41 protein-coding genes are annotated in these 47,276 nt (G+C 63.7%); 20 read left to right on the forward strand and 21 right to left on the reverse strand.

Annotated elements, in window-relative coordinates; translation table 11 throughout:
• Positions 1 to 103 precede the first annotated feature (103 nt).
• The 7 genes from ttdB to HMPREF3036_RS00880 form a co-directional block, all read right to left on the reverse strand.
• Positions 104 to 721, reverse strand: coding sequence for a L(+)-tartrate dehydratase subunit beta (ttdB, locus tag HMPREF3036_RS00850; RefSeq protein WP_005432942.1), 618 nt, complete (start codon positions 719 to 721; stop codon positions 104 to 106).
• A gap of 17 nt (positions 722 to 738) precedes the next feature.
• Positions 739 to 1,638, reverse strand: a complete 900-nt coding sequence (ttdA, locus tag HMPREF3036_RS00855) for a L(+)-tartrate dehydratase subunit alpha (protein WP_005432944.1) — start codon at positions 1,636 to 1,638, stop codon at positions 739 to 741.
• 356 nt (positions 1,639 to 1,994) lie between these two features.
• A complete protein-coding gene (locus HMPREF3036_RS00860; protein WP_062330812.1) occupies positions 1,995 to 3,023 on the reverse strand; it encodes an alpha/beta hydrolase in 1,029 nt (342 codons plus the stop codon).
• Between the two features lie 135 nt (positions 3,024 to 3,158).
• Complete coding sequence (gene ccmI, locus HMPREF3036_RS00865; protein WP_062330815.1) at positions 3,159 to 4,064, reverse strand: c-type cytochrome biogenesis protein CcmI; 906 nt, start codon at positions 4,062 to 4,064, stop codon at positions 3,159 to 3,161.
• Positions 4,065 to 4,213: 149 nt separating this feature from the next.
• Complete coding sequence (locus HMPREF3036_RS00870; protein WP_005432949.1) at positions 4,214 to 5,830, reverse strand: ammonia-forming cytochrome c nitrite reductase subunit c552; 1,617 nt, start codon at positions 5,828 to 5,830, stop codon at positions 4,214 to 4,216.
• A 314-nt stretch (positions 5,831 to 6,144) separates the two neighbouring features.
• Positions 6,145 to 7,575 (reverse strand): alanine/glycine:cation symporter family protein, encoded by a 1,431-nt coding sequence (locus HMPREF3036_RS00875; protein WP_062330817.1) that lies wholly within the window; start codon positions 7,573 to 7,575, stop codon positions 6,145 to 6,147.
• 235 nt (positions 7,576 to 7,810) lie between these two features.
• Complete coding sequence (locus HMPREF3036_RS00880; protein ID WP_062330820.1) at positions 7,811 to 8,128, reverse strand: RnfH family protein; 318 nt, start codon at positions 8,126 to 8,128, stop codon at positions 7,811 to 7,813.
• On the opposite strand from HMPREF3036_RS00880, the gene smpB reads away from it, so the two are divergent.
• The 7 genes from smpB to HMPREF3036_RS00915 all read left to right on the forward strand — a co-directional run bounded on the left by smpB (position 8,127) and on the right by HMPREF3036_RS00915 (position 15,241).
• Positions 8,127 to 8,768, forward strand: a complete 642-nt coding sequence (gene smpB, locus HMPREF3036_RS00885; RefSeq protein ID WP_082897301.1) for an SsrA-binding protein SmpB — start codon at positions 8,127 to 8,129, stop codon at positions 8,766 to 8,768. The two genes, HMPREF3036_RS00880 and smpB, sit on opposite strands and share 2 nt — an antisense overlap.
• Positions 8,769 to 8,876: 108 nt before the next feature.
• A complete protein-coding gene (locus tag HMPREF3036_RS00890) occupies positions 8,877 to 9,746 on the forward strand; it encodes a nitrogenase iron protein NifH (protein ID WP_197457913.1) in 870 nt (289 codons plus the stop codon).
• Positions 9,747 to 9,755: 9 nt separating this feature from the next.
• Positions 9,756 to 11,093: a nitrogenase component 1 gene (locus HMPREF3036_RS00895; RefSeq protein WP_062330823.1), complete on the forward strand. Its 1,338-nt coding sequence runs from the start codon at positions 9,756 to 9,758 to the stop codon at positions 11,091 to 11,093.
• A 17-nt stretch (positions 11,094 to 11,110) separates the two neighbouring features.
• A complete protein-coding gene (locus HMPREF3036_RS00900) occupies positions 11,111 to 12,262 on the forward strand; it encodes a nitrogenase component 1 (RefSeq protein ID WP_062330827.1) in 1,152 nt (383 codons plus the stop codon).
• Entirely contained in the window at positions 12,259 to 13,374 is a 1,116-nt protein-coding gene (locus tag HMPREF3036_RS00905; protein WP_062330830.1) for an ABC transporter substrate-binding protein, read from the forward strand. Before HMPREF3036_RS00900 ends, HMPREF3036_RS00905 begins: the two co-directional genes overlap by 4 nt.
• 3 nt (positions 13,375 to 13,377) lie before the next feature.
• The gene (locus tag HMPREF3036_RS00910; RefSeq protein ID WP_062330832.1) at positions 13,378 to 14,436 is read left to right on the forward strand and encodes a FecCD family ABC transporter permease; all 1,059 of its coding nucleotides are present in this window, start codon (positions 13,378 to 13,380) and stop codon (positions 14,434 to 14,436) included.
• A gap of 4 nt (positions 14,437 to 14,440) precedes the next feature.
• Positions 14,441 to 15,241 carry an ABC transporter ATP-binding protein gene (locus HMPREF3036_RS00915; RefSeq protein WP_062330835.1) on the forward strand — a complete coding sequence of 267 codons (801 nt, stop codon included), beginning with the start codon at positions 14,441 to 14,443 and terminating at the stop codon, positions 15,239 to 15,241.
• A gap of 143 nt (positions 15,242 to 15,384) precedes the next feature.
• On the opposite strand, the gene HMPREF3036_RS00920 is transcribed toward HMPREF3036_RS00915, so the two are convergent.
• From HMPREF3036_RS00920 to HMPREF3036_RS00930, 3 genes are all read right to left on the reverse strand, one after another.
• Entirely contained in the window at positions 15,385 to 17,649 is a 2,265-nt protein-coding gene (locus HMPREF3036_RS00920; protein ID WP_062330838.1) for an inorganic phosphate transporter, read from the reverse strand.
• A 233-nt stretch (positions 17,650 to 17,882) separates the two neighbouring features.
• Entirely contained in the window at positions 17,883 to 19,115 is a 1,233-nt protein-coding gene (locus HMPREF3036_RS00925) for an MFS transporter (protein ID WP_082897303.1), read from the reverse strand.
• 661 nt (positions 19,116 to 19,776) lie between these two features.
• Positions 19,777 to 20,271 carry a hypothetical protein gene (locus HMPREF3036_RS00930; protein WP_062330840.1) on the reverse strand — a complete coding sequence of 165 codons (495 nt, stop codon included), beginning with the start codon at positions 20,269 to 20,271 and terminating at the stop codon, positions 19,777 to 19,779.
• Positions 20,272 to 20,415: 144 nt separating this feature from the next.
• On the opposite strand from HMPREF3036_RS00930, the gene HMPREF3036_RS00935 reads away from it, so the two are divergent.
• Positions 20,416 to 20,982, forward strand: coding sequence for a hypothetical protein (locus HMPREF3036_RS00935; protein ID WP_062330843.1), 567 nt, complete (start codon positions 20,416 to 20,418; stop codon positions 20,980 to 20,982).
• 18 nt (positions 20,983 to 21,000) lie between these two features.
• A complete protein-coding gene (locus HMPREF3036_RS00940; protein WP_062330846.1) occupies positions 21,001 to 22,056 on the forward strand; it encodes a tetratricopeptide repeat protein in 1,056 nt (351 codons plus the stop codon).
• Between the two features lie 419 nt (positions 22,057 to 22,475).
• Here HMPREF3036_RS00940 and HMPREF3036_RS11775 read toward each other — a convergent pair whose 3' ends face one another.
• Complete coding sequence (locus HMPREF3036_RS11775; protein WP_156469702.1) at positions 22,476 to 22,652, reverse strand: hypothetical protein; 177 nt, start codon at positions 22,650 to 22,652, stop codon at positions 22,476 to 22,478.
• A 146-nt stretch (positions 22,653 to 22,798) separates the two neighbouring features.
• Between HMPREF3036_RS11775 and HMPREF3036_RS00945 the strand changes: the two genes are divergently transcribed.
• Positions 22,799 to 23,098, forward strand: coding sequence for an HU family DNA-binding protein (locus HMPREF3036_RS00945; RefSeq protein ID WP_062330849.1), 300 nt, complete (start codon positions 22,799 to 22,801; stop codon positions 23,096 to 23,098).
• A gap of 140 nt (positions 23,099 to 23,238) precedes the next feature.
• Here the strand turns inward: HMPREF3036_RS00945 and HMPREF3036_RS00950 are convergent, their stop codons facing one another.
• From HMPREF3036_RS00950 to HMPREF3036_RS00960, 3 genes are read right to left on the reverse strand one after another with little or no spacing between them, the layout of a single operon-like run.
• The gene (locus tag HMPREF3036_RS00950; protein ID WP_062330852.1) at positions 23,239 to 23,982 is read right to left on the reverse strand and encodes an anaerobic ribonucleoside-triphosphate reductase activating protein; all 744 of its coding nucleotides are present in this window, start codon (positions 23,980 to 23,982) and stop codon (positions 23,239 to 23,241) included.
• Positions 23,983 to 23,991: 9 nt separating this feature from the next.
• A complete protein-coding gene (nrdD, locus tag HMPREF3036_RS12425) occupies positions 23,992 to 24,189 on the reverse strand; it encodes an anaerobic ribonucleoside-triphosphate reductase (RefSeq protein WP_005432977.1) in 198 nt (65 codons plus the stop codon).
• Positions 24,190 to 24,233: 44 nt separating this feature from the next.
• On the reverse strand, positions 24,234 to 26,258 hold the full coding sequence (locus tag HMPREF3036_RS00960; protein ID WP_038006118.1) for a ribonucleoside triphosphate reductase: 2,025 nt from the start codon (positions 26,256 to 26,258) through the stop codon (positions 24,234 to 24,236).
• Positions 26,259 to 28,005: 1,747 nt separating this feature from the next.
• Here HMPREF3036_RS00960 and HMPREF3036_RS00970 point away from each other — a divergent pair.
• The 5 genes from HMPREF3036_RS00970 (at position 28,006) to HMPREF3036_RS00990 (ending at position 37,178) form a co-directional block, all read left to right on the forward strand.
• Complete coding sequence (locus HMPREF3036_RS00970; RefSeq protein ID WP_062330857.1) at positions 28,006 to 29,871, forward strand: AMP-dependent synthetase/ligase; 1,866 nt, start codon at positions 28,006 to 28,008, stop codon at positions 29,869 to 29,871.
• 197 nt (positions 29,872 to 30,068) lie between these two features.
• Positions 30,069 to 31,916, forward strand: a complete 1,848-nt coding sequence (locus HMPREF3036_RS00975) for an AMP-dependent synthetase/ligase (protein ID WP_197457914.1) — start codon at positions 30,069 to 30,071, stop codon at positions 31,914 to 31,916.
• Positions 31,917 to 32,240: 324 nt separating this feature from the next.
• Positions 32,241 to 33,707: an IMP dehydrogenase gene (guaB, locus tag HMPREF3036_RS00980; RefSeq protein ID WP_062330858.1), complete on the forward strand. Its 1,467-nt coding sequence runs from the start codon at positions 32,241 to 32,243 to the stop codon at positions 33,705 to 33,707.
• A 114-nt stretch (positions 33,708 to 33,821) separates the two neighbouring features.
• Complete coding sequence (guaA, locus tag HMPREF3036_RS00985) at positions 33,822 to 35,387, forward strand: glutamine-hydrolyzing GMP synthase (RefSeq protein ID WP_062330861.1); 1,566 nt, start codon at positions 33,822 to 33,824, stop codon at positions 35,385 to 35,387.
• Between the two features lie 270 nt (positions 35,388 to 35,657).
• Positions 35,658 to 37,178, forward strand: a complete 1,521-nt coding sequence (locus HMPREF3036_RS00990; protein WP_062330864.1) for a flavocytochrome c — start codon at positions 35,658 to 35,660, stop codon at positions 37,176 to 37,178.
• A 112-nt stretch (positions 37,179 to 37,290) separates the two neighbouring features.
• Here the strand turns inward: HMPREF3036_RS00990 and HMPREF3036_RS00995 are convergent, their stop codons facing one another.
• Positions 37,291 to 38,109 carry a basic amino acid ABC transporter substrate-binding protein gene (locus HMPREF3036_RS00995; protein ID WP_231853542.1) on the reverse strand — a complete coding sequence of 273 codons (819 nt, stop codon included), beginning with the start codon at positions 38,107 to 38,109 and terminating at the stop codon, positions 37,291 to 37,293.
• 215 nt (positions 38,110 to 38,324) lie between these two features.
• On the opposite strand from HMPREF3036_RS00995, the gene HMPREF3036_RS01000 reads away from it, so the two are divergent.
• Both HMPREF3036_RS01000 and HMPREF3036_RS01005 read left to right on the forward strand, forming a co-directional pair.
• On the forward strand, positions 38,325 to 38,966 hold the full coding sequence (locus tag HMPREF3036_RS01000; RefSeq protein ID WP_005433021.1) for a carbonic anhydrase: 642 nt from the start codon (positions 38,325 to 38,327) through the stop codon (positions 38,964 to 38,966).
• Positions 38,967 to 39,067: 101 nt separating this feature from the next.
• A complete protein-coding gene (locus HMPREF3036_RS01005) occupies positions 39,068 to 39,640 on the forward strand; it encodes a flavin reductase family protein (protein ID WP_062330866.1) in 573 nt (190 codons plus the stop codon).
• 105 nt (positions 39,641 to 39,745) lie between these two features.
• Here the strand turns inward: HMPREF3036_RS01005 and panF are convergent, their stop codons facing one another.
• From panF to tsaB, 5 genes are all read right to left on the reverse strand, one after another.
• Positions 39,746 to 41,254, reverse strand: coding sequence for a sodium/pantothenate symporter (gene panF / locus HMPREF3036_RS01010; RefSeq protein ID WP_082897304.1), 1,509 nt, complete (start codon positions 41,252 to 41,254; stop codon positions 39,746 to 39,748).
• Entirely contained in the window at positions 41,251 to 41,592 is a 342-nt protein-coding gene (locus tag HMPREF3036_RS01015) for a YhdT family protein (protein ID WP_062330869.1), read from the reverse strand. The genes panF and HMPREF3036_RS01015 overlap by 4 nt, the downstream gene beginning before the upstream one ends.
• A gap of 90 nt (positions 41,593 to 41,682) precedes the next feature.
• Positions 41,683 to 42,633 carry a uracil-DNA glycosylase gene (locus tag HMPREF3036_RS12210; protein WP_062330873.1) on the reverse strand — a complete coding sequence of 317 codons (951 nt, stop codon included), beginning with the start codon at positions 42,631 to 42,633 and terminating at the stop codon, positions 41,683 to 41,685.
• Positions 42,627 to 43,094, reverse strand: a complete 468-nt coding sequence (rimI, locus tag HMPREF3036_RS01025; protein WP_156469703.1) for a ribosomal protein S18-alanine N-acetyltransferase — start codon at positions 43,092 to 43,094, stop codon at positions 42,627 to 42,629. Before rimI ends, HMPREF3036_RS12210 begins: the two co-directional genes overlap by 7 nt.
• Entirely contained in the window at positions 43,091 to 43,816 is a 726-nt protein-coding gene (tsaB, locus tag HMPREF3036_RS01030) for a tRNA (adenosine(37)-N6)-threonylcarbamoyltransferase complex dimerization subunit type 1 TsaB (RefSeq protein ID WP_062330875.1), read from the reverse strand. The genes rimI and tsaB overlap by 4 nt, the downstream gene beginning before the upstream one ends.
• On the opposite strand from tsaB, the gene HMPREF3036_RS11780 reads away from it, so the two are divergent.
• Positions 43,803 to 43,988, forward strand: a complete 186-nt coding sequence (locus tag HMPREF3036_RS11780; protein ID WP_156469704.1) for a hypothetical protein — start codon at positions 43,803 to 43,805, stop codon at positions 43,986 to 43,988. The two genes, tsaB and HMPREF3036_RS11780, sit on opposite strands and share 14 nt — an antisense overlap.
• Before the next feature lie 44 nt (positions 43,989 to 44,032).
• Here HMPREF3036_RS11780 and HMPREF3036_RS01035 read toward each other — a convergent pair whose 3' ends face one another.
• Positions 44,033 to 44,476, reverse strand: a complete 444-nt coding sequence (locus HMPREF3036_RS01035; protein WP_005433034.1) for a hypothetical protein — start codon at positions 44,474 to 44,476, stop codon at positions 44,033 to 44,035.
• Positions 44,477 to 44,882: 406 nt separating this feature from the next.
• On the opposite strand from HMPREF3036_RS01035, the gene ompR reads away from it, so the two are divergent.
• Complete coding sequence (gene ompR, locus HMPREF3036_RS01040) at positions 44,883 to 45,602, forward strand: osmolarity response regulator transcription factor OmpR (RefSeq protein ID WP_005433035.1); 720 nt, start codon at positions 44,883 to 44,885, stop codon at positions 45,600 to 45,602.
• Between the two features lie 137 nt (positions 45,603 to 45,739).
• Complete coding sequence (locus tag HMPREF3036_RS01045; protein WP_062330878.1) at positions 45,740 to 47,215, forward strand: ATP-binding protein; 1,476 nt, start codon at positions 45,740 to 45,742, stop codon at positions 47,213 to 47,215.
• Positions 47,216 to 47,276: the final 61 nt, after the last annotated feature.

The following is a 47,276-nucleotide window of genomic DNA, read 5'->3' on the forward strand; positions in this document are numbered from 1 at the left end:
GCCCGTGGAAATAATCCACGGGCTCCTACCCGATCTTCTGGGGCTTCTTCACTTCCTTTTCCGAGGAACGGCCCGGTCGGACCGGGCCCGGCCACTGCAGTCATCAATGGCGGTAGTTCACCTTGCTGCAGATCTCCTCGACGATCGGCTCCTTGAGCCTGTTGAACTCGGCCTTGTTCTTCTCGAAGAGATTGCCACCATGGGCGTCGATCGAGACGATGAGCGGACCGAACTCCTTGACGCGCATGACCCACATGGACTCGGGCTGGCCGAGTTCGGGCCAGTGGCGCTCCTCGACCTCCTCGACGCATTCGGCGGCGAGCACGGCGCAGCCGCCCGGGAAGACGCAGTGCACGGCCTTGCTTTCCTGACAGCCGGCAGCAGTCTCGGGACCCATGCCGCCCTTGCCGACGACGATCTTCACGCCCGTTTTCCTGAGGAATTCGCGCTCGTACTTCTCCATGCGCATGGAGGTCGTCGGGCCGATGGAGACAACGCGGAAGCCGGAGCGGCTCTTGTCGTCGGGAACCATGATGGGACCGGCGTGGAAGATGGCCTTGCCGGCGAGGTCGTACGGAAGGTCCATGCCTTCCTCGACATGGCGGAAGTGAACCATGTCGCGGCTCGTGATGAGGGCGCCGGAGAGATAGAACACGTCGCCGATCTTCAGGGACTCGATGTCGGCGTCGGAAACCGGTGTCGTCAGAACTTTCTTCGTCATTTTGCTGTTCTCCCAAATCAGAGCGTCATGCCCTTGTGGCTGATCATTTCGTAGCTCATGTCCGCATTGATGCGGATCGTGGCGCGGCGGTGGCCCCAGCAGCCCGTGGAAACGCCCACGGCAAGGCAGGACGGATGGCGCGCGGCCTGTTCGACGTTGACGCCCATCACGGACTTCGTCCCCGTCAGGCCGCCCGGACCGATGTTGATCTTGTTGAGACCTTCCTCGATCATCTTCTCGAAGTCGGCGCCGATCTCGTTGGCGTTCTTCGAGCCCACGGGACGCATCAGGGCCTTCTTGGAAAGCTCGGCCGCAACCTCGACGCTCCCGGCGATGCCGATGCCCACGAGGAGCGGCGGGCAGGCGTTGACGCCGCGATCGCAGATCACGTCGAAGATGAACTTCACGATGCCCATGTAGCCTTCGGCGGGCATCAGCACCTTGGCGGCGCCGGGCAGCGAGCAGCCGCCGCCGGCCATGTAGCCGTGAATGAGGCAGCTGTCGGAGTCGGGAATGATCTCCCAGTCGATCCAGGGCACGCGAACGCCCGTGTTGTTGCCCGTGTTGCGCTCGTCGAAGATCTGGACGGCGTTCTGGCGAAGCGGCGCCTCGATCGTGGCGCGGCGGACGGCCTCGTCAAGGCAGGCGCGCATTTCGGAAAGAAGCGGGAAGTTGGCACCCACCTCGATGTAGTACTGGATGACGCCCGTGTCCTGACAGAGCGGGACATTGAGGCGGCGGGCGGCGGCAAGGTCGTCGAACATCGCGTCATACACGATGCGGGAGATGTCGGAAGTCTGCTCCTTGCGAAGTTCGGCAAGGCGGGTGGCGACGTCGTCCGGGAGAATCTTGCCCAGCACGGACGTGAAGCGCGTCATGAGCTCGGTGAAGCGCTCGGCCTTTTCCTGTTGATTCATTGTGCTCTCCTTAAGAGTCTGGTTCACGTCCTCCGAAACCGGGGCTGTCATTCGAAAGGACGCGGGGGTTCTCATCGCCTAAAGCACCTGCAGGGCCGGCGGTCCTCCAGAGCCGGATAATTTCCTATATATAGAAAAATGTTGTCCAGCATCAAGACCAGCCTGCCCTCTTAACGTTCAATGTCGTTACAGAGCAGCGCTTTCATCGATTGAGCACATTATAGAATTTTTTATATTCGACTGTCAATATGTTTTTCTACGACACGTAAAATAAATTTTTCTTCCTCCCGGACGCAAAAAGGCCCGCAGAGAGCAGGGCTCGTGCGGGCCATTGAAATCGACTGCGGGGTGGGCCGTCAGAGGTTGTTGCCCTCGGCGGCATCCTTTGCGGGACTGCCAAGCCTCTTTTCGAAGAATTTCACGACACGCTCGATGACGGGCTTCTGGAACCAGGGCAGATCTCCGTGGCCTGCGCCCTCGACGAGGACGTACTCGACGTCGGTGCCGGCCTTCCTGAGAGCCTGAGCGAGATGTGCGCTCTGCATCGGGCTCACGAGGCGGTCGCCCGAGCCGTGCATGATGAGAAACGGCGGCTCGCTGCCGTCGATGTGGCCGAGCGAGCTTGCGTTCATGGCCTTCTCGCGGTCGGAGAGAATGCTCCCGCCGGGAGACTTGCCGAAGGCGGGACCGTGCACGAGGAGCGCCTCGGTCACGGCGGGCGAGGCGTGGACCTTGGCCTGAGCCGGATCGAGTCCCTCGCCGATGGAGGTCAGGTCCGAGATGCCGTAGATCGTGCAGACGGCCTGCACGTCGGAGGAGACGTTCGTGAAGTCGCCCTTGTCGAACGCCTTCTCGCCGTTCGTGGCGCCGAGCATCTGCACGAGGTAGCCGCCCGCGGAGTCGCCGATGACGCCGATGCGCTCGGGATCGATCCCGTACTCATCGGCATGCGCGCGCAGGTAGCGCACGGCGGCCTTGCCGTCCTCGACGAGCGCCGGGAACTTGACGGGCACGGTGCGGTATTCGGCTGCGGCCACGACGAAACCCGCGCGGGCGAGCGCATGGCGCATCTCGATGAACTTCTCGTGGTCGGCGGAGGTGAAGCCTCCGCCGGGGAAGTAGACCACGGCGGGCTTCCTCGCCTTCGTGCGCGGCGTCATCACCGTCATGCGCAGCTGACGGATCGAGCGCTGGGACTTGATCTGACTGTAGATGATGCCCGATATCGTGTCGATGCGGCCGTCGGTCACGTCGACCTTCATGACCTCGGCGCCGGGCACGTAGCCCATCAGATCGGCGCGGTCGGCGGCGAAAATCGTTCCTGCCGCGAAGAGTGCGCAGGCGGCGGGAACGGCCTTGAGCAGAAAGGCCTTGCGGATATTCATTGAAAAATTCCTTCTTGTCGGTTACGAGGGGGGCTTGAGAAGCTACATTGCCGGAGAACGGGCTCCGACCAGAAAATTCTACCCTCGTCCAACCGCCCGCGCTCAGTCGGACTTCAGTCGGAATTCAGGTGAAGCTCAGCGGGAAGTCGAAGGAAGCGGCGTCTTTTGCGAGGCCGCGAGCTCGCGCAGGCGCTTGAGCGTCATCTCGTACTGGACGTACTCGGGCGTGTCGGGATTCATGGTACTCATGAGAAGCGAGAGGCTTTCGGCCGCCGTACGCCAGTCCTCGTTGGCGGAGGCCGCAACGGTCAGGATCTCGACGGCCTTCATGTCACCGGGCCGTCCTTCGACAGCGCCCTGCGCCAGAGGCTGGGCCTCGCGCATGCTGTCGGGACCGCCGATCGTGAGAAGCGTGGCGGCGAGTTCGAGCATCACGGCCGGATCGGCCTTCACCTTGGCGTTCGCGGCGCGTCCCCTGCGGTAGGCCTCGGCCGCCTTCGGGAAGTTCTCCTCGTCGACATGACGGCGCGCAAGCAGCACCCAGGCGCGGCCGTCCTTCGGGCTCGACTCGAGGTAGCGCTCGATCGAGGGCGTATCGGCGCGTCCGTCGTAGACCGCCTGGGCCTTCTCAAGCCCGATGAGCTCGGGCGCGCCGTTCACGGCATAGAGGCCGACCGAAACCGCAGTGACGCCCGCCACCACGGCGGCCGTCACGACGGGGCCCGAGAAGCTGCCCGCACGGCGGCCTGCGCCGTCGTTGGGATCGTGGAAGACCGCGTCGTGTTCCTCGAGCGCGCGGCGGCGAAGATCGTCGGCGAGAATCTCGTACTGCTCCGCACTCACGGCGCCCGACTTCAAGTCCTCGTCGAGCTGGGCGCGTTGTCGCCTCAGCGCCTCGGTCACGGCCGAGCCGTAGGCCTTGTCCTCGCGCTCGACGCTCGCCTCCTCCCTGCCCACGCGAAGGAGCGACGGCACGAGCGCTCCGACGGCCAGGACGAGCATCAGAAGGAGGATGAGATAGAGAAGGATTTCGTCGGACATGTGCGTTCGTTCCGGAGGCGTTGTTCGTCTGCCTGCGCTCGGAGCGCAGGTCGTGTTTGTCCCATCACTATATATGAAACGGGCGGCTCCGCGAGGAGACGCCCGTTTCGTCGGATCATCGCCGGGCCCCGAAGGGAGCCCGAGGCGGATTACTTCTTGGTAGCGGCCTTTTCGTCAATGGCCTTCCTCAGCAGCGCGGTGGCGTCGGAGGCTGCCTTGGCAGACTTGGCGAGGCTGCGCACGGCCATGTCGTGGTTGTGGAAGTACGCACCGTTGGCGGCAGTCCAGTATTCCCAGTTGATGTGAGCGGATTCGTGGAGCTTGCGGGCCTTGGCGAGGACCTCTTCGGACACGCCGACGGTCTTGGCGAGTTCAAACGCGTTGAACATGTCGTTCATGCGGGATTCGGCTTCGCGGACCTTGCCGTCGAAGTGGCCCTTCATCGCGTCGATCGCGGCGACCATCTGCTTCTCGTTCTTGTCCTTGTGGCAGGAGAGGCAGGTCTCCTTCACGTAGTGCTTGGGCGAGGTGGCCCAGTGCATCGTGTAGGTCTTGCCGTTTTCGTCCTTCACCTTGGGCATGTGGCAGGAAGCGCAGTCGGCGCCGGCCTTGTCGTGCTTCGAGCCGAAGTACGTTTCGGCGTCGGGATGCTGCATCTTGACGAGCGTCGCGCCGGTGAGGTTGTGCTTGAAGTCGCGGAAGCCGACTTCATCGTAGTAGGCCTCGATCTGGTCGGCGTTGACCCATGGGAAGAGGTTCGTGAGACGGCTGTCGAAGCCGACCTTCTCGCCCGTCTTGACGTTCATGCCGGGGTTGCAGACGTATTCGACGTGACACTGGGCGCACATCAGGCGGGAGTCGGCGCGGTCGAGCATGGCGACCTTGCGGTCGAAGCCGCGGACGCCGACGTCCTTGACCTCAAGCTTGGCCTGGCGGGCCGCGAAGTCCTTGTAGACGTTCATCTTGCCTTCGCGCGTCATCGCGTCGATCAGGGCGTCGCGCATGATGCGCGGCTTGGCGCTGTGCGGGTCGTGGCAGAAGTTGCAGTTCATGCCGTGCTGGACGTTCCGAACGACGTCAACGGGGTTGGAGCCGCGGTGGAACTTCGCGCCCTCGGCCTTGTCGCCCATGTAGGCCCAGTCGAGCATCAGGTCGGTCGACTTGCAGGACCAGCACACGCCGTTGGCGGCAGCGGCCGTGCCCGGCTTGTGGGCCTTCTGCTCGTTGTTGTCGGGATAGTTGTCCTTGAGGACGTCCCAGGCCTTGTAGGACTTGCCGCCCTCAAGCGTCGTGTAGAGCCAGCCGTCCTTGGGCTCGAAGCGGCCACCGAACGCACGGTCGACGATGAACTGGTCGATCGCCATGAACGTGTGGGCGCGCGGAAGGTCGTGCTCCTTCGTGAAGCCGTGGCCGCCGAGCGCGCGGTCAAAGAACGGGTCGGGTGCAGGACCGCCGGCCGCCTTCTTCGACTGGCGGGCGGGACGGTCGGACGTCATGAAGGCGGACTTGTACTGCTGCTGGTGGCAGGCGCCGCACTGGGCCGGGTCCATGTTGACGGCCGGACGCTTCTTCATGTCCTTGAGATGCGCTTCGGTGCCGGTGTGACACGTCGTGCAGGCGAGATCCTTGTGGGCGGCGCCCGCATGATCCTTGGCGACGTTGGCGTGGCAGGCTGCGCACTGATTGTCGGCCGCCTGGGCGGGAGCGCCCGCGAGAAGACCGAGAAGCGCAAGCGCGGCGGCGACGGGGGTGAGCTGTTTATGCATGTTGTTCTCCTGTGACAAGGCCGTCGCGCGGGGTCTGGCGAGGTCCTCGTCTTTTTCAAAATTTTAAGTTTGCTTAAGCCTTTCTTAAACCCTTCCGAGGTGATGGTGGAGGGTTATTCCCAATGACCGCCGGATACCCTGTCCCACAGTCTTCCGCACGAAAATACCTCTCGAGAGGTAATACCAAGGTGATGCTCACCACCGTCCCCCACCATCCCCTCTCCGCCGTCTTCGGGCACGAAAAAGCCCGTCAGCGCATCTCGGCGCGTGACGGGCGTTTTCAGAGTGTCGGAACAGGATCAATCAGGCCGGCATCAGCACTGTTCGATCTCCTCTTCCTTGTGGCGCGGCCAGCAGAGGATGCCGCGGTGGTTCGGCATGACGCTCGGATCGAATTCCGGGTTGAGGATGCCGCGCTTCTTCTGGCTGACGTAGTCGTCGAGCGCGATGAAGGCGTACTTGCCGAGGATCGCGATGGCAACCAGATTGACAATGGCCATGAGGGCCATGAAGAGGTCGGCGAGGTTCCAGACGAGGCCGAGCGAGGCGACGGAGCCGAGGTAGACCATCATCACGACGAAGGCGCGGTAGATCCAGAGCGCGGCCGGATGACGGCTGATGAAGTCCATGTTGATTTCGCCGTAGAAGTAGTTGCCGATGATCGAGCTGAAGGCGAAGAAAAGGACCGTGACGCTCATGAAGGCGTTCGTCCAGGTGCCGAGCTGGCCCGTGAGCGTCTGCTGGATGAGCTCGATGCCGGTCTTGCCGGAGTCGGCCCAGCCCGGGGTGAGCAGCACGAGCATGGCGGAGGCCGTGCACACGACGAGCGTGTCGAAGTAGACGCCGAGCGCCTGCACGAGGCCCTGCTTGGCGGGGTGGGTCGCGTCGGCCGTGGCGGCGGCATTGGGGACCGCACCCATGCCGGCCTCGTTCGAGAAGAGGCCGCGCTTGATGCCGGTCATGAGGGCCATGCCGAAGCCCGCGCCGAGGACGGCGTCGAAGTCGAAGGCGCAGCGCACGATCGTGACGAGCACTTCGGGCACCATCGTGATGTTGAGCGCCGTGACGGCGAGCGCGACGAGGATGTAGGCGCCGGCCATGACGGGAACCATCACGCCCACGACCTTGGCGATGCGGGTGAGGCCGCCGAAGATCACGAGGGCCGTGAAGCCCGCGATCGCAAGGCCCGTCATCTGCGTGTCGAAGCCGAACGAGGTCTGCATCGAGAGGCTGATGGTGTTGGCCTGGACGGAGTTGAAGATGAGGCCGTAGGTAACGGCGAGGAGCACCGCGAAGACGCTCGCGAAGAAAGAGGAGCCGATCACGTTGCCGATGTAGTAGGCGGGACCGCCCACGAAGCCGCCGCCCTTGCGCGGGGCCTTGTAGATCTGGGCGAGCGTGGACTCGACGAAGCCCGACGCGGCGCCGATCGTGGCGATCACCCACATCCAGAAGACGGCGCCGGGGCCGCCCGTGGCGACCGCGATGGCGATGCCGGCGATGTTGCCCACGCCCACGCGGGAGGCGGTGGAGACGCAGAAGGCCTGGAAGGTCGAGATGTGGCCCTCGCGCGGCTTGGCGCCCGCGCCCTCGGTCATCAGGCGGAACATTTCGGGAATGCAGCGGATCTGCACGAAGCGCGTGCGGACCGTGAACCAGAGGCCGATGCCGATCAGCATCACGATGAGGACGTAGGACCAAAGATAATTGTTGATCACGCCGATGATGTCATTGAGCCAGTTCATGTTTTGTGGTTTTCCTTCTCGGTCTTTTTGTTTCAGGAGGCGCAGCTTCAGGGGCGGCGGAATCCGCACCCCTGCACGGACGGTCGGGGGATCGGCCGTTCCGCGTCCGGACTGAGTGGGGATGCGTCCGGAATTGTTTGCAGCAATTTGCCATTGTAACAAAGGGTTTGCCCTGAGGTTGTCCGCCAAGGCCCCCTTTCTGCATTTTCCGTGCCGCACACAAGCCGGCTGCAGACTACTGCGCAGTCTTGGCGAGGCGCCTGCGCCCGCCGTGGCGGCCGCAGGTGACGACGCGCACGTCGCCCTGGCTTTCGGCGCGTGCGCGGCGAACCTTCTTGGGATCACAGACGAGCGCGCCCGCGACCTCGAGCCGATCGCCCTCGTGAAGCTTCGTCGAAGGCTCGATGCGGCGGCCGAAGACGGCGAGCCCCGCCCCCACAGGCATTGATGCGCCCGCCAGTCCGAGAACCTCGGAGGCCGCGGCGCCATCGGGCGCTTCGACCGTTTCGGCCGTCACGCCCGCCTCATTCACGAACAACACTTCCACACGCATGATCGCCCCTTTAGAAAAGCCGTCCGCGGCCGTGTCCGAAGGGCTTCGGAGCCGCGTAAAAAGCCTTACAATACAAGATTGCCGTGCAGTTTGCACGAAACGGACGCCGACCGTACGGAAGCAGGACGACAAGAATCAAAAGAACGCAATACAAGAGAACAAGAGAAACATCATGGCACTCATTCAGAACAAGCGCGCCCGCCACGACTATGCGATCGAAGAAAAGTTCGAGGCCGGCATCGTGCTCCAGGGCTGGGAAGTCAAGAGCGTTCGCGCCTCCCGCGCCCAGATCAACCTCGCGCACATCTACGTGCGCGACGGCGAGCTCTTCCTCTGCAACGCCCACATGACGCCTGCGGACCAGGCCTGCACGCACGTGACGCTTGAGTCGAACCGCACGCGAAAGCTCCTCATGCACCGCCGCGAGATCATGAAGCTCATCGGCAAGACGGAGCGCGCGGGCTACACGCTCGTGCCGCTCGACCTGCACTTCACCCGCGGCCGCGTCAAGGTGACGGTCGCACTCGCACGAGGCATGCGCGAATATGAAAAGCGCGCCGACCAGAGCAAGAAGGACTGGAAGCGCGAGCAGGAGCGCATCATGAAGAAGGACGCCCACGGCCGCCACGTCCTCGAATAGCCTTTCCCTTCAGCCAGCAGGCTGCGGACAGACAGCCGGCTGCCGGCCCGATGCGCCGCGAAGCAGGCGCAAAACACGAACCAACACTCCACCGGGACGACCATCCACATGCCCACGCTCGACTCACCGACGCTTGATACGGTTTTCTTCGACTACGACCGCAAGCCCCTTTCCCGGCACCCGATGACCTGCCTTGCGATCTACGGCAAGGGCGGCATCGGCAAGTCCACCACGGCAGCGAACGTGGCGCTCGCGCTTGCGCAGGACGGCCGCAGGGTGATGCTCGTCGGCTGCGACCCGAAGGCCGACTCGACCGCGCTCCTGCGCGGCGGCGCGAAGATCGAGACCGTGCTTTCGCTCCTGCGCACGAAGCACAAGTCCGAGCTCAGGCTCGACGACATGGTGGTCGAGGGCAAGGGCGGCGTCCTCTGCGTCGAGGCGGGCGGTCCCCGTCCCGGCGTGGGCTGCGCGGGCCGCGGCATCATCGCCGCCTTCGAGGCCCTCAGGGCCCAGGACGCCTTCAACATCCTTCGTCCCGACGTCGTGATCTTCGACGTGCTCGGCGACGTCGTATGCGGCGGCTTCGCGATGCCCATCCGCGACGGCTGGGCCAGGAACGTCTTCATCATCACCTCGGGCGAGAACATGGCCATTCATGCGGCCGCCAACATCGCCACGGCCGTCGAGACCTTCGCCGAGCGAGGCTACGCCCGCCTCGGCGGCATCATCCTCAACGCCCGCGACGTGCCCCGCGAGGCCGAGAAGGTCGAGGAGCTCGCCTGCGACCTCAACACGACGATCGTGGGCCGCCTGCCCCGCTCGGCCGAAGTGCAGGAGGCGGACGCGCTCGGACTCACCGTCCTTGAGCACGCGCCGTCGTCCGGCATGGCCGACCGCTATCGCGAGCTTGCCCGCCGTCTCGTCGAGGCTTGCGCCGCCACCAGGCCCGAGCCCGCCCGCGGCGGCTTCACGTTCTGAGGCCCGCCCATGCTCCGACTCTTCGCACACACGCCCGAACGCGTGCTTCCCGCACCCACGGCGAAGCTCTCCGAGGCGCACTGGCCCGTGCCCTTCAGGCAGGGCCTCGAATACTCGCCGCCCGCGCGTGGGCCCTGGACCATCGTGCACGTGGGCATGCTCGTGCCCGAATGCCACGAGATCTTCGTCTGCGCCCAGGGCTGCCTCAGGGGCGTCGTGCTCAGCGCAGCCGAACTCGGCCTGCAGCGCCGCTTCTCCACGATCACCGTGACCGAGGAGCACCTGCGCGACGGCCAGCTTGAGGACACGATCATCGAGGGCGTCACGCACATCCTCGAGCGCCTCCCGAAGCTTCCGCCCGCAGTCCTCGTCTACTCGAGCTGCCTGCACCACTTCTCGGGCGCCGACCTCGGCTGGGCCTACAGGAAGCTCTCCGAGGCCTTCCCCGACGTCGTCTTCACCGACTGCTACATGACGCCCACGCTCCGCAAGAGCGAGATGCCGCCCGACAACAAGATGCGCAGGCAGCTCTACCACGGCCTCAGGCCCGCCGACCTTCCCAAGGGCGGCCTGCTTGTGGCGGGCTCCCTCGAGGCCTTCGGCCCCGAGAGTGACTTCGCGCGCGCCGCACACGCGGCGGGCGTCCCGTTCTTCGAGCTCCCGGGCATGACGACCTACGAGGAATACCGCCGCATGGCGCATGCGCGCTGGGTCGTGACGGTCAATCCCGCGGCCCTTCAGGCGGGCAGGTTCCTCGCCGAGCGCCACGGCATGCGCCACCTTCAGCTGCTGCTCGACTACAACGAGCAGCGCATCGACGACTCGCTCGGAACGCTCGCCGAACTCACGGGCATTCCGCTCTGGGACACCACGGCCGAGAAGTCCGCTGCCAGGACCGCGCTCGCGCAGGCGGCCGACGCGCTCGCGGGCCGTCCCGTGGCGATCTGCCAGACGGCGACGACGCGCCCCGTGGCGCTCGCACGCCGCCTCGTCGAGTCGGGCATCCGCGTCACGGACCTCTACTGCGACAGCTTCCTGTCTGCGGACAAGACCGACTTCGAGATTCTTCGCAAGAAGGCGCCCGGCATTCTCGTGCATCCGACGACGGTGCCCGAGATGCGCTTCGCGACGCCCGCCGAAAAGCGCGACGACATCGTGGCCATCGGCCAGAAGGCCGCCTTCTTCACCGGGGCGACCCACATGCTCAACATGATCGAGGGCGGCCCCTGGTGGGGTCACGGCGGCGTGAGAAGCCTCGCGCTCGCGCTTGCGACTGCGGCACGCGAGCCCGTCGACGTCGACCGCATCATCAGCGTCAAGGGATACGGGTGCAACGGATGTTGTTAGACTACACGCAAAGCTCCATGTCGACCTACACGGCCGACTGCTCGGGCGTCGCAAGCGCCCTCTATGAACTCGGCGGCATGACCGTCATCCACGACGCCTCGGGCTGCAACTCGACCTACACCACGCACGACGAGCCCCGCTGGAACACGATGCCCTCGGCCGTCTTCATCTCGGCACTCACCGAGATGGACGCCGTGCTCGGCAACGACAGCCGCATCATCGACGACATCGTCGACGCAGCCCGCAAGCTCACGCCCGCCTTCGTCGCCATCGCCGGCACGCCCATTCCCATGATGACTGGCGTCGACCTCAAGGGGATCGCCCGCCTCGTCGAAAGCCGCACCCGCATTCCCTCCTTCGCCGTCCAGACCAACTCCATGCGCGCCTACAGCGTGGGCTGCGCACAGGCCTGGATCGAACTCTCGCGCCGCTTCGTCGTTCCCAACGGCGCCCGCGCGGGGTCCTTCGGCATCAACCTTCTGGGCGCGACGCCTCTCGACTTCTCGACAGGCGGCATGCTCGAGTCCCTCAGGGCCGCCGCCGCACGCGCAGGCTACACGATCAACGCCTGCTGGGCGATGGGCGACAAGCTCGAATCCCTCGCCAACACCGCGGCCGCGCGCGTCAACGTCGTCGTGAGCTCGTCCGGGCTTCCGCTCGCGCAGTGCTTCGAGCGCTGCTTCGGCACGCCCTACGTCTGCGGCCTGCCCGTGGGCGGACTTGCTCCCCGCTGGCACGCGGCCGTCGAATGGGCCGCTAAGAACCGCTGCAGCGTGCCCGCCGCCGACTTCCTCGGCGCGGATGCGGGCGGCACCCGCACGGCCGTGCTCGGAGAGCCCCTTGCCGCCGCCTGCACGGCCGCGGCCGTCAACCTCGAGCAGCCCGGAAGCTGCAGGGCGCTCTCGCCCCTGCCGTCCCTCGGCATCGAGGCACCCATTCTCTCCTCGAACCTTTCCGAGGACCTCCTGCGCGCCATGCTCGGCGGCACGGAGGTACTCGCCGCCGACCCGCTCTTCGACATCATCGCCGAGGAGGCCCGCGTCGGCCGCACCGTCGCCTTCCCGCACGAGGCCTGCTCGGGCCGCATGTACAGGAACGGGATCGTGAACATTCTCGAGCGCGCCCCGTTCGACGCACTCGTCGGCAATCTGCTGGACACTGCAAAATGACCTTCAATCTGAAGCACTGCGCCCTCGTCTGCGGCGCACTCGCCCTGGCCGCGACCTCCGCGGCCGCACGCACCGTCGTCGACGACAACGGCACCAGCGTCGAGATCCCCGACCACGTCAACCGCGTGGTCGTCACGAACATCCTTCCGCTCGCCTCCGCCGTGACCGTCTTCCTCAACGACGGCAAGACCGTGGTGGGCATGCATCCCGCCTCCTACTCGGCCGCCAAGAGCGGGCTCCTCGGCAAGCTCTATCCCGACGTCCTCAAGGCCGACACCTCCTTCATGCAGGGCGCGAGCCTCAACGTCGAGGCCCTGATGGCCCTCAGGCCCGACCTCGTCCTCGTCAACGCGCCCGACAAGCGCACGCTCGACGCGGTCCGCAACGCGGGCATTCCCGCCTTCGGCATCAGCCCGAGCAAGTGGCACTACGACATCATCGAGACGCACGCCCAGTGGATGAAGAGCCTCTCCGAGATCTGGCCCGAGCACAAGGGCAAGGGCGACCTGATCGACAGCCGCTCGAAGGCCATCGCGAAGATGGTCGCCGACCGCACGAAGGACCTCAGGCCCGAGGAGCGTAGCAAGGTTCTCTTCCTCTTCCGCTACGACGCCCGCCAGATCGTCACTTCGGGGCGCAACTTCTTCGGCCAGTACTGGTGCGACGCCGTCGGCGCCAGGAACGTCGCCGAGTCCGTGACGGCAGACAACGCCAACGCCATCGTCTCGATGGAGCAGATCTACGCCTGGAACCCCGACGTCGTCTTCATCACGAACTTCACGGCCGCCACGCCCGCCGACCTCTTTGATAACAAGATGGCGGGCCACGACTGGTCCGACGTGAAGGCCGTCAAGGACAAGCGCGTCTACAAGCTCCCGCTCGGCATCTACCGCAGCTACACGCCTTCGGCCGACACGCCGCTCACGCTGCTCTGGATGGCCAAGCAGGTCTATCCCTCGCGCTTTGCCGACATCGATCTCACCAAGGAGGTCAAGGCCTGGTACAAGGACGTCTTCGGCGTGACGCTCACCGACGCCGACGTCGACATGATGTTCAATCCGGGCGAAGGCGCGAGCACCGGCGCCACGGTCGCCACCCGCAGCAACGGCTGATCCATGTCGAACGTCTCCACCGCACGCGCGCGAAGCGCCCAGGCCGCAGGCGCGGCCGCGGGGCGCTTCCGCCTCGTCATGGCCTCGCTCGCCCTGTTGCTCGCCGTCACGGCCGTCGCCTCGCTGTGCCTCGGCCGCTACAGTCTCACGGGCACCGAAGTGATGGCCGTGCTCCTGCCCGACGGCTGGCTTTCCGTCGAGACGAACCGCATGATGGAGAACATCGTTCTCAACGTGAGGCTGCCGCGCGTGCTTCTCGCGATCATTGCGGGCGCGGGACTCGCCATGTCGGGCGCCGCCTTTCAGGCGCTCTTTGCGAATCCGCTCGCCGCGCCCGACACGCTCGGCGTCGCCACGGGCGCCTCGTTCGGCGCCGTCCTAGGCATCCTCTGGGGCTGGAACGGCATGGGCATTCAGCTCATGAGCCTGGCGACGGGCCTCTCCGCAGTCTTCTTCGTGATCGTCATCAGCCGCGTGCGCAACACGAGCTCGATCCTCATGATCATTCTCTCGGGCATGGTCGTCGGAGCCCTCTTCTCGGCTCTCGTCTCCCTCGTCAAGTACGCGGCCGACCCGCAGGACGTGCTGCCGTCCATCACCTTCTGGATGATGGGGGCGCTCACGGGCGCGACCAAGTCAAGCGTGCTCGCGGGCACGCCCATGGTGCTCCTCGGCATGCTCGTTCTCTGGCTCCTGCGCTGGCGCCTCAACGTGACGACCCTTCCGACTGACGAGGCCGCAAGCCTCGGCATACCCGTGCGCAGGATCCGCGCAGGCGTCATCATCGCCGCCACCATGATCACGGCCTCGGTCGTCTCGATGTGCGGCCTCATCGGCTGGGTGGGCCTTCTCGTCCCCCACGCCGCACGCATGGTCTTCGGTGCGAACAACCGCTTCGTGCTGCCCGCCTCGATGGTCATGGGCGCCCTCTTCATGCTCGTGATCGACACCGTCGCGCGCACCGCCACGCAGAGCGAGATTCCCGTCTCGATCCTCACGGCCGTCGTGGGTGCGCCGTTCTTCATCTATCTTCTGCGCCGCACGGGCGGCATCTCGGGGTAGCGCCATGTCCCTTGAAGTGATCCACGGCGGCTACGCCTGGCCGGGCCGCGAACCCGTTCTCACGGGCGTCAACTTCCGCTTCGACGGCACGGGCGTCATGAGCATCCTCGGCCCCAACGGCGCGGGCAAGACGACGCTGCTGCGCTGCATGCTCGGCCTTCTCAAGTTCACGGAGGGCGAGGCGAGGCTCGACGGCCGTCCCGTCTCCAACTGGAAGCCCCGCGACTTCTGGCGCACGATCGGCTACGTACCTCAGGCGAAGCTCCCGGGCTTCGCCTCGATGACGCTCGCCGACATGGTCGTCCTCGGCCGCAGCGCGCACATCGGCCCCTTCAGCCTGCCATCCGACGCGGACTGGGAGGTGGTCGACCGCGTCATGACCGAGGTCGGCATCGAGCACCTCGCGGGGCGCCTCTGCAGCGAAGTCTCGGGCGGGCAGTTCCAGCTCGCGCTCATCGCCCGCGCGCTCGCGGCCGAACCCAGAATCCTCGTGCTCGACGAGCCTGAATCGAACCTCGACTTCCGCAACCAGATGGTGGTCCTCAACGTCATCGAGCGTCTCACCGAGCAGGGTCTCGGCGCCGTCATCAACACGCACTTCCCCGCGCATGCGCTCGATATCTCCACGAAGACGCTCCTCGTCCCCAGGCACAGACCGCCCATCTTCGGCGACACCCGCGACGTCATGACCGAGGATCTCCTCTCAGACGTCTTTGACGTGCGCGTGCGCATCAGGGAGCTCGACTTCCCCGAGCGCCGCTACACGTGCGTCGCCGCCGTCGAACCCCGACACGGAGGAGCGTGACGAAAAGAATGACGCAGAGGCCTGCGGAGAGGCCCCGGACATTCTGTCCTGCATTAATGGAAAAAGGACCGGCCCGCGGATTGCGGAACGGTCCTTTTCTTCATCGGGCCTCCCCTGCGCGGGCAGAGGAGGCTTCATGCGGATCATCGCTCGGAGGGCTGCAGGGGCTCGTCCTTGTCGTCCTCGACGGCGAAGGCCGCCTGCTGTTGCTGCTGGGCGGCAAGCCCCGCCTCGAGTTCGCTCTGCAGGAGCTTCACCATCATGTAGCGGTTGAGCACCTCACGGGCGAAGAGCAGGTAGCCGAGGTAGAGCTCGGACTTGCGCAGCGAGATCTTCTCCTCTCCGATCTGGGTCATGAAGTCGCGCTGGGCCTCGTCGATGAGCTCGAGGGCCTGCGTGCAGTTGGCCGGCACGAAGTTGTCGCGGATCATGATCAGGCGCTTGGAGAGGGTCTTGATGTTGTCGCGCATGCGTCCCGTGAAGGGCGAGTGGGAGTTGGCCACGTAGTTCTGTGCGACGCCGATCTGGTCGCGCAGGGAGTGGCTCACCTCCTTCATGCTCGTGAAGGCGCGGTAGTAGAAGTTGCGGGCGTCGCGGTCGGAGCGCGAGCCGCCGCCCTCAAGGGCCATGTTGTAGTACTCTCCGCGGCGCATCGTGATGAAGTCGAAGAGCTGTGCGGCGTCGCCCTTGAGCTCGCGCAGCTTCTGATCGTCCTCGTCGAGGAAGGCCTGAAGGCCCTGCGCGTAGAGCGTGAGCGTGGCGTTGAGGTTGTCGTTGACGCTTTCGGAGAGCAGGTCGCGGATGCTGGCCTTGTCGCCGCGGTCGATGCGCTCGTGGTCGGGCGTCTCGTCCTCTTCCTTGACGAAGAAGTTCGTGCGGATGACGACGATGAGCGCGAGCACCATCATGATGAGCTGAAGCGGCTCGCCCCAGCTGATGAAGAGCATGCAGATGAGGCCGCAGGCGGTGAAGGCCGTGAAGGCGGTCATGAACCAGCCGGAGATCACGGTGAGCACGCCCGAGATGCGGTACACGGCGGACTCGCGGTCCCAGGCGCCGTCGGCGAGCGACGAACCCATGGCGACCATGAAGGTCACGTACGTGGTCGAGAGCGGGAGCTTCAGGCTCGTGGCCGAGGCGATGAGCGCGGCGGCGAGCACGAGGTTCACGCTGGCGCGGATCTCGTCGAACGGCAGCTCGACCTCGCCCGGCGCGAGCTTCTTCTTCTCGAAGCGCGTGGCTAGGCTCTTGATGACGGAGGCCGGAATGATCTGATGGGCGAGGTTGTTGAAGCGGATCGCGGAACGCACGACGATGCGGGCGGGAAGCGAGGAACCGAACTGCTCCTTGCCGCCGCGGGCGGACGAGGCGAGGCTGATCGAGGTGCGGATGACGCGGTGGGCCTTCTTGGAGAACCAGAGCGTGAGCACCATCACGAGGCCGGAGGCAAGCAGGAAATAGGTCGGCGTGCCTTGGTTGTGGCGCAGGCCCTCCATCGTGAAGGTCGTCGGATCGGCGCCCTCGACCGCGGACCAGATCTCATAGGAGGAGAGCGCGGCGAGCGGCACGCCGATGAAGTTCACGAGGTCGTTGCCCGCGAAAGCGAAGGCGAGCGAGAACGTGCCGGCGAGAATGATGATCGGGAAGATGTTGATGCGCAGCGCCATGATGAGCGCTTGGAAGAGCACGGTCAGGATGGCGAAGCAGCCGAGCAGGAGTTCGGTCGTGTTGGCGCCGATCCAGGAGATCCACTCGGGCTGCATGATGGACGCGCCCTTGGCGCCCTTGATCACGAGGAAGTAGAAGACGGCCGTGAGCGAGACGCCGCCGTAGATGCCGCCGAAGAGCTTGTAGTAGCGCTCGTAGTTGAAGGAGAAGATCAGACGCAGCAGATACTGCACGAAGAGGCCCGCAAAGAAGGCCACGACGACGGATACGAGAATCGCCATGATCATGGCGAGCGCCTTGGCGGAGTTGAGGTAGAGCCCCAGATCCGCAATGGGCGCGCCGCTCGACCAGACCTTGTAGCAGGCGAGCGCGGTGGCGCCGCCGAAGAGTTCGAACACGATCGAGACGGTCGTGGAGGTGGGAAGGCCGAGGGAGTTGAAGGTGTTGAGCAGGAGGACGTCGCAGACCATCACGGCCGTGAAGACGATGATCACTTCCTTGAAGGTGAAGTGCTCGGGCACGAGAACGCCTGTGCGGGCGACCTCCATCATGCCTGAGGAGAAGGTGGCGCCGAGCAGGACGCCCAGACTGGCCACCGTCATGATCACCCAGAAGGGTGCCGTGCGGGAGCCGACGGCGGAATTGAGGAAGTTGACGGCGTCATTGGAGACGCCGACGAAGAGGTCGATGACGGCAAGCGCGCCCAAAAGCGCCAGCGCAGCAAGTATGAATGTATCCATTCGATTTGTATCTGCCCGAACGGCCCGGCCGGTGCCGACGCTCCGAGGGAAACGACTTCACTGCGTGACAGTTCCTGACAATTTGCAATCAGTATTAATGGTTCGATTGTATCGAACCTCAGGCCGTATTTGGGGACCCATCTGCTGAAAACACTCAAAATGACAGCACCGCGCGGAGAAGCCGCGAGCTCGTACCAGCTTCGAATTACTCCCAAAAGCGATGCCCTGCGGGACTAGCGCAGCTGGGCGGGACTGCCGTGCGAGTTCTCCTCGTTCTTCGGACGCATGTACCAGAGGAAGATGACAAGCGGCAGGAGAATGAAACCGCCGAGGAAGATGACGGACTTGAGCGGCAGGTACATGGCCATGCCGCCGCCCACGAGCGGGCCGATCACGCTGCCGACCTGCTGTGCCGCGTAGGAGAGGCCGAAGATGCGGCCGCGGTCCTCGGGCGGCGTGCTCATCGTGAGGACGGCGTTGATGGCGGGGAAGATGCCCGCGAAGGTGAGGCCGCCGATGAAGCGCCAGACGGCGAACGGCACGAGCGTGTCGGGAATCGCCTGGATCATGCCGAAGCAGGCCGTGCCCGCAAGCGCCGTGTAGAGCGCGGGGCGGTATCCCCACTTCTGGCCGATGACGCCCCAGAGGGGCGAGGCGATCACGCCCGAAACGCCGACCACGGAGAAGACGATGCCGGTCACGAAGACGATGCGGTCCATGCTGCCCTGGAGCTCGCCGATGTACATCGGCATGACGGGCTGCTGCAGGAGGATCGTGAGTTGCACGACGCCCGCGCACAGGAGCATGCGCTGCACGACGGGAATCTTGAGGAGGCTGGTCTTCTCGCGCGCGGCGGCCGCCTTCTTCTGCTCCTTTCTCGGAGGCTCGTGGATGAAGAAGAGGATGAGGAGCGTGATGACGGCAAGTGCGGCGCCGCCGATGAAGAAGGTCATGCGCATCGAGAAGAGCTCTGCGAGCGCCCCGCCGAAGAAGGGCCCGAGAACGCCGCCCGCAGTCATTCCGCCCTGCATGATGCCCATGGCCAGACCGATGCGCTCGCGCGGCACGGTGCTCGCCATGATCGCGAGGCAGGCGGGCCAGAGGCCCGAGGCGAAACCCTGGAAGCAACGCATGGCCAGCAGTTGCCACTCGTTCTGGACGATGCCGCCCAGCGCATAGGAGACGGCGAGGAGGATTGCAGCGCGCAGCGCCATGAGCTTGCGCGAGCGTTTGTCGGCCATGGCGCCCCAGATCGGGGCCATGACGCCTGAAATCAGAAAGGAGACCGAAAAGACGAGACCGCTCCAGAAATTCGCCCGCGACTGCTCGACGCCGAGCTCCTCGATGAGGTACATCGGCAGAAAGGGAATGAGCATCGTGTAGCTGAGCGACATCAGAACCGCGCTCAGGGTCAGGATGACGAGCGTCGTCTTCCAGTGGGCTTGGATCGCTTGTGTATCAGGCACGTCGGATCTCCGTTGTGGGTTTCTGGCTGTTCTTCTTCGTCCTGCCGCCGAGGGGAAGCGGACTCGACAATGATACGCCCGGGCGGAAGTCCTGAACAGCCCGAACCTTTTGGCGAGCCCAAAAGAAAAGGGAGCGTCTGGTCGAACGCTCCCGTAAGATCCGTGAAAAGTGAAAGGGGGCATGCCCTTTCGGGCGCTCCGGAGGTTCGCACGGGCTGGTCTTCCCGACGTTCCTCCATCCCTTCACAGGCGGCCGCCGCAACCGGAGAGTCATGCCGGCTGCGGGCCGTCGGGCAGTCACGGACTGCCGATGGTCCGGCAGCATCTGGTCGTGGCGCTCCTTTGCACATCCCCCGATGTAAGCGCCGATGCCGCCTGCGTCTGAAGCCGCCTGATCCGGCCTCATTCGCCTGAGTCGAACGGTTGGTTCCGTTCAACTGCACGCAAATTTTAGTGATTTTCGGCGGAATTTCTACTCCTTTAGGCCGACTCCGCACCCCAATTCCGCGCTTCTTTTGACGACAATCAGGTAATTTCACCTGTTTACATCTCGGTTAGGGATATTCCCAAGGATGTCCTTCTACCCCAACCGAGGTATGTCTCGGACCACATGCCGGGGCATGCATGAAGGCGAGCGCCCGCCCTCATTCTGTGGAAACCCTTACTCATGATCGGTGCGCTCTGGAAACAGTCTCTCCACGAGCTGCCTGATCATCTGAGCGGGATCCGAGAAGGGCGCATCGGCAAAGAGCGCGTGTCCCGCGCCGCCCTTTGCACGGGAGGCCGCCACGTGGTAGGTCTCGCCCGTGTAGGCGTCGAGGAAGGTGAGCGACATGGAGGCGGGGGCCTCAAAGGGTCTCAGGGTCCTGCCCGTCGAGAAGGTGACGATGCCCCGGCAGCGGCGCACCGACGGCAGGTCGCCCGTCTCGAGGAGCTCGGGTTCGAAGCCGCGGTCGCGGAGCATGCGCGCGAGCGTCAGATCGAACGAGGCGGAATGCTCCTCGGCGGGCACGACGCACAGCGACCTGTAGGACTGATAGGGGCTTCGGTAGGAGGGTTCCTCAGGGGCCGCCTCCTGAGTGCTCGAGCAGGCGGCGAGCAGCGAGGCCGCGGCACAGGTCGCGCACAGGGCGGCGCGCCTTTTCACCTTTTTCAAAATTCGTGCTTCCATCCTTCTCCTCATATATGGATCTCAATGACGATAGGTTACACCCACTGACCGTAGCCCAACCCGTTTGCGCGTACAATTCTCCACTTCCGAACCCGCTTCCGAAAACAACCCATTTCCAGTACGCCGACCATGTCCAAGAACAAGTCCGGGGCCGCGAACCGCCCTGCCCTCTACAATCCGACCGCCGCCTGCGTTCTCGCGCTCCTCTTCACGCCGATCTTCGGCGCCCTGCTTCAGGCGCGCAACTGGGACGCGCTCGGCGAACACGGCCGCGCCCGCGCCTCGCGCATGTGGGTGCGCACGACGCTCTGGCTCCTTTTCGTCTTCGTCATCATGCAGGCCTTTTTCCAGAACGAGCCCTTCATGCAGTTCGGCGGCCTCTACTTCCTCGTCGTCACCTGGGCGAGCTGGATGGTCACGACCGGCTGGAAGCAGATCGGCTACGTGCGCGAGCTCTTCGGCAGCGACTATCCCCGCGAGCGCCTCGGCCGCGTGACGATCTTCGCAGGCGGTTGCTGGGTGATCTACTCCATGGTCTCCATCTCAATCGCGATGGCCATCCAGCTCACGGGCCTCGACAAGATGCTCCCCGGCGCCGAGCGTGCCGAAAGTCAGGGCGTCGTCCTGCGCGTGCCCGAAGGGTCCGACAAGGTGGTGGTGGAGCCGCTCCCCGTCGAGACCAGAAAGGCCGAATAAGGCCCTCCTCACTTCCGCATGCCCAAGCGTCCCGACCCGCGCTTTCCGATTCCCGCCCCTGAAAAGGCCGAGGACTACGTGCTCGACCTGCTCGGCGGCATCGTGAGGCGCAGGCCCCTCACGGGCGAGGAGGCAATGGCCCAGCTCATCCGCCTCGAGGAGGACGCCCGCCGCGGCAATCCCGCCGCACAGACCGAATTCGCCCGCCGCCTTCTCACCGACGCGCCCGACAGCCGCAAGAACCGCCGTGCGCTCTCGCTCCTCAGGAAGGCCGCCGCCCGAAAGCTCCCCGAGGCCCTTCACCTGCTCGGCGTCGTCATGCTGCGCGGCCAGGGGCTGGATGCGGATCCCGCCGAAGGCGCGAAGCTCCTTGAGGAAGCCGCCTATCTGGGCAGCGCAGGCGCGGCCGCCGACCTCGCCCGACTCTGCCGCATGGGGCTCGGACGCCCCGCATCCGACAGGGACGCACTCTACTGGTACCGAATCGCGGGCGCCAAGGGACACACCGCCTCCCAGCGCGAGGCGGGCCTCATGCTCAGGGACGGACGCGGCGCCCGCGCCGACAACGACGAGGCCGCCAGATGGCTCAAGGCCGCCGCCCAGGGGCGCGACCCTCAGGCCCAGTACGAACTCGCCCGCCTTCACCAGCGCCGAGGCTGGGCTGGCGCCGATCCCGAGGAAGCCGCCCGATGGCTCACCGAAGCCGCCCTTTCGGGCGTCGTCGAGGCGCAGTACCGCCTCGGCGTCCACTACTGGGCGGGCAGGGGCGGCAGGGTCGACCTGCGCGAGGCCGTCCGCTGGACGTGCCGCGCCGCCGAAAACGGCAGCACGCAGGCCCTCACCACCCTCGCCGACTTCTTCCTGACGGGCTCGGCCCTCGACATGAACCGCTTCAATGCCTACACGCTCCTCAAGTGCGCCGCCAGGCTCCACGACGCGGGCGCCGCGACCACGCTCACCGCACTCGAGCGCATGCTCACCCGAAGCGAGAAGGCCCGCGCCACCCGCCTTGTGATGATCTCGAAAACCCCTAGGGTCCTCGTCGAGACCCTCATCCCCCGCCAGAGCCGCTGAAAGCCGCCCGGTGCTGCACAAGGCCCTCCCTGCCTGCGTAAAAAAAGGTCAGAATCCCTGCAGGACAGGGATCTGACCTCAACAACCAAAAGCATATGGATGACGGACATGACTCCGCATTGCTTCGCCGGCATCGGCCGACAGATTCATTCTGCCACCGTCCGCTCTCCCTCTCAATGCCTCCAAACCGCTCTCCCGGGGCTTTTGCCTGCCCGACGGCATGCGGGATCAAGTTTCGCCTCCCTCTTAACACTTTTTTCTACCCCTGAAGTAGCATGGGATTTACCCTAACGACACTTCAAGGCGAAGCCTCCCGAGCTTTTCTCGAGTGCGTCCCGGAACAGATCGAGTGTTTTCACCTATGCAGCGGCGTACGGGATCACCTCCCCCAACTTCCCTGTGCCATAGGCGTTGCAAGGTCATATACAAAAATCCCCTTGCCCTGCAACAGGTTGCGAAACACCTTCACCAATAAAATCGCCCCCCTCGAGGGACAATTTCCTGTCTTTCGCTGCAGGGCAGGGTTTTTGCTTGGGTTTACCTTTGGAGTCCGCATCGCTAAAATGCTTGGCATGCGAAATCACGGGATCTTTCATTCGCCTCTAGGAGCGGCATTTTCGCCCTTTTGTCGTTTTCAGGCACTCCCCTGATTCTTCAACGCAACCCCCAAAAATATTCTTCGTCCCCGCAGCCACATCCCTTTCAACTGACGGGGGCGGGCAGATCCACCAGGAGTGTTCAAATGAATCGTTTCGACCTCGTTGACCGCATTGCCGCACGCAACAACATTTCCAAAGCTGAAGCTGACCGTGTCGTCGTGAGCGTTTTTGAAGAAATCATGTCCGCCGTTACGATGGGCGATTCCGTGACTCTCATCGGCTTCGGCAGCTTCCGTGCCGTTGAAAGCGCTCCCCGCACGGGCCGCAACCCCGCCACGGGCGAAGCCATCCGCATTCCGGCGGTTCGCAAGCCGAAGTTCGTCGCCGGCACGTACTTCAGGGAAATCGTCAACAAGTACGAGGGCATCAAGGACGAGGAATGACGGCAGGGCTCTCCAAGCCTTCCGTCTGAGTTGAAGAAGGACCGCGTCACACACTGCGTCGCGGTCCTTTTTTCATAGAAACTCGGCGCGGAAACCTCTGTCTTCAGACAGGGGGTATTGCCCCATTTGACGGCCTTGGCTCAGTCCCGCCTGAGCGTGAAGCGCTCGAATCCCGAGCGGAGCTTCTCAAGCACGGGTTCGGAGGGCCATGCGGGATCCACGGCGCCGAACCTTGCGATGAGTCCCGGCGGCTTGCGGCAGATCTGGAGCGCATAGTCCTTCACGTTGCGCGCCTGAAGAAAGGCGGCCGTCTCCAGAAGCTGCGCCTCGCTGAAGTAGTCGGGATGCGCCGTCGTGCGGCACTCGAAGGGAACGCCCGAAGCGAGAAGCAGCCCAAGGCTCTCGGTCCACTTGTCCTGCGCGCTCTCAACGCCCGTCACCTTCGCCCAGTGAGCGCCGTCGGCGGGCACCGCCTTGACGTCGAGCCCCACCCAGGAGAGGTCGGGGAGCACCTCGGCGAGCCTCGCGGGGTAGCTACCGCCCGTGTGCAGGCCGACCTCGTACCCCATCTCCTTCACAGCCCGCACGGCGGCGGGGAGCGCAGGATCGAGGCAGGGCTCGCCGCCCGAGAAGACGACGCCGTCGAGAAGTCCGTGGCGCCGCTTCAGAAGAGACTCCAACTCCTCCCAGGACGAATGCTCGAGCCCGGGATCGAAGCTCCTCTGCTGCATCCAGCTGTTCTGGCAGTAGACGCACCGCCAGGGACAGCCCTGCACGAACGCCACCGCCGAGAGTCTGCCCGGAAAGTCGATGGTCGTAAAGGGCGTGAGGCCCGCGAGCTTCAGTTCCGAAGCCGCGGGCCCGTTTCGGTCATGACCGTTCATGCCGCGGCCTTATTCGGCCTTCCTGCACTTGCAGTCGTGTTCGGCCGCGCGCTTTTCCGTGAAGCAGACGCGTTCGGCGAACTCGCCCTTCTTGCCGGTGTTGAATGACTGCACCGGACGGTGGTAGCCCATCACGCGGGTCCAGACTTCGCAGGGCTGGCGCTCTTCATTCGTGAGTTCAACGTCCTTCTTGACTTCGTTGGTCATTTTCGTGACTCCTGATAAAAAAGTTGTTTTCCTTCGGAGCCCCCTCAGGAGGCCTCCTCCCTTGCGGCCTTCGCGCGCTTCTTCGCCAGCAGCTCGGCGTCGCACTTCGGGCAGAAGTCATGGCGGCCCGAGAGATAACCGTGCTTGGGACAGATCGAGAACGTCGGCGTCACCGTGATGTATGGCAGGCGGAAGCGCGTGAGCGTACGGCGCACGAGGTCGCGGCAGGCCTCGGGCGAGGAGACCGCCTCGTTCATGTAGAGGTGGAGCACCGTGCCGCCCGTGTACTTGCGTTGCAGGTCGTCCTGACGCTCGAGCGCCTCGAACGGGTCGTCCGTGAAGTTGACGGGCAGCTGCGAGGAGTTCGTGTAGTACGGATTCGCGGGCGTGCCCGCCTGCAGGATGCCGGGGAAGCGCTTGCGGTCCTCCTTGGCGAAGCGGTAGGTCGTGCCCTCGGCCGGCGTCGCCTCGAGGTTGTACATGTGGTCCGTCTCCTCCTGGAACTCGACGAGGCGGGCGCGAACATGGTCGAGCAGGCGCAGCGCAAAGGCATGGCCCCAGTCCGTCGTGATGTCCTCCCTGTCGCTCGTGAAGTTGCGGATCATCTCGTTGATGCCGTTGACGCCGATCGTCGAGAAGTGATTGCGCAACGTGCCGAGATAGCGCTTCGTGTACGGGAAGAGACCCTGGTCGATGTGGCGCTGGATGACCTTGCGCTTGATCTCGAGGCTCGTCTTCGCAAGCTCGAGCAGATAGTCGAGGCGACGCAGAAGCCCCTCCTCGTCATCCTTGAAGAGGAAGCCCAGACGCGCGCAGTTGACCGTCACCACGCCGAGCGAGCCCGTCTGCTCCGCGGAGCCGAAGAGGCCGTTGCCGCGCTTGAGCAGCTCGCGCAGGTCGAGCTGCAGGCGGCAGCACATCGAGCGGATCATGTTGGGCTTGAGCTCGGAGTTGATGAAGTTCTGGAAGTACGGCAGACCGTAGCGCGCCGTCATGTCGAAGAGCCTCATCGCATTGGGGCTGTCCCAGTCGAAGTCAGGCGTGATGTTGTAGGTCGGAATCGGGAACGTGAACACGCGTCCCTTCGCATCGCCCTTGAGCATCACCTCGATGTAGGCCCTGTTGATCATGTCCATCTCGGCCTGCAGCTCGCCGTAGGTGAACGGCATCGTCTCGCCGCCGATCATCGGATGCTCGGCGCGCAGGTCCTCGGGACACGTCCAGTCGAACGTGAGGTTCGTGAACGGCGTCTGCGTGCCCCAGCGGCTCGGCACGTTCAGGTTGTAGATGAGCTCCTGCATGCACTGGAGCACTTCGGCGTAGGGCAGGTTGTCCTTCCTGATGAAGGGCGCGAGATACGTGTCGAAGCTCGAGAACGCCTGGGCGCCCGCCCACTCGTTCTGCATCGTGCCGAGGAAGTTGACGATCTGACCCGTGGCGGACGAAAGGTGCTTCGGCGCCGCGGCCTCGACCTTGCCGGCCACGCCGTTGAGGCCCTCGTTGAGGAGCGTCCTCAGAGACCAGCCCGCGCAGTAGCCCGAGAGCATGTCAAGGTCGTGGATGTGCAGGTCGGCCTCGCGGTGCGCGCGGCCCACCTCGGCCGGATAGATGAAGTTGAGCCAGTAGTTGGCCATCACCTTGCCGGAGACGTTCAGGATGAGGCCGCCGAGCGAATAGCCCTGGTTGGCGTTCGCGTTGACGCGCCAGTCGATCTGGTCGAGGTATTCGTTGATGGAGCTTTCGACGTTGACCCAGCTCTGCTTGGCGTCGCGAGCCTTCGTGCGGGTCTCGCGGTAGACGATGTAGGCGCGGAGCGTCTTGAAGCAGCCCGCCTCGAAGAGCGCGTGCTCGACGGCGTCCTGAACAAGTTCGATGCACAGCGTCGACTTCTCGTCCAGACGCGGCAGCACGTACGCGCAGACGAGATCAAGGGCCTTGGCTTCGCCGAACTCGCCCGTCGCCTTGCCCGCGCGCGTGACGGCGCTAACGATCTTCGTGACGTCGAAGGGCTTCACGCTGCCGTTTCGCTTGACGATGTGCTTGCCGGCGAACCGTTCACAAATCTCCATTTGCTTCTCCATTCTTTTCCTGTCACTTCGGGCGAAACACGTTCAAACACTATATATAGTATGTCTCACCCCGCCGAACCACGAGCTGTAGTGGTGCCGCGCAGAACGGGTCTAATGACTATAGCAAAGAGAATACGGAACCGCACCCCTCCATTCGGGGGATCCCGGGCTACCGGCGGCGCCCGAGAAGACGCCCCTAAAGCGCCGGAACGCCTGCGGGCAAAGGATTGTCAGTACATGCGGAGAGGACGTGCGGAGTGCCCGTCGGCCCAATAGGTGATTTACCTAGTGCATAGAGAGTGCCTTATGAGTAGAATAGGGCTTAGTCAGACGGTTCTGCCTAACCGGATCTCTTGTTTGTGCGTAGAGAGCATCCGCAGAATTCGTCGGACTCCTGTCTTCGGCGTCCGAGGGGCTGCATCGGCAAGATCAGCGTTGTCTTTCCGATGCAAGCAAGTATGCCTTGACAGTTTTTTCACCCGCAACACACTTGTTGCGGGTTTTTTTTGCCCTTTTTTCCGCCCTCTCCCCCGGTCCGGGCCGCTCCACCCCGTCTAGTCACTTTGTCTCATTCGACTCACTTCGGTTCAGCCCAAAATCTGCGTATCTTTACTTACAAGACCCTGCCTATGCCAAATGTCCCCGAAGACGGGGAAAACCCGAAAAAAGGCTCGATTTCAGGTATTTTCTGCCCAAAAAAACGCACGAAACAATGACAAAAGTCAAATTGCACGGGCGCGTTTACACTTATTCGGCGCATTTTTCAACCGCCCGCGCCCGTCTTCGGCCCGGGATTTCACCCTGAACGGCCCCCTGGGCCCGATCGTCTCCCACCCTTTTTCATAGCGGGAGGCTGCGCCCGCACGTCGGGTGTCTCCCTCTCAGGATCATGCGCGCCCCTGCGGCGTCGTCGGAGGACGGAGTGAGGGAACGAAGCGTTCGACGTCGCGCGTGAGGGCGCGTAAATGAAGAGAGGGGCATGGAGGGTGCGGAGATGCTCAGGTCCTTCACTGGAAGCGCACCGGGCGTGCATGAGGCCTGCATGAGGGGCGCACGAAGGGCGAACGCCGCCCGCGCGGCAGTGCGCGACGGCACGGAAGGTGCGGGAGAGAGGAGGACGAGGATGCAAAAAGGCGCGCCGCGAAGCAGCACGGCTCCGAAACGCCTGCAGGAGAGGCACAGGAAGGAAATCAAGTGCGAAGCGCGGATAAACTAAAGGGGCTGATCGGAACTCCCTTTCAATTCCAATCAGCCCCCTAGCAGAGGAACGCGGAGTGTTAACGAGGCAGGACCAACCACATCGTCAATCTGCGTTTGAGGAGGAGCAATGAACTTTTGTTTTCTTACTTGGAGATAAAGTTACTCGCATTTACCTCAGGTTGCAAATATTCTGAAAACGGCTTCCAAGGCGGCTTGCAGGCTCTTTAAACGACGGCTTCATACGATTTTCGAAAAAATATGAGCACCACTAGTGGTGTTCAAAGGCGTCATTTTCTACGTATAAATACGTAACCCGTATAACTTTTTCTTTTCCCATCCAAATCTCCCGTGCATCATCCGCACGGATGACCCTGACCACAAATGCAGGGGGCTTGTCTTATCATTCATTATTTGCGCCGGAAGCACGCTTCCGGTCCCGGATACTGACAAGACATAGTCAGGCAGCCGGCCTCCGTCCGCCCGAGCACCCTCCGGGCGGGATTTGAGCGGACGACGCCCCCCCCGATTCGAACTAGGACTATTAACAGTGAGCTCCAATCCCCAGAACCTTGCGGACGACGGCCTTGAACGCATCAAGGCGCTTGACGTCCTTACGACGCTTCCCGAACTCTTGACGCATCACCTGACCGTCAGGCCCGACGACGTTGCCTACAAGGTCTACGACAATGCGTCCAAGTCCTGGAAGGATCTCACCTTCAAGAACGTCTACGATCAGGTCCACGCCTGGCGCCATGCCTTCGCGGCGCGCTCCGAACTCGTTCGCGGCGACCGCGTGGCGATGCTCCTGCCCAACTGCCCCGAAGCGGTCTTCTTCGACCTCTCCGCGCTCTCGAACACGCTCGTGCCGGTGCCGCTGCACGCCATCGACACGCCGAAGTCCTCCGCCTTCATCCTGAACGACTCCGGTGCCAAGGTCCTCGTGACCAACAAGCTCCTCAAGTGGAAGCAGATCCGCGAGGCCGCCGAGACGCCCGAGATCCGCCTCGTCGTCATCACCGACGACAAGGACTGCGACGATCTGGAGGCGCCGATTCCCGTCATGACCAAGGAGACCTTCCTCAAGCTCGGCGAAACGAGCCAGCTGCCCAAGGAGGCTCCCAAGGCCACCGACCTCGCCGCGCTCGTCTACACCTCGGGCACCACGGGCAACCCCAAGGGCGTGATGCTCACGCACCGCAACGTCATCTCGAACATCCAGGGCGTGCTCAAGAACCTGCAGCCGAGCGGTCACGAGACCTTCCTCTCGTTCCTGCCGCTCTCGCACACCTTCGAACGCACGACCTCCTACTACCTCGCGCTCGGTCTGGGCTACACCACCGCCTTCAACCGCTCCATCGCGAACCTGCAGGCCGACTTCCGCGAGATCCGCCCCACGGTCCTCATGTCCGTGCCGCGCGTCTATGAAATGATCTACGCGAAGCTGCAGGACGGCCTCGCCAAGAAGTCCAAGTTCGTCCGCTACCTCTTCGACTGGGCCGTCGAAGTGGGCTGGCGCCGCTTCTGCCGCGAGAACGGCCTGCCCGTCGAGTCGTCCTCCCGCGCCTGGCTCGACCCCTTCGTCGCAGGCTTCCTCGACAAGAAGGTCGGCAGCCAGCTGCGCGCCGTCTTCGGCGACCGCATCCACCTCTACATCTCGGGCGGCGCAGCCCTGAGCCCCGCCGTCGCGCGCACCTTCTTCGCGCTCGGCGTGCCCATCTATCAGGGCTACGGCATGACCGAGACCTCCCCGATCATCTCGGTGAACAAGGTCGGCCACAACCACCCGAACACCGTCGGCCCCGCCCTGCCCAACATCGAGGTCCGCCTCGGCGAGGGCGACGAGCTCCAGGTCCGCGGTCCCACAGTCATGAAGGGCTACTGGAACCGCGAGGAGGCCACCAAGGCCATCTTCACCGAGGACGGGTGGCTGCGCACGGGCGACGTCTGCACGATCTACCCCGACGGCAACATCCGCATCACGGGCCGAATCAAGGAGATCATCGTGACGAGCACCGGCGAAAAGGTGCCGCCCGCCGACCTCGAGTCCGCCATCACCTCCGACCGCCTCTTCTCGCAGTGCATGGTCGTGGGCGACGACCGTCCGTTCATCGCCGCCGTCGCGGTCGTCAATCCCGACGAGTTCAAGACGGTCTGCGGCGAGCTCGGCCTCGATCCCACCAAGCCCGAGTCGCTTCAGGACCCCGCCTTCCGCAAGGCCGCCCTCAAGCGCATCAAGACCGCCACCGCGGGCTTCCCGAACTACGGCGTGCCGCGTCAGGTCCACTGCACGCTCGACGCGTGGACGATCGACAACGGGCTCCTCACGCCCACGCTCAAGATGAAGCGAAACCTCATCCGCCAACGCTACACGGCCGAAATCAACGCGCTCTACGACACCCTCGTCAAGCGCTGATCCCCGCCTTCCGATGCCGCCCAGACGCCCCGCCGTCGGGCGGCATTTTTCAGCCTGAGGGGAACTTTTTACGGATACTAGGGTATACCCCGATTACTTTATCCGCATCCGCAGGCCATTTTTGAAGAAAATTGATCCGCTGACCCGCGGCGTCCAAGTGCCGCGGCAACGAGACACCTTTCGCTTGAGAGACTCACGTGACGAACACCCGATCCTTTGTCGACGACTTCCGCACCATTCCGGACATGCTCCGCCACACGGTCGCCGCCTGGCCCGAACGCGAGGCGTTCCGCCAGTACGACTATGCGGAGCGCCGCTGGTACTCCATCACCTGGCGGACGTTCCACGAACAGGTGATGCGCTGGCGCCGCGCCTTCACGCACATGGGCCTTGTCAAGGGCGAGCGCGTCGCGATGCTGCTCACCAACTGCATCGACGCCGTCACGTTCGACGAGGCGGCCCTGTGCGGCGGCCTCGTGCCCACGCCCCTTCACGCCATCGACACCGCGGGCTCCTCCGCCTACATCCTCAGGGACTCCAACGCGCGCTTCCTCGTCACCACGTCGCGCGCACGCTGGAACGCCATCGCCGAGGCCGCAGGCGAGGAGGGCCTGCCCGACATGCAGCTCGTCGTCTTCACGAACGAGCAGGTCGAGCCCGGCTCCGTCACACACCTGAGCGGCAGGGACATCGTCCTTTCTAGCCTCGAGGGCTGGCTTGCCACCGGCGAGGGCGTCTCCGACGACGAGCTCCCGCCCGAGCCCTGCGCCGACGACCTCGCGGGCTTCATCTACACCTCGGGCACCACGGGCCGCCCCAAGGGCGTGATGATCACGCACCGCAACATCGTCTCCAACGTCCAGCAGATCAACAAGTGCTACGACTTTAACGAGGAGGACGTCTTCCTCTCGTTCCTGCCCTTCTCGCACACGTTCGAGCGCACCGTCGCGCACTACAACTCGCTCGCCAACGGCGGCGCCATGGCCTTCGCCCGCAACGCCGCGCAGATCGAGAACGACCTGCGCGAAGTAAGGCCCACGCTCATGTGCTCGGTACCCCGCATCTACGAGAAGATCCACCAGAGGCTCCTGCACGAGCTTGCAGAGAGCTCCGAGGAGAAGCGCCACCAGACCGCTTGGGCGCTTGAGACCGGCTGGCGCCGCTTCGCCGAGGCCAACCACCTTCCGATCGAGCTCTCGCCCCGCGCACAGCTCGACGAAACCGTCTGGCCCCAGCTCGACGTCGAGATCGCGTCCGAAGTCCGTGAGATCTTCGGCGGCCGCCTGCGCGCCACGTTTGCAGGCGGCGCAAGCCTCAACTACGCCGTCGCACGCTTCTTCTGCGCGCTCGGCATCAACATCCTGCAGCTCTATGGCCTCACCGAAACCTCGCCCATCGTCTCCTTCACCCGCATGAAGGACAACCACCCCGACTGCGTGGGCCATCCCGTGCCCGACTGCGAAGTGAAGCTCGGCGCCAACGACGAGCTCCTCGTGCGCGGTCCCCAGGTGATGAAGGGCTACTGGAACCGTCCGCTCGACACGGCCGCGGCCTTCGAGGACGGCTGGTTCCGCACGGGTGATCAGGCCGACCTCTCCGACGGCGGCCGCGTGCGCATCAAAGGCCGCATCAAGGAAATCATCGTCACGAGCACCGGTGAGAAGATCCCGCCCGTCGACGTCGAGTTCGCCATCCAGGAGGACCGTCTCTTCGAGCAGGTCCTCGTCATCGGCGACAACCTGCCCTACGTCACCTGCCTCGTAGTCGTCAATCCCAAGCTCTGGCCCGCCTTCTGCGCCGACCTCGACCTCGACCCCGAGGATCCCGCCACGCTCCAGTCCCGCGACGTCCAGCGCCAGTGCCTGCGCCGCGTGCGTCATGCCTGTCGCGCCTTCCCGCAGTACGGCGTCCCACGCGCCGTCGCCATCACGCGCGAGCCCTGGACCGTCGACAACGGCCTGCTCACGCCCACCATGAAGCTGCGCCGCCCGCAGATCATGACGGCCCACGCCAAGCTCATCGAAAGGCTCTACGCCTCCCGCTGAGACCTGAGGCACACCTTCCCAGAGGGGCGTCCGAAAAGGACGCCCCTCTCTTTCATTGTGCGGCAGCGGTTTCAGGGACGCTCGAAAATATTTCATCCAAAATCCCACAAGCCGCAAAAAACGCGCTACACTACTGCCGCAAATCAATCTCCCAATTGCAGAACCGGTCGAGACCACTCCCGCTTCTGCAGAAGAGCAGGTCAGCGGATGCCAGATCCCTCCTGTACTGCGGGCGTTCAATTTCCTATTTACGCGCGCATCTTCGACCTTCGCATACACGTCGAGGATACGCACGTATATTTTTTTTTGTGCTTAGAGGTTGTTATGCGAATCCTTCAGAAGGCTCTCACCTTCGACGACGTTCTTCTCGTCCCCGCCTATTCCGAAGTCCTCCCCCGCGATACCCAACTCGCCACGCAGCTGACGCGTAATCTCCGTATCAACATTCCGATGGTTTCCGCCGTGATGGACACGGTTACGGAAGCCCGTCTCGCCATCGCCATCGCTCAGGAAGGCGGCATCGGCTTCATTCACAAGAACATGTCCGCCGACCAGCAGGCCGCTGAAGTCCTTAAGGTCAAGCGTCATGAAGCCGGCGTTGTTGCCGAACCGATCACCATCGGCCCCGACATGCTCGTCGGCGACGTCATCGCCCTCGCCCGCGAAAAGCACATCTCCGGTCTCCCGGTCGTTGACGGCAAGAAGGTTCTCGGCATGGTCACCAACCGCGACCTCCGCTTCGAAACCCGCATGTCCGTTCCGGTCTCCGAAGTCATGACCCCGCGTGAACGCCTGGTCACGGTCAAGGAAGGCGCCTCCCTCGAAGAAGCCAAGGCCCTCATGCACGCCCACCGCCTCGAGCGCGTTCTCGTCGTTGACGACGACTTCAACCTCGCAGGCCTCATGACCGTCAAGGACATCACCAAGGCCACGGACCACCCGTTCGCTGCCAAGGACGCCTCCGGCAAGCTGCTCGTCGGTGCCGGCGTCTCCGTCGGCGGCGGCACGGAAGAACGTGTCGAGAAGCTCGTTGACGCCGGTGTCGACGTCATCGTCGTCGACACGGCCCACGGCCACTCCCAGGGCGTTCTGAACCGCGTCAAGTGGGTCAAGGAACACTATCCCAACCTGCAGGTCATCGGCGGCAACATCGCCACGGCCGCTGCCGCTCTGGCTCTCGTTGATGCCGGCGCCGACTGCGTCAAGGTCGGTATCGGCCCGGGCTCCATTTGCACGACCCGCATCGTCGCCGGTGTCGGCGTTCCGCAGATCTCCGCCATCTCCAACGTCGCCGAAGCTCTCCGCGACACGGGCGTTCCCTGCATCGCCGACGGCGGCATCCGCTTCTCCGGCGACATCTCCAAGGCCATCGCTGCCGGTGCCAACGCCGTCATGATGGGCGGCATGTTCGCCGGTACGGACGAAGCCCCGGGTGAAGTCATCCTCTACCAGGGCCGCTCCTACAAGTCCTACCGCGGCATGGGCTCCCTCGGTGCCATGGGCAAGGGTTCCGCCGACCGCTACTTCCAGGACAACAACCAGGGCAACATCGACAAGTTCGTTCCGGAAGGCATCGAAGGCATGGTCCCGTACAAGGGCCCGCTCGCCCAGATCATCTATCAGATGATCGGCGGCCTGCGCTCCTCCATGGGCTACTGCGGCTGCCGCACGATCGACGAAATGCGCACCCGCGCCCAGTTCGTCGAAATCACGGCCGCCGGCTGGCGTGAATCCCACGTCCATGACGTGAAGATCACGAAGGAAGCCCCGAACTACCGTCAGGAACACTAATTCCGACGGCTGACAGGCTCTGACGTCAAGGCGCGGCGGTTTTTCCCGCCGCGCCTTTCGCATTTCTTATAGAATGCAATCGCCAATTTCTTTTTCCACACGGACTACAGATACATGTCTCACGACCGCATCCTCATTCTCGACTTCGGCAGCCAGGTGACCCAGCTCATCGCCCGCCGCGTGCGCGAAGCCCACGTCTACTGTGAAGTTCACCCCAACGACGTGTCCGCGGAATTCATCCGCGAATACAACCCGAAGGGCATCATTCTTTCCGGCTCTCACATGAGCGCCTATGAAGAAAGCAACGACCAGGCTAGCCAGGCCGTGTTCGAAGCCGGCGTTCCGGTTCTCGGCATCTGCTACGGCATGCAGACGATGGCCCAGCAGCTCGGCGGCCGCGTCGAAAGCGGCACGAAGCGTGAGTTCGGCTACGCCGAAGTCCGCGCCCACGGCCACACCAAGCTTCTCGAAGGCATTGAGGACTTCCGCACCGAGGAAGGCCACGGCATGCTCAAGGTCTGGATGAGCCACGGCGACAAGGTTGCCGAGCTTCCCCCGGGCTTCAAGGTCATGTGCTCCACGCCCTCCTGCCCGATCGCCGGCATGTGCAACGAGGAAAAGGGCTTCTATGCCGTCCAGTTCCATCCGGAGGTGACGCACACGCTCAAAGGCCGCGAAATGCTCAACCGCTTCGTGCTCGACATCTGCAAGTGCTCCGCCGACTGGGTCATGGGCGACTACGTCGCCGAAGCCGTCGCGCAGATCCGCGAGCAGGTCGGTGACGAAGAAGTCATTCTCGGCCTCTCCGGCGGCGTCGACTCCTCCGTGGCCGCCGCGCTCATCCACCGCGCCATCGGCAAGCAGCTCACCTGCGTCTTCGTCGACAACGGCCTCCTTCGCAAGAACGAACGCGAACAGGTTCGTGAAACGTTCGAAAAGAACATGGGCCTCAAGCTCATCGTCGTCGATGCCGTCGACCGCTTCATGAACGAACTCGCCGGTGTCACCGATCCGGAACAGAAGCGCAAGATCATCGGCCGCGTCTTCGTCGAGATCTTCCAGGAAGAAGCCGCCAAGCTCACGGCCGCCAAATGGCTCGCCCAGGGCACGATCTACCCCGACGTCATCGAGTCCGCCGGCGCCAAGACGAAGAAGGCCAAGACCATCAAGTCCCACCACAACGTGGGCGGTCTTCCCGACACGCTGCACCTCAAGCTCCTCGAACCGCTGCGCTCCCTCTTCAAGGACGAAGTCCGCGAGCTCGGCGTCGAACTCGGCCTTCCGGCCGAAATGGTCTATCGTCACCCGTTCCCGGGTCCGGGCCTCGGCGTGCGCATCCTCGGCGAAGTCAAGCGTGAATACGCCGACCTTCTCCGTGAAGCCGACGCGATCTTCATCGAAGAACTCCGCAACTTCGACCTCTACGACAAGGTTAGCCAGGCCTTCGTGGTCTTCCTCCCGGTCAAGTCCGTGGGCGTCATGGGCGACGGCCGCACCTACGAATGGGTCGTGAGCCTGCGCTGCGTCGAAACGTCCGACTTCATGACCGCCGTCTGGAGCCACCTGCCGTACGAACTTCTCGGCAAGGTTTCCAACCGCATCATCAATGAAGTCCGCGGCATCAACCGCGTCGTCTATGACGTCTCGGGCAAGCCGCCCGCCACCATTGAGTGGGAATAACCTTCTCGCTTTGACATAAAGTCAAACCCTGAAAAACTCTTGTTTTTCAGGGTTTTCTTTTTTTCTCAGAGCCCCCTCTTTCGGGCAACCGCCTAATTCTCCCGACACTTGCTCCAAGTCATGTTTTGGCTTCTGATTTATCGTCTGAGAGAGCGCATCTCAAGAGTAGACTTGTTCCGATCATTCGTCCGCTTTCATCGGGAGGCCAACCAGACTGACCGTCCGCCACGACCTTACTCTCTCGATGAGGATCTTGAAAGGAGCATGCTCATGACCCAATTCACCGTTTCCCGCCGCGCAGTTCTCGGCGGAGCAACTTCCGCACTGCTCGTACCTGCAGCCGCCCACGCAGCAACGCCTGCACGCCACTATGACGAAATGACTGACGTGCTCATTGTCGGCTCAGGATTCGCCGGCATGGCAGCTGCGCTTGCAGCTGCCGAAAAAGGCGTCAAGGTCAAGGTTATTGAGAAAATGGCCTTCCTCGGCGGAAACTCGTCTCTCTCCGGCGGCATGATGGCCGTACCTGGATCAAGCGTTCAGAAAGCCCAGGGCATCGAGGATTCCCCCGAAAAGCTGATTGCCGACATGACTCGAATCGGTCAGGGACTTGGCAATCCTGAGCTAATTCGCTTTGTCTGCGAAAAAGCCTCGGAAACTTTTGAGTGGACCCGCACGTCCATGGGAGTTGAGTGGAACACGCACTTGACAGGCAAGGGAGGACACTCCTCAGCCCGATGCATGGTGACAAAACAGGGAACCGGTCAGGGCATTCTCGTTCCATGTTCCTCCAAGCTCAAAGCGATGGGCGTTCCGCTTTGCACCCGCACTTTGCTGGAGAAGATCTTCCGAGAAGAGGATGGACGCGTGACTGGCGTGCAAGTGCGCGAAGGGTGGACGTTCAACAAGCCCGAGTCTGGAACGGTTAAAACTATCGGCGTCACTCGCGGCGTTGTGCTCGCCTTCGGCGGCTTCGGTGCGGACGTCAACTACAGAAAGCGTCTCGATCCCAAGCTCGGAGAAGCGTTCCTCACAACCAACCAGCCGGGAGCCACTGCAGAGGGACTGCGTCAAGCCAGTCGTATTGGTGCGAATGTCATTCAGGCTGACTGGATCCAGTGCCTGCCCTCCTGCTCGCCTGTCGAAAAAGGCATGGGGCTTGCGAGCCATTTTGCCACTATCGCAGGCAGCCTCTACGGCGTCTGGGTTGACTCCAAGACAGGGAGTCGCTTTGTCGATGAGTTCGGAGACCGCAAGGTATGCACTGACGCCATACTCGGCGTCATCAACCGCGGAGGCAAGGCTCTTGCCATTTCCGATCAAAACGGCGTTGACGAAATGGAAGTCGTCCGTCCCGGCCTGACTCAAAAGATCCTAAAATCCGGGGCCTTGCGTCAGTTTGCCTCGCTCGCCGAACTTGCCGAGGCTTACGGCATCGACCGCAAATCTCTTGACTCCACCATTGCCCGCTATAACGAACTGCTCTCCGCTGGACGCGACGCAGACTTCGGCCGACGCTTCGACAAGCGCGCCAAAGCACTTGGCCGAGCCCCGTTCTACGTATCAGAAATGAGCCCGAAGGTTCACCACTGCATGGGCGGCGTCGCCGTCAACGTTGAGACAGCCGTTCTCGACGTTGAAACGGATAAGCCGATCCCCGGTCTTTTTGCAGCCGGTGAATGCGTGGGCGGCATTCATGGTGCGGTTCGAATCGGAGCTTGCGCCGTGATGGATTGCCTCGTGAACGGCCGTCAGGCCGGTCTTTCCGCAGCAGCCAGTCCCAAGGCCTGAGCAGTTGACCTGTAACCTTCCAGAACAGCGTCACCAATAATCCAAGCGCCCGCCTGATGAAACCATCAGCGGGCGCTTTGCTTTCACTCAGAAGCTCAATGGTGCATCAAGCTCACTTGTTGCCGCCGAACCACTTGGCGTAGATCTTGTCGTAGGTGCCGTCGGCGCGGATTTCGTCGAGGACCTTGTCAAGACGGGCGCGCAGCTTGTCGTCGCCCTTGCGGATGGCAAAGCCGTAGTTTTCCGCCTTCAGGACACCGGGCACTTCGCGCAGGTTGAAGTTGGCGGAGGCCTTCTGAGTCAGGAAGTACTCGTTGACGGGCTTGTCGTTGACGATGGCCTCGCACCCCTTGTTGTTGAGCTCGAGGAAGGCCTCACCCGCCGAATTGAAGGTGCGGATTTTGGCGCCCTTGATCTTGGACATGAAGACGGAGCCTGAGGAACCGATTTCAGCGCAGAGCACCTTGTTCTCCAGATCCTTCACGCCCTTGATGGAAGCATCGTCCTTGCGGGCCATGATGGAAAGCCCAGATTCATAGTACGGCTTCGTGAAGTCGACCTTGGCGGCACGCTCCGGCGTAATCGTGAGGGCGAAGACCGCCACGTCGATGGATCCCGACATCAGGGCGGGAATGAGGCCGTCAAGCCCCATGGAGAGAATCTGGGGTTCGAACCCGGCGCGCTTGGCCACCTCGTCGATCAGATCGATGTCGAAGCCGACGTACTTGCCTGAGTTGGAGTCGAGGAATTCGAAAGGAGGATAGACGGTTTCACTGCCGACGCGCAGTGTTTCGTGCCGACAACCATAAGAGCGAGCGCTGTCGCTGCGACGAGCTTCTTCATGTTCATACCGAAGGTTCCTTTTCCTGTGTTCTACTGGATTGTTCCGGTGTTGATCGAATTGTCGCGTCCGGCTCCCGCCGGGCGTCACAAGCGGCCCGTCGGCCGCTCGACAGGAATGAGTGTATCCGCCTGAATTTCCCTTGTGACAGAACTAGGCCATCAGACCTAGGCGATTGCACGTAGCACGGTTCGCCGCGATCAACCGCGCCCTGCAGTATCCATTGGATTCATATCAGGGGGCCGGCTTGGCGTCCTGAGGCCGCGAGGCGTAAGATAGTCGTCACTTCATTCAGTGCACCAGCCATGCAGAATTTTCACGAACTGATTCAGGGCTTCCACAACTTCAAGGAAGACTACTTCCTCCGCGAGCGCGAATTCTTCAGCAGCCTCGTCCACGGCCAGAGTCCGAAGACGCTCGTCGTGGCCTGTTGCGACTCGCGCGTCGACCCCGCCATTCTGATGGGGTGCCGTCCGGGCGACCTCTTCGTCGCCCGAAGCATTGCCGCGATCGTTCCCGATGTCGAGAAGGCAGGCGAACATGATGCGGTCGTCTCCGCCGTCGAATACGCCGTGAAGCACCTCGACGTGCGCAACATCATCGTCATGGGACACTCGAACTGCGGCGGCATTCACGGCCTCCTGCACCCTGAAGTCGTCTCGAAGGAGCCCTACATCTCTCGCTGGCTCTGCCTCGCCCATCCCGTCCTCGAAGAACTCGAGCATGAGGATCCCGACGAACCCGCCGACGTCCGCGCACGACGCTGTGAGGAAGGCACCGTACTGCAGTCCATCGACAGCCTGCTCTCCTACGACTGGGTCAAGTCCCGCGTCGATGCAGGCACGCTCGCACTCCACGCCCTCTACTACGACCTTGCCAGCGGTACCATGTACGTCTGGAATGCCGAAGCGGAGGACTTCGAGGCAACCAAGCTCTCCGAGCTCTGAACAAGCTGCGCAGACTTTTCCGCGCCCGGCCCTCGCACCGCGAATTCTCTCCGACTGAACTCCTAGCTTCCAGACTCCAACAACGGGAAACATTTCAAATCATGATGAAGCCAATCGATCTAGACCGCGCATATCGACTTTTGAACATCGGCGCCACGACGCTCGTGAGCGCGGCTCACGAGGGCGACGCAGACATCATGGCCGCCGCCTGGGCTACAGCTCTCGACCTGACGCCGTGCAAGGCCACAGTCGTCATCGACAAGAGCCACTACACCCGCAAGCTCATCGAAAAAAGCGGTTTTTTCGCTCTGATGATTCCAACGGCAGCCATCGCTCCGATCGTCATGAATCTCGGTACGGTCAGCAAGAACGACAATCCGCGCAAGCTTGAGGAATGCGGTACTCGTCTCGTGACGCTTCCCGAATATGACATGCCCTTGCTCGAAGGCTGTGCCGCCTGGATCGTCTTCCGCGTCGTGCCCGAGTTGCACAACCAGGAAGCCTACGATCTGTTCATTGGTGAAGCCGTCGCCGCCTTTGCCGACGATCGCGTCTTCGTCAACGGCCGTTGGAACTTCGAAGAGGCTCCCGACGACTTGCGAACGCTGCACTACGTGGCCGGCGGCCATTTCTACACCATTGGCGACGCGCTTGAAGTTCCGGCCTCCGCCTGAGTCAAGATGCGGCTTTTTGCTGAAAGCCCGGAAATCAAAAAGGAGTTGAGCCAGCGCCCAACTCCTTTTTCATTTCTCCCTATTGGGGCAAAGCCCTTCCGCCCGTCATCGCCTCGGGAAGAAGAGGTCGATCGCCTTCGCGGGAGATGCGGGCGTCAGCCTTGAGCCAGCAACGAAGAGCACGGCCGCCACGACCATGCAGGGTGCGATGGCATGCGCGCCTCCCATCGGAATCTTGAAGATCGTGACGGCGAGATAGAAGGCGATGCTGCCCGCAACGGAAACAAGTGCACCTCCTGCCGTTGCGCCGCGCCAGAAGAGACCGCCGATCAGCGGCATCAGGAAGGCGAGTTCAAGGCCGCCGAATGCAAAGAGGTTGATCCAGGCGATGACGTCAAGAGGCTCGAGCGCCAGAATCAGCGCAAGGAGTCCGAGCGCCCCCGTCATGAGCCTCGTCGTCATGCGAAGCCTGGCCTCGTTGCGGCCCGCCTCTGGGCGGTGAAAGAGCACGAGGTCCTTCATGATGGCGGAGGCGGCCGCGAGAAGAAGCGAACTCACCGTCGACATCGTGGCGGCCAGAGGGCCGATGAGCGTCACGCCCGCCGTTACGGGATCCATGTAGTTGGCGATCAGGTAAGGCATCACGGCGTCCGTCGTGCCGCCCATCTCGGAGAGAGGCACGTCGAGCATGCCTCGGGCAAAGACGCCCATCACGGTCATGCCGATCATGAGCGCACCACAGACGACGGTCGAGACGATCATGGCCTGATGCAGGTCGGAGGAGCGGCGGTAGCTCATGCAGCGCACGGCCGACTGGGGCAACCCGAGCGTGCCGAAGCCCACGAGCACCCATGCGGACAAAAGCAGCGACGTTGCTAGCGCGCCGCCCGAGGTGGGCGAGAGCAGCACGCCCTCACTGCCCGCCCCGCGGGGAGCTGCTGCGGCGACGTTCGCCATCACCTGGGCGAGTCCGCCGCCCGTCTCGAGGATGTTCCAGCCGAGCGCGCCCATGCCCACGAGCATCAGAACGGCGCAGGCCGTGTCGGTAACGGCCACGGCCCTGAAGCCACCGAAGGCCGTGTAGAGCACGGTGACGGCGCCGAAGAGCACGAGCCCCCAGCCGTAGCTCACGCCCGCGGCCTTCGAGAAGATCTGTGCGCCGCCGATGAACTGACCGATCATCATCGTCGTGAAGAAGACGAGCATCAGCACTGCGAGCAGCGCCGCAAGCGTCCGTCCGCCCCGGCCGTCGCCGTAACGTGCGCGGATCATGTCGATGACGGTCAGCGCCCCCGCGGCGCGCGAGACGACGGCCATCTTCTTGCCGGCCACGCCGAGAATCAGAAAGCCCGCGATGATCTGCGGCGCGGCGAAGACCACCCAGCCGAGGCCGAGTTGCCAGGCAAGGCCGGGCCCCGAAACGAAGGAGGAGACGGATCCGTAGGTCGCAACGAGCGTCATGGCGAGCACGAAGCCCTTGAGGCTGCGGTCGCCGAGGAAGTATTCGCCTGCAAAGCGGTTGCGGCGACCCGCGCGCTCGGCCCAGAGCGAAAGCCCCATGAGCATGACGAGAAAGAGCGCGATCGGAAGGAGAATCAGGAAGGTGTTCGTCACGACTGATCCTCCCCGCCGGCCTTCTCAAGGTTCCCCGCCGAGTAGCCGCGGGCGGCTTCATCAAGGTCGATGTCGGTGAAACAGCGCTTCACGAGCACCCAGACGGCCGCGACGCTGACGAAATAGCCGCCGACGCAGGATGCCATGAACCAGACGGGCATGGAGAGGATCGTCATATCCGAATCCTCAAGGAGCCACACCGCCGCCCAGAAGTACGCCATCGTGAAGGCCGCGACGGCGAGCGTGGCCGCCGCCTCGCGCCCCGAAGCGCGAAGTGCGCGGTCATAGAGAGTGCGGTCCGGCGACACGGCGTCCCGGACCTCGTTGTTGTTCGTCATTGACGATGTTACCTCCGGCCCTCGCCCATGAGGATGACGACGGCTTCTTCGGCGTCTTTGCGCCATTGGGGAAACACCCCGTCCTTGTTGTCAGTGTGTGTGATGGACGGGAGCGAGTTTGATGCCCGCTTCGCGGATCAGACGCCTGAAGAGCGTCAGATCCTCCCAGGCCTTGGCCTTTTCATCGGGAGCTCGAAGCAGGTAGGACGGATGATAGCTGACGACGGCCTTCGTGTCGAAGTCGCCGATCGTCACGTCGTGCACGCGTCCTCGCTGGCTGCCGATCGAAGCGTCGGGTCCCAAACCGAGCAACGTCTGCATGGCGAAGCGTCCCATGATGAGAAGCACGTCGGGGCGAACGAGAAGAAGCTGCCTGCGCAGATAGGTTGCGCAGCAGGCCACCTCGGCGGGCGCGGGATTGCGGTTTCCCGGCGGGCGGCACTTGAGCACGTTCATGATCGCGATGTCGCGGCGGCGCTCGATGCCGATGCTCTCGAGCATCTGCGTGAGCAGCTGGCCCGACTTGCCGACGAACGGAATGCCCTGAAGGTCCTCCTCGCTGCCGGGCGCCTCGCCCACGAGCGCAATGCGCATCCCGGGACCGCCTTCGGCGAAGACGACGTGCTGGCGGCTTTTGGCCATCGAGCAGCAGGTGCATGCGCCTGCAAGCCCCTCAAGCGTCGACCAGTCCGCCTTTTCACAGGCGGCGACGACTTCGGGCGGAAGCACGAGTGCGGGCGCCTGCGGGGCGCTTGAAATCGGTTCGGCGACGGGACGAACGACGGGGGCGGGTCTCGCGGGTGCGGGACGGGGCGCGAACTCGGGAGGCATTCCCGGCGGCAGTGCGGTGGATCGTGCGGCGGGACGCGGCGCAGGCCTCGAAGGAGCAGCGGGCGCGGCGGAGCGAACGGCCGGTGCGGGCTGCCTGAGCTCGGCGCGAAGCGCGGTTTCGGCAAGCGTCACGTCTTCGGTCTCGCGCAGAATCCACTGCGGACCGATCTCGAGGGCGTCCCACATCAGGCTGTCGGCGGCGCTCAGCATGCCTCACCTCCGAATTCAAGCGTCATCAGGACCGCATGCTCGCGGCCTTCGGCCGTGCGGTAGTAGTTCTTGCGAAGACCCACGCGCACGAAACCCGAGGTTTCGTAAAGACGGATCGCACGCTCGTTCGATTCGCGCACCTCGAGGTGGCAGCGCGTGCACTTCCGGGTGCGCATCGCATCCGTCATCCTGTCGAGCATGGCGCGGCCAAGCCCCCTGCCCTGCAAGTCGGGACGAACGCCGATCGTAAGAAGCTCCGCCTCGTCAAGCACCGGCATCACGACGGCCCACGCGCCGATCGAGCCGTCATCGAGCTCGAGCACGTCGCAGAACCAGCCGTTCCTGAGCACGTCGGCGAAGTCGCCCGCCGTCCAGGGGGTCGGCTCCACCATCGCCTCGAGGGCGGCGAGGATCTCCTCGTCGCCCTGCCTCACGGACCTGAAGCGGAGTCCGTCCGTCACAGGCGCTCTCCCCTCGCACGCTCCTGCATCGTGAGCGCAACGCGGTCGCGCACGTAGAGCGGAGAGGCAAGCGCGGGGATCATCGTACGGCCCTCAGCCTCGTCTGCGAGGCCGAGACGCGCGATGCGCATCACCATGTCTTCGGGAATTTCGTGAAGGGGGAAGCCTTCGGAGAGGTTGAACGCCTCGGCATAGACGCCGGCGGCGGAGCCGCAGAGCGCATCGGCCTTCGCCTCCTCAAGCCAGCGGCGCGCATCGGCGGGCTTGACGAGTTGCGGCGCAAGCACCTCGCGCACGCCTCTCGGGCCCTCGACCACCTCATAAAGGGCGGAATAGGCCTCCTGCATGCGGGCGTCGTTCATGACGGCAAGGCGCGTGCCGGGCGCGAGCTGCGCGGCCTCGGCCGCCGCAAGCGCGTCGGCCTCGAGATTGCACACGGCGGCCACGTCGGTCCTGAGCGCCCAGGCGATGCCCTGAGCGACGCCGCAGGCGACGCGAAGGCCCGTGAAGCTGCCGGGGCCTGCACCGAAGGCCGTGAGCGCGATGTCCTTCTTTTCCGCGCCGCATTCGGCGAGGAGCTCGTCGATCATGGCGAGGATGCGTTCAGCATGCTTGTTGCCGACCGTCTCGGACTTCCAGGCCGAAACTTCGCCGTCGCGGCTCAGAAGGGCCGCGCTGCACCGCTGGTGCGCCGTATCAAGAGCAAGAATGAATGAAGGCATGACCGTCCAGTTGTTTTCTGCAGGCCTCGAAAAGGCCTCCGAACGCCCGAAATCGGCGTCCCACAATGAATTCGATCATTATACCATCGAGCCTCCGGCGCCCCTCGGAGGCACGAAAAAGGCCGCCCCCCTGCGGATGAACGACCGTTTTGCCTTGTTTGGCTTGCTGTGATCGAATCTCCGGCCGCCCCTGCGTACGGCTTGCCGTCCGAACGTCTATCGGGCCGAGGCGCCAGCCGCATAGGCCGCGCGTCCTTCGCCGCTGCCCGTGAGCTGAACGTGGAATTCCGTGATCTGCTGACGAAGGAGCTGACGTTCGTCGCGACGCAGCTTGCGCGTCTCCTTCGACATCACGGCCCCCGCCTGCTCGCTGCAGAAGCGCTTTCTGAGCTTGTCGCGGTCGGCTGCGGACATTTCCCTGCGCATGTCGCTGCGCTCGCGGGTGCTCATGCTGCGCCAGTGCATAGCGCGGGAAACCTCGTCGAGATAGGGCCACAGGTGCGCACGCTCGCTCGCGGACATCTCGGTCCACTGGCGGATGCATGGCGCCTCGACCTCCTGACAGTGGTCCCCGAGACCCGCAGCGGGCTCGGCCCCGGGCATGGCGGCCGCCGAACTGCATCCGAGGCAGCAGAGCACGATGATGGCGCTGTTTCTCATAAGCTAGCTTCTCGTCATGAAATCTGCAGACGAATTTTCCGGCCTTCGCCTCAAAACGCCTGCGCCGTTGTCGTTCAGGGACAGCTCGCCATTTGGCGCATAGGGGTTGTCCCCAACCATGTTCGCGGGATGGGTTCGAACCACCGGGCCCGACCGTCTCCCAACCCCGCATCGTCAATATACAGTTCGCCGCTCTTCTAGGCAGAAACCATGATTTAGGACCTGTTAACAAGAGGCTGATTTTGTAACACGATTTTGTTTTCCTCCCACGAGGCATTTGTAACAGGCGACAATGGGGTCATGCAAAAGAGTGTCCAAAAGGCACGGCTTACTGTCCGACACGGCTTTCGCGGCAATCCCGCCCGAAATTCCGATTTGCAACGGACGCTGATTCCGGAGAACCACCGTGGAACGCAATCCCAAAATTCTCGTTGTTGACGACGATCCCCGACTTCGCGACCTTCTGCGCCGCTATCTCGGCGAAAACGGCTTCCAGGTATTCGTGAGCGAAAACGGCGCCGCGATGAGCCGCCTCTGGGTTCGCGAGCACTTCGACGCCCTCATTCTCGACCTGATGATGCCGGGTGAGGACGGCCTTCAGATTCTGCGCCGCCTTCGCGCCGCCAAGGACATGACGCCCGTCATCATGCTCACCGCCCGCGGCGAGGACGTCGACCGCATCGTCGGTCTTGAGCTCGGCGCCGACGACTACATCGCCAAACCCTTCAACCCGCGCGAACTGCTTGCCCGCATCCATGCGGTGCTCCGCCGCCGTCCGGCGGGCGACGCCCCGGGCGCTCCCTCGCTGGAAAACGAGACGGTCCGCTTCGGCGAGTTCGAGCTTGACCTCGGCACCCGCGTACTCAAGAAGAACGGCGAGGTGCAGCCGCTCACGACCGGCGAGTTCGCCGTCCTCAAGGCCTTCGCCCGCCATCCGCGCCAGCCGCTCTCCCGCGACAAGCTGATGGAAATGGCCCGCGGCCGCGAATACGAGGCCTTCGACCGCTCGCTCGACGTGCAGGTTTCCCGCCTTCGCAAGCTGATCGAACCCGATCCCTCCAAGCCGCGCTACCTGCAGACGGTCTGGGGCCTCGGCTACGTCTTCATCCCCGACGGCCACAGCTGATCGCCGGGACCGCATCAGGCCAGTTCTGAGAAATTCTGAAAGCTCCCGTCCGCCACAAGCGGCGGGAGCTTTTTCCGCAGTACAGAACCGCTACACTTTCACCAAACGGTTTCAACCCACACCTGCCGGACACACTCATGCTTTCCCTACGCAGCAACCATCGCCCGAGCCTCTTCTGGCGCACCTTCATTCTGCTGTGCGGCCTCATCTTCTTCAGCGTCGTCGGCTGGCTGCAGAGCTTCCGCGTGCTCTCCGAACTTCCCTACTCGCAGGGCGTCGCGCAGCACATCGTCTCGACCGCGAACCTGACGAAGTACGCGCTCGTGACGGCCGACCCGCTCTTTCGCGTCGACCTGCTGAAGCTTCTTGCCGCCCGCGAAGGCCTTCTTCTCTCGCCGCGCGATGCGACCGACAAGGTCGTCGTCCTCTCGGGCGACGGCTTCAACGGCCTCATCGAGCAGCTCGTCAAGCACCAGCTCGGCCAGGACACGATCCTCGCCTCGAGCGTCAATGGCGTCTCGGGCCTCTGGGTCTCGGTCGACATCGACGGCGACGCCTACTGGATGCAGACCGACAGCGGCATCCTCAATCCGCCGCTCGGCACCGCCTGGCTCTGGTGGGCGCTCGCTGCCTGTCTTGCCAGCCTCTTCGGCGCCACGCTCCTCACCCGGCACGTGATCGATCCGCTTGCCAAGCTCTCGCAGGTGGCCGCGCAGCTCGGTCAGGGCAAGGTCCCCGATCCTCTTCCTGAGGATGCGGGCACGGCCGAGATCCAGGCCGTGAACATGAGCTTCAACCGCATGGTGCAGGACCTGCGCCGCATGGAGGCCGACCGCGAGCTGCTTCTCGCGGGCGTGAGCCACGACCTTCGCACGCCGATCACGCGCCTGCGCCTCGAGGTCGAGCTCGCCGACCTGCCCGAGGACTCCCGCACCGCCATGGTGAGCGACCTTGAGCAGATGGAGAACATCGTCAACCAGTTCCTCTCCTACGCGCGTCACAGCCATGAGGAGCAGGAGCTCGTCAACCTGGGCGAGGCGGTTCAGAACGCCATGTCCAACGCCAGGCTTGCGAACGACTCGACCGTCAAGATCACGAGCCACATCGCGCCCAACGTCTTCATCGTTGCTCACCCGCTCGAGCTCTCCCGCGCCGTGCAGAACCTCTTCACGAACGCGATGCGCTACGGCCGCAGCGAGGACGGCATCCTCAGGCTCCACATTACGACGGGCCTGACCGACAACGGCAAGAACGCCATGCTCACCGTCGGCGACGAGGGCGCGGGCCTTCCTGAAGACCAGCGCGAGCGCGTCATGCGCCCCTTCGAGCGCGGCGAAAGCGCGCGAAGCGGCGTGACAGGCACGGGCCTTGGCCTCGCCATCGTCGACCGCATCGTCCGCCGCTCGGGCGGCAGCGTGCAGCTCGACAGCATGGATCCGCACGGCCTTCTGGTGCGCGTATGCTTCCCCGCCGCCGATCCCGCCGCCGTCAAGGCCAAGGAGGAGAAGCGGGCCCGGGAACAGGAGAAGCTTGAGAAGAAGATGCTCAAGGAAATCCAGAAGAAACAGCCCGCAGTTCCCGCCGATCCCGTCGACGAAGACCCGAAGGCGTGATGCAGGAACAAGCTGAAAGCACCTGAAAATCGGATAGGAGGCATGGGATTACTTCCCATGC

It is taken from the genome of Sutterella sp. KLE1602 (genome assembly GCF_001578585.1).
GTDB lineage: Bacteria > Pseudomonadota > Gammaproteobacteria > Burkholderiales > Burkholderiaceae_F > Sutterella > Sutterella wadsworthensis_A.

Excerpts from the sequence above, each read along its gene's own strand:
- HMPREF3036_RS01015 (WP_062330869.1), bottom strand. The coding sequence starts at position 41,592 with ATGACGAACAACAACGAGGTCCGGGACGCCGTGTCGCCGGACCGCACT.
- ccmI (WP_062330815.1), bottom strand. The coding sequence starts at position 4,064 with ATGTCCGACGAAATCCTTCTCTATCTCATCCTCCTTCTGATGCTCGTC.
- HMPREF3036_RS00870 (WP_005432949.1), bottom strand. The coding sequence starts at position 5,830 with ATGCATAAACAGCTCACCCCCGTCGCCGCCGCGCTTGCGCTTCTCGGT.
- HMPREF3036_RS01000 (WP_005433021.1), top strand. The coding sequence starts at position 38,325 with ATGCAGAATTTTCACGAACTGATTCAGGGCTTCCACAACTTCAAGGAA.
- HMPREF3036_RS01035 (WP_005433034.1), bottom strand. The coding sequence starts at position 44,476 with ATGAGAAACAGCGCCATCATCGTGCTCTGCTGCCTCGGATGCAGTTCG.
- HMPREF3036_RS00900 (WP_062330827.1), top strand. The coding sequence starts at position 11,111 with ATGTCGACCTACACGGCCGACTGCTCGGGCGTCGCAAGCGCCCTCTAT.
- HMPREF3036_RS00860 (WP_062330812.1), bottom strand. The coding sequence starts at position 3,023 with ATGAATATCCGCAAGGCCTTTCTGCTCAAGGCCGTTCCCGCCGCCTGC.
- HMPREF3036_RS00920 (WP_062330838.1), bottom strand. The coding sequence starts at position 17,649 with ATGGATACATTCATACTTGCTGCGCTGGCGCTTTTGGGCGCGCTTGCC.
- HMPREF3036_RS00910 (WP_062330832.1), top strand. The coding sequence starts at position 13,378 with ATGTCGAACGTCTCCACCGCACGCGCGCGAAGCGCCCAGGCCGCAGGC.
- HMPREF3036_RS00945 (WP_062330849.1), top strand. The coding sequence starts at position 22,799 with ATGAATCGTTTCGACCTCGTTGACCGCATTGCCGCACGCAACAACATT.
- HMPREF3036_RS00990 (WP_062330864.1), top strand. The coding sequence starts at position 35,658 with ATGACCCAATTCACCGTTTCCCGCCGCGCAGTTCTCGGCGGAGCAACT.
- HMPREF3036_RS00895 (WP_062330823.1), top strand. The coding sequence starts at position 9,756 with ATGCTCCGACTCTTCGCACACACGCCCGAACGCGTGCTTCCCGCACCC.
- smpB (WP_082897301.1), top strand. The coding sequence starts at position 8,127 with ATGATCGCCCCTTTAGAAAAGCCGTCCGCGGCCGTGTCCGAAGGGCTT.
- HMPREF3036_RS12210 (WP_062330873.1), bottom strand. The coding sequence starts at position 42,633 with ATGCTGAGCGCCGCCGACAGCCTGATGTGGGACGCCCTCGAGATCGGT.
- HMPREF3036_RS11775 (WP_156469702.1), bottom strand. The coding sequence starts at position 22,652 with ATGAAAGATCCCGTGATTTCGCATGCCAAGCATTTTAGCGATGCGGAC.
- nrdD (WP_005432977.1), bottom strand. The coding sequence starts at position 24,189 with ATGACCAACGAAGTCAAGAAGGACGTTGAACTCACGAATGAAGAGCGC.
- HMPREF3036_RS00880 (WP_062330820.1), bottom strand. The coding sequence starts at position 8,128 with ATGCGTGTGGAAGTGTTGTTCGTGAATGAGGCGGGCGTGACGGCCGAA.
- ttdB (WP_005432942.1), bottom strand. The coding sequence starts at position 721 with ATGACGAAGAAAGTTCTGACGACACCGGTTTCCGACGCCGACATCGAG.
- guaB (WP_062330858.1), top strand. The coding sequence starts at position 32,241 with ATGCGAATCCTTCAGAAGGCTCTCACCTTCGACGACGTTCTTCTCGTC.
- ttdA (WP_005432944.1), bottom strand. The coding sequence starts at position 1,638 with ATGAATCAACAGGAAAAGGCCGAGCGCTTCACCGAGCTCATGACGCGC.
- HMPREF3036_RS00950 (WP_062330852.1), bottom strand. The coding sequence starts at position 23,982 with ATGAACGGTCATGACCGAAACGGGCCCGCGGCTTCGGAACTGAAGCTC.
- HMPREF3036_RS00875 (WP_062330817.1), bottom strand. The coding sequence starts at position 7,575 with ATGAACTGGCTCAATGACATCATCGGCGTGATCAACAATTATCTTTGG.
- HMPREF3036_RS11780 (WP_156469704.1), top strand. The coding sequence starts at position 43,803 with ATGAATGAAGGCATGACCGTCCAGTTGTTTTCTGCAGGCCTCGAAAAG.
- HMPREF3036_RS01045 (WP_062330878.1), top strand. The coding sequence starts at position 45,740 with ATGCTTTCCCTACGCAGCAACCATCGCCCGAGCCTCTTCTGGCGCACC.
- guaA (WP_062330861.1), top strand. The coding sequence starts at position 33,822 with ATGTCTCACGACCGCATCCTCATTCTCGACTTCGGCAGCCAGGTGACC.
- HMPREF3036_RS00890 (WP_197457913.1), top strand. The coding sequence starts at position 8,877 with ATGCCCACGCTCGACTCACCGACGCTTGATACGGTTTTCTTCGACTAC.
- HMPREF3036_RS01005 (WP_062330866.1), top strand. The coding sequence starts at position 39,068 with ATGATGAAGCCAATCGATCTAGACCGCGCATATCGACTTTTGAACATC.
- HMPREF3036_RS00960 (WP_038006118.1), bottom strand. The coding sequence starts at position 26,258 with ATGGAGATTTGTGAACGGTTCGCCGGCAAGCACATCGTCAAGCGAAAC.
- HMPREF3036_RS00940 (WP_062330846.1), top strand. The coding sequence starts at position 21,001 with ATGCCCAAGCGTCCCGACCCGCGCTTTCCGATTCCCGCCCCTGAAAAG.
- HMPREF3036_RS00905 (WP_062330830.1), top strand. The coding sequence starts at position 12,259 with ATGACCTTCAATCTGAAGCACTGCGCCCTCGTCTGCGGCGCACTCGCC.
- HMPREF3036_RS00935 (WP_062330843.1), top strand. The coding sequence starts at position 20,416 with ATGTCCAAGAACAAGTCCGGGGCCGCGAACCGCCCTGCCCTCTACAAT.
- tsaB (WP_062330875.1), bottom strand. The coding sequence starts at position 43,816 with ATGCCTTCATTCATTCTTGCTCTTGATACGGCGCACCAGCGGTGCAGC.
- HMPREF3036_RS00915 (WP_062330835.1), top strand. The coding sequence starts at position 14,441 with ATGTCCCTTGAAGTGATCCACGGCGGCTACGCCTGGCCGGGCCGCGAA.